Annotated in this window: 41 protein-coding genes (1 of these 41 running past the window's edge); 29 read left to right on the plus strand and 12 right to left on the minus strand. The window is 45.4% G+C overall.

Annotated elements, in window-relative coordinates; genetic code table 11:
* Positions 1-224 precede the first annotated feature (224 nt).
* A complete protein-coding gene (locus RID53_RS17590; protein WP_446389328.1) occupies positions 225-1,253 on the minus strand; it encodes a permease in 1,029 nt (342 codons plus the stop codon).
* A 353-nt stretch (positions 1,254-1,606) separates the two neighbouring features.
* On the opposite strand from RID53_RS17590, the gene RID53_RS17595 reads away from it, so the two are divergent.
* The 5 genes from RID53_RS17595 (at position 1,607) to RID53_RS17615 (ending at position 10,618) form a co-directional block, all read left to right on the plus strand.
* A complete protein-coding gene (locus tag RID53_RS17595; protein ID WP_446389329.1) occupies positions 1,607-2,746 on the plus strand; it encodes a glycosyltransferase WbsX family protein in 1,140 nt (379 codons plus the stop codon).
* Between the two features lie 384 nt (positions 2,747-3,130).
* Positions 3,131-6,637: a VPA1262 family protein gene (locus RID53_RS17600; protein ID WP_446389330.1), complete on the plus strand. Its 3,507-nt coding sequence runs from the start codon at positions 3,131-3,133 to the stop codon at positions 6,635-6,637.
* A 50-nt stretch (positions 6,638-6,687) separates the two neighbouring features.
* Complete coding sequence (locus RID53_RS17605; RefSeq protein ID WP_446389331.1) at positions 6,688-7,317, plus strand: hypothetical protein; 630 nt, start codon at positions 6,688-6,690, stop codon at positions 7,315-7,317.
* Between the two features lie 135 nt (positions 7,318-7,452).
* On the plus strand, positions 7,453-8,469 hold the full coding sequence (locus RID53_RS17610; RefSeq protein ID WP_446389332.1) for a DNA methyltransferase: 1,017 nt from the start codon (positions 7,453-7,455) through the stop codon (positions 8,467-8,469).
* Between the two features lie 568 nt (positions 8,470-9,037).
* Complete coding sequence (locus RID53_RS17615; protein ID WP_446389333.1) at positions 9,038-10,618, plus strand: NAD(P)H-hydrate dehydratase; 1,581 nt, start codon at positions 9,038-9,040, stop codon at positions 10,616-10,618.
* A gap of 370 nt (positions 10,619-10,988) precedes the next feature.
* Here RID53_RS17615 and RID53_RS17620 read toward each other — a convergent pair whose 3' ends face one another.
* Positions 10,989-11,117, minus strand: a complete 129-nt coding sequence (locus RID53_RS17620) for a hypothetical protein (protein ID WP_446389334.1) — start codon at positions 11,115-11,117, stop codon at positions 10,989-10,991.
* A 145-nt stretch (positions 11,118-11,262) separates the two neighbouring features.
* On the opposite strand from RID53_RS17620, the gene RID53_RS17625 reads away from it, so the two are divergent.
* The 10 genes from RID53_RS17625 (at position 11,263) to RID53_RS17670 (ending at position 27,127) form a co-directional block, all read left to right on the plus strand.
* The gene (locus RID53_RS17625) at positions 11,263-12,537 is read left to right on the plus strand and encodes a dihydroorotase (protein WP_446389335.1); all 1,275 of its coding nucleotides are present in this window, start codon (positions 11,263-11,265) and stop codon (positions 12,535-12,537) included.
* 529 nt (positions 12,538-13,066) lie between these two features.
* Complete coding sequence (gene clpB, locus RID53_RS17630) at positions 13,067-15,730, plus strand: ATP-dependent chaperone ClpB (protein WP_446389336.1); 2,664 nt, start codon at positions 13,067-13,069, stop codon at positions 15,728-15,730.
* A gap of 247 nt (positions 15,731-15,977) precedes the next feature.
* Entirely contained in the window at positions 15,978-16,961 is a 984-nt protein-coding gene (gene hpsE / locus RID53_RS17635; protein WP_446389337.1) for a hormogonium polysaccharide biosynthesis glycosyltransferase HpsE, read from the plus strand.
* 203 nt (positions 16,962-17,164) lie between these two features.
* Entirely contained in the window at positions 17,165-18,133 is a 969-nt protein-coding gene (hpsE, locus tag RID53_RS17640) for a hormogonium polysaccharide biosynthesis glycosyltransferase HpsE (protein WP_446389338.1), read from the plus strand.
* Positions 18,134-18,382: 249 nt separating this feature from the next.
* Positions 18,383-20,365 carry a molecular chaperone HtpG gene (gene htpG / locus RID53_RS17645; RefSeq protein ID WP_446389339.1) on the plus strand — a complete coding sequence of 661 codons (1,983 nt, stop codon included), beginning with the start codon at positions 18,383-18,385 and terminating at the stop codon, positions 20,363-20,365.
* Positions 20,366-20,600: 235 nt separating this feature from the next.
* Positions 20,601-21,719 carry a polysaccharide pyruvyl transferase family protein gene (locus tag RID53_RS17650; RefSeq protein ID WP_446389340.1) on the plus strand — a complete coding sequence of 373 codons (1,119 nt, stop codon included), beginning with the start codon at positions 20,601-20,603 and terminating at the stop codon, positions 21,717-21,719.
* Positions 21,720-21,725: 6 nt separating this feature from the next.
* Complete coding sequence (locus RID53_RS17655; protein WP_446389341.1) at positions 21,726-22,670, plus strand: glycosyltransferase; 945 nt, start codon at positions 21,726-21,728, stop codon at positions 22,668-22,670.
* Between the two features lie 138 nt (positions 22,671-22,808).
* A complete protein-coding gene (locus tag RID53_RS17660) occupies positions 22,809-24,614 on the plus strand; it encodes an asparagine synthase-related protein (RefSeq protein ID WP_446389342.1) in 1,806 nt (601 codons plus the stop codon).
* A gap of 5 nt (positions 24,615-24,619) precedes the next feature.
* The gene (locus tag RID53_RS17665) at positions 24,620-25,804 is read left to right on the plus strand and encodes a hypothetical protein (protein ID WP_446389343.1); all 1,185 of its coding nucleotides are present in this window, start codon (positions 24,620-24,622) and stop codon (positions 25,802-25,804) included.
* 78 nt (positions 25,805-25,882) lie between these two features.
* Positions 25,883-27,127, plus strand: a complete 1,245-nt coding sequence (locus tag RID53_RS17670) for a sulfotransferase domain-containing protein (RefSeq protein WP_446389344.1) — start codon at positions 25,883-25,885, stop codon at positions 27,125-27,127.
* Between the two features lie 58 nt (positions 27,128-27,185).
* Here the strand turns inward: RID53_RS17670 and RID53_RS17675 are convergent, their stop codons facing one another.
* The gene (locus tag RID53_RS17675) at positions 27,186-27,974 is read right to left on the minus strand and encodes a hypothetical protein (RefSeq protein ID WP_446389345.1); all 789 of its coding nucleotides are present in this window, start codon (positions 27,972-27,974) and stop codon (positions 27,186-27,188) included.
* 210 nt (positions 27,975-28,184) lie between these two features.
* Between RID53_RS17675 and rpmB the strand changes: the two genes are divergently transcribed.
* From rpmB to RID53_RS17700, 5 genes are all read left to right on the plus strand, one after another.
* Complete coding sequence (rpmB, locus tag RID53_RS17680) at positions 28,185-28,421, plus strand: 50S ribosomal protein L28 (RefSeq protein ID WP_446389346.1); 237 nt, start codon at positions 28,185-28,187, stop codon at positions 28,419-28,421.
* Between the two features lie 589 nt (positions 28,422-29,010).
* Positions 29,011-33,942, plus strand: a complete 4,932-nt coding sequence (gene hpsA / locus RID53_RS17685; RefSeq protein WP_446389347.1) for a hormogonium polysaccharide biosynthesis protein HpsA — start codon at positions 29,011-29,013, stop codon at positions 33,940-33,942.
* Between the two features lie 38 nt (positions 33,943-33,980).
* Positions 33,981-34,694 carry a hormogonium polysaccharide secretion pseudopilin HpsB gene (gene hpsB, locus RID53_RS17690; protein WP_446389348.1) on the plus strand — a complete coding sequence of 238 codons (714 nt, stop codon included), beginning with the start codon at positions 33,981-33,983 and terminating at the stop codon, positions 34,692-34,694.
* Between the two features lie 56 nt (positions 34,695-34,750).
* Positions 34,751-35,779: a hormogonium polysaccharide secretion pseudopilin HpsC gene (gene hpsC / locus RID53_RS17695; RefSeq protein ID WP_446389349.1), complete on the plus strand. Its 1,029-nt coding sequence runs from the start codon at positions 34,751-34,753 to the stop codon at positions 35,777-35,779.
* Between the two features lie 88 nt (positions 35,780-35,867).
* The gene (locus RID53_RS17700; RefSeq protein ID WP_446389350.1) at positions 35,868-36,497 is read left to right on the plus strand and encodes a pilus assembly FimT family protein; all 630 of its coding nucleotides are present in this window, start codon (positions 35,868-35,870) and stop codon (positions 36,495-36,497) included.
* A 136-nt stretch (positions 36,498-36,633) separates the two neighbouring features.
* Here RID53_RS17700 and RID53_RS17705 read toward each other — a convergent pair whose 3' ends face one another.
* Entirely contained in the window at positions 36,634-36,798 is a 165-nt protein-coding gene (locus RID53_RS17705) for a hypothetical protein (RefSeq protein ID WP_446389351.1), read from the minus strand.
* A gap of 333 nt (positions 36,799-37,131) precedes the next feature.
* Between RID53_RS17705 and RID53_RS17710 the strand changes: the two genes are divergently transcribed.
* Together RID53_RS17710 and RID53_RS17715 are read left to right on the plus strand one after the other, a co-directional pair.
* Positions 37,132-37,770: a pilus assembly FimT family protein gene (locus tag RID53_RS17710; protein WP_446389352.1), complete on the plus strand. Its 639-nt coding sequence runs from the start codon at positions 37,132-37,134 to the stop codon at positions 37,768-37,770.
* Between the two features lie 261 nt (positions 37,771-38,031).
* Entirely contained in the window at positions 38,032-39,360 is a 1,329-nt protein-coding gene (locus RID53_RS17715; RefSeq protein WP_446389353.1) for a bifunctional folylpolyglutamate synthase/dihydrofolate synthase, read from the plus strand.
* A 349-nt stretch (positions 39,361-39,709) separates the two neighbouring features.
* Here the strand turns inward: RID53_RS17715 and RID53_RS17720 are convergent, their stop codons facing one another.
* Positions 39,710-40,990, minus strand: a complete 1,281-nt coding sequence (locus tag RID53_RS17720) for an ABC transporter substrate-binding protein (protein ID WP_446389354.1) — start codon at positions 40,988-40,990, stop codon at positions 39,710-39,712.
* Positions 40,991-41,207: 217 nt separating this feature from the next.
* Positions 41,208-42,047 carry a pentapeptide repeat-containing protein gene (locus tag RID53_RS17725; RefSeq protein ID WP_446389355.1) on the minus strand — a complete coding sequence of 280 codons (840 nt, stop codon included), beginning with the start codon at positions 42,045-42,047 and terminating at the stop codon, positions 41,208-41,210.
* 258 nt (positions 42,048-42,305) lie between these two features.
* On the opposite strand from RID53_RS17725, the gene ilvD reads away from it, so the two are divergent.
* Both ilvD and RID53_RS17735 read left to right on the plus strand, forming a co-directional pair.
* On the plus strand, positions 42,306-44,003 hold the full coding sequence (gene ilvD / locus RID53_RS17730; RefSeq protein WP_446389356.1) for a dihydroxy-acid dehydratase: 1,698 nt from the start codon (positions 42,306-42,308) through the stop codon (positions 44,001-44,003).
* Positions 44,004-44,411: 408 nt separating this feature from the next.
* Entirely contained in the window at positions 44,412-44,585 is a 174-nt protein-coding gene (locus tag RID53_RS17735) for a hypothetical protein (protein WP_446389357.1), read from the plus strand.
* 212 nt (positions 44,586-44,797) lie between these two features.
* Here the strand turns inward: RID53_RS17735 and RID53_RS17740 are convergent, their stop codons facing one another.
* The 3 genes from RID53_RS17740 to RID53_RS17750 all read right to left on the minus strand — a co-directional run bounded on the left by RID53_RS17740 (position 44,798) and on the right by RID53_RS17750 (position 50,235).
* Positions 44,798-46,897: a lipoxygenase family protein gene (locus tag RID53_RS17740; RefSeq protein WP_446389358.1), complete on the minus strand. Its 2,100-nt coding sequence runs from the start codon at positions 46,895-46,897 to the stop codon at positions 44,798-44,800.
* Positions 46,898-46,992: 95 nt separating this feature from the next.
* Positions 46,993-48,348, minus strand: a complete 1,356-nt coding sequence (locus RID53_RS17745) for an RNA-guided endonuclease InsQ/TnpB family protein (protein WP_446389359.1) — start codon at positions 48,346-48,348, stop codon at positions 46,993-46,995.
* A 270-nt stretch (positions 48,349-48,618) separates the two neighbouring features.
* Entirely contained in the window at positions 48,619-50,235 is a 1,617-nt protein-coding gene (locus RID53_RS17750) for a hypothetical protein (RefSeq protein ID WP_446389360.1), read from the minus strand.
* Between the two features lie 130 nt (positions 50,236-50,365).
* Between RID53_RS17750 and RID53_RS17755 the strand changes: the two genes are divergently transcribed.
* The 5 genes from RID53_RS17755 to RID53_RS17775 all read left to right on the plus strand — a co-directional run bounded on the left by RID53_RS17755 (position 50,366) and on the right by RID53_RS17775 (position 54,787).
* Positions 50,366-50,554, plus strand: coding sequence for a hypothetical protein (locus tag RID53_RS17755; protein WP_446389361.1), 189 nt, complete (start codon positions 50,366-50,368; stop codon positions 50,552-50,554).
* Positions 50,555-50,601: 47 nt separating this feature from the next.
* On the plus strand, positions 50,602-51,210 hold the full coding sequence (locus RID53_RS17760; RefSeq protein WP_446389362.1) for a glutathione S-transferase family protein: 609 nt from the start codon (positions 50,602-50,604) through the stop codon (positions 51,208-51,210).
* A gap of 397 nt (positions 51,211-51,607) precedes the next feature.
* On the plus strand, positions 51,608-52,480 hold the full coding sequence (locus RID53_RS17765; protein ID WP_446389363.1) for a pentapeptide repeat-containing protein: 873 nt from the start codon (positions 51,608-51,610) through the stop codon (positions 52,478-52,480).
* On the plus strand, positions 52,452-52,670 hold the full coding sequence (locus RID53_RS17770) for a hypothetical protein (protein WP_446389364.1): 219 nt from the start codon (positions 52,452-52,454) through the stop codon (positions 52,668-52,670). Before RID53_RS17765 ends, RID53_RS17770 begins: the two co-directional genes overlap by 29 nt.
* Positions 52,671-52,678: 8 nt before the next feature.
* A complete protein-coding gene (locus RID53_RS17775; RefSeq protein WP_446389365.1) occupies positions 52,679-54,787 on the plus strand; it encodes a tetratricopeptide repeat protein in 2,109 nt (702 codons plus the stop codon).
* Between the two features lie 329 nt (positions 54,788-55,116).
* Here RID53_RS17775 and RID53_RS17780 read toward each other — a convergent pair whose 3' ends face one another.
* The 3 genes from RID53_RS17780 to RID53_RS17790 all read right to left on the minus strand — a co-directional run.
* Positions 55,117-55,866 (minus strand): response regulator transcription factor, encoded by a 750-nt coding sequence (locus tag RID53_RS17780; RefSeq protein WP_006099647.1) that lies wholly within the window; start codon positions 55,864-55,866, stop codon positions 55,117-55,119.
* 559 nt (positions 55,867-56,425) lie between these two features.
* Positions 56,426-57,547 carry a hybrid sensor histidine kinase/response regulator gene (locus RID53_RS17785; RefSeq protein ID WP_446389366.1) on the minus strand — a complete coding sequence of 374 codons (1,122 nt, stop codon included), beginning with the start codon at positions 57,545-57,547 and terminating at the stop codon, positions 56,426-56,428.
* Between the two features lie 4 nt (positions 57,548-57,551).
* Positions 57,552-57,671, minus strand: partial view of a PAS domain S-box protein gene (locus RID53_RS17790; RefSeq protein WP_446389367.1) — the final stretch only. Its footprint extends 5,430 nt past the window's final position; only the last 120 of its 5,550 coding nucleotides appear in the window; its start codon lies off the right edge, out of view — the gene reads right to left on this strand; it ends in the stop codon at positions 57,552-57,554.

Genomic DNA, 57,671 nt, shown 5'->3' on the forward strand with positions numbered 1-57,671 from the left:
GGTCATTGGTCATTGGTCATTGGTCATTGGTCATTGGTCATTGGTCATTGGTCATTGGTCATTGGTCATTGGTCATTGGTCATTGGTCATTGGTCATTGGTCATTGGTCATTGGTCATTGGTCATTGGTCATTGGTTATTAGTCAAATCGTTCTCTCTTCAACATTGAGTCGGGGCGGGTGTAGGGTGCGTTAGCGAAGCGTAACGCACCATTTCAAACTGAAACTAACTCAGATGTAAGTTAACCATTAAGGTAAGCAAAAAGGTTAATTGGGCGGCGAGGGCAAATAAGTAAAGAATTGTCCTAGCTTTAAAGACGGAGAACATTAAACCAATGGCTTTGATGTCTATCATTGGACCGAAGACCAAAAAGGCTAATAATGAACCACTGGTAAAGGTTGAAGCAAAGGCGAGGGCGAAGAACGAGTCAACGGTTGAACAGATAGAAACAACGGCGGCTAATAGCATCATCGCCAGAATTGAGGTGACTGGACCCGAACCCAAACTGAGGATGATTTCACGGGGAACGGCGACTTGAATCGTAGCCGCGATCGCACTCCCAATAATTAGCACCGCGCCTAACTCCCGTAACTCTTGCACGGTATTATCTAAGAACAAACGCCAGCGATCGGACCACGGTTTCCGGGCGGGGGTAGCCGCGAGTGAGGCTTGGAGAACCGTCGCATCCATCCGCACAGGAGTTCCCGGTTGACCCAGTAAAAATGTACCCGATTGTAGCAGGGCGGGTTGGGGTTCCTTTTGCGGAGGTGGTTTGACCTGGCATTCTCTGGGAAGCACCATGGAACGGGTGACAGTCTGTTGCAACAAGGGGCGCATATCTTTCTGAACGCTGAAGACGCAACCGATAACTATGGCAATACCCAGGGAAAACAAGACTCGTAGGACGACAATTTCCGGCTGATCTCGAAACGCGACCCAGGTTGACCAAATTACAATGGGGTTAATCGTGGGGGCAGCTAGCAAAAACCCGATTGACACTGATAGGGGTGCGCCTTGTAGCAGCAACCGCCGGGACACAGGCACATTTCCACATTCACACACCGGGAAGAAAAATCCCGCACAACTCCCCACAACCGCACCGAGGAAGGGGTTCTTGGGTAAAGACGCAATCAGCCGTCCCTCATCGACGAACAACAGCAGCAAGCCGGAAAATAAGACGCCAATGAGTAAAAATGGCATGGCTTCGACCAGCAAACTCAAAAAAAGGGTAAAGGCGTTGTTTAACTGACTCATGCGTTTAAGCGTTTCGCGATCGAGGGTGTTTTTACACGTAAGCGCTATTGTATCAGATAGTTTCCAGGGAGGGAGGGAAACGGGGATCAAGGGATAATAAGTACCATTCACGGTGCAATAAATCAAATCAGGATTTATACAAATTTATGGTTTAACCACTATCTTTAGGGGACTGTTCATGAATCATTGGTGCCAACTTAAGCTCAAACATCTGCAATACCTTAAGACCGAACCCTTCCCTGATAGACCCCTCCCTAACCCTCCCCTTGTCAAGGGGAGGGAATCAGGAACTCGAATGGCTTTGGTTAGGGAGTTAACATTAAGCCAATGATATCCATTAAGACATTTCCGGAATGACAACCAATCCATTAAAATCAGCAAAAGCTCGTCTAATTGCGTTTTATCTACCACAGTTTCATCCGATTCCTGAAAATGATCAAGCCTGGGGAAAAGGGTTTACAGAATGGACAAATGTTGCCAAAGCCAAGCCCTTATTTCCCGGACATGACCAACCTAAAATTCCGGCTGATTTAGGCTTTTATGACTTGCGTGTACCCGAAGCCCGACAAGCGCAAGCGGAACTGGCAAGAGAGTATGGAATTGAAGGGTTTTGTTATTGGCATTATTGGTTTGCGGGTAAGCGGGTTTTAGAACGACCGTTTAATCAGGTCTTAAAATCAGGTGAGCCAAATTTTCCGTTTTGTTTAGCTTGGGCAAATCAAACTTGGACGGGGATTTGGCATGGTTGTCCGGATCGGGTTTTAATTGAGCAAACTTACCCGGGTTTGGCAGATTATACGACTCATTTTTATACGCTTTTGGAGGCGTTTACTGATCCCCGTTATATCACGGTTGAGGGTAAACCTCTATTTTTGGTTTATAATCCGGAAGAGTTGCCAGACCCGAAACAATTTACGGATTGTTGGAGAGACTTAGCGATTAAATCTGGGTTAAAGGGACTCTATTTAATCGGTGTTGCCCGACATGAATACTGGTTTCCTGAATCGAATGGGTTTGATGCATCTATTGTTATCAATCCGGATTATGTTTTTACGCAGGCTTCAGCCCGAATTTTCCCAGGGAAGCGGAGTTTAACTAAAGTTAAGCAAAGGTTTAGTGCCTTTTCATCCCGGAGGTTCTACCAAAAATATAAACAGTTTTCGGATTATCCACTACTTTACTCTTATGAAAAAGCGATCAAATGTGCTTTTAAGGGAAGTCACCCGTATTTTGTCACTTATCCCTGTATCTTTCCGAATTGGGATAACACGCCGAGAACAGGTATCTATGGGTTGGTGTTTCTGAAATCAACGCCTGATTTATTTAGAGTTCATCTACAAGAGGCGATTGAAACGGTATCGGAACGGGAATCGGAAAAGCGGCTAATTTTTATCCGCTCGTGGAATGAATGGGCGGAAGGAAATTATTTGGAACCAGATCTGAAATTTGGCAAGGCGTTTTTAGAGGTTATTCGCGATGAAATCTATAGTTGAAATTCAAATCAGAATCGGCGACTGGAAGTCACGGCTACACAAACCAAGTCCGCCTGCGCGGACTGGATGATAGAGGTTTGTAAACCGGGATTTGCTATGATTGTTGTGTTCACTATTTAGCAAGCCAATGGAAAATTGTAGAGCGTTAGCGAGTTGGGTGCATGTCAACACAAGTAGGTTGGGTTGAGGAACGTAGGCTCTCGCCTTCTCGTACTCGCCTAGGAGAACCCGAAGGGTAGAGTAATCCCACATATCGGGTTAGCTATTTGCCAAAGTCGTTGTAGTGAGTTATACTACATAAAAATTAGACAAAAGAACTGCTGATATAAAATCACGCAGTCTCCAAGTAGTGAGTGATAAATTGGTGAGATTAGATAACCTCAAATGACATCAGATTCTTCTGCTACTACAGGTCTTATACAGGATTTAGAGAAACTAAGTCAAGACCCACGTCTTGCCAGAGTTTTCAGAGATTCCGGTGCTTGTTCTCTCCATTTGTGGCTACTGGAGTTAACGCAAGATACAAAGACAGAATATCGTCTTTTATTCGGATGGGTTATCCCGGCAACTTACAAAAATTCTGCTCAATGGTACATTTCAGACGGTGGGAAAAAGCAAAACTGGGGAACCGAAAACAATCCTTACAAATTCCGTATAGCTAAACTAACTTTGTATCACGATAGCCATACTATTTTTAACCTTATCAAAGAACTTGTACAAGGATTTTCCTTAGAAAATTCGTGTAAGAAAGCTGGTATAGTTCCTCCAGCCCATAAAAAAAATTACTATGGTCAACTGTGTTTGGCAAAATCCCCAAGACAATTAGCCCAATCTTTCGCGGTTCGTCCAGTAATATTCCTTGAGACGGGACACACAAATAGAGGAAACATCAAAAGTCCAATTGAGGATGTGCCGGCTTTCGCTGGCTTTCTCTGGCAACTGGATAAACTGAGTCTTTTTTACCAAGATGAAAAAGATGTGCTATCACAAGCCGACGACTTGACAAGGAATTGTCTCTCCTATCTTACGGAGGAAACCGGACTCAACTTTTGCGGCGCAGACAGTGAACGGTTGGGTAATATCGAATGGTTATCTTTTCCAGCAGCAGATGAGTATGATAACTCTCGCGTAAAGATTGATACTGCCTCATCTCCTAGTAACGTCAAGATAACAGTCCTAGCAGGTACTTTTTGCCCAAAAACTCAAATACTTGTGCGTTGTCGCTTGTGGAATAGTGATGAGGTGATTTTAGACAAATGCAAAATTAGTCATATCACTAATAACGATACAATAATTGATTTTATTTTTGACCAAGAAATCAATAGATTTCTTGTAACTATATGGAAATATGAAGTTACTGAAGAAACCTGGTCGATTTGGTACGAATACTCTTCTGGTCTTATTAAGCAGATTGGTTTCAATCTAGGAATGGCTAGCTTCCAGGCAAAATTACAGTCCGATTGGCTGGAAAAGTTTAAAGATTCAAAAAAATCTACTATTCGCAAACTTTTTGAAGAAGTTCAATCTGTTCAACGAGTGCATTACGATAAAACGTCGTCAGTTGGGGGATATGAACTTTCACCTTGGGTAGATGCTAATACAATTAGCAATAAACTAACTCAGCGACTTTTCTCTAAGTCATCAAGTGGACGTTTTTTTCCGAAAGGTTGGGCTACGGAGGAAGGTGGGCTTAGCTTCTTAGCGTGGCTTAAATCCCTAACTAAAAATTCTACAGCCAGTAAAATTTTACTTGTCGATCCCTATTTTGATACATCAGGTGTTGTAGAACTAATAGCACGAGCAGAAGCTACTCAAGTTGAGTATGTGGTTCTGACCAACACTCAAGTTAAATCAGATGATGATTCTTCCGCACTGGAGGACAACCCAATTCATGAAGTTAACACGATAGAAGAACCTGAAAGATCAAAACGTCTTAAAACAGCCTGTAAAAATTTAGGGTTTATTATTACGCAGTTAAAATTTAAATTGCTAGACCTAAGAAGCCGAAAACGAGGAAAAACTCAACTATTTCACGATCGGTATATTTTAGTTTTTGATGAATTAGGTGAAATTAAAATGGGTTATCATTTATCTAATTCTATTCAAGGTGCAACCCGAAATTATCCTCTCCTAATTACTCCCATTAATGGAGAAGTGTTGACGGCGGTCGAAAAGTATGTTATTGATTTGCTGACACCTGCTAATGATTCTCCTAATGAGATTATTACACTTTTTGATTCAAATAGAAACACTGATACATCTTCTAATTATAATTCAAAGCATCAGCAAGGAATAGCTGCTATTCCTTATGCGGAGTTCTTTTTTGCTACCCTCCTGAATGAAGATAGATTGTCATACCTAGAGGAATCTGAATTGAGCAATAATCTGCAAGATAAGGGGATTCTTATTAGGGAAGGCAGTGGGTTTACAGTTACTAAGCAAGTCAATGCACAGCTTAACTATTTTCTTCAGATTCTTATCGCTAGTAGTGAGAAAAATTTTGCCAAATTATGGACAGCATTGGGAGCATGGCTAGCCCATAGTCACCAGTCAGGTAAATACTTTGAGCAACTTGTTTACGAGGGAGATCAAAATCTATGTTTCAAAATTCAACGTTTTTTATCTCAGGCATCTTATCAAGAACCACCTATAGGCTCATTGGGCGCTAAGTATAGTCAAGAATTATTAAGTATCACTCATTTAATCAAACAGGATTTTCTCGAAGTAATAAGCGATATTGGTCAATTTTTAAAAGGGATAAATAATGATTACTCATTCTATAGATTTTATGATCGTTTTGGTATTAAGTATGCGGCAAAAGCAATGGCGATTCTCGATCCAGAAGGATTATTAAATGTTATCACGGAGCTGCGACATACCTTAAACGAAAACAATTCTAACTATTGGGCGATCGCGAATACACTCACGTCAGTTATCAAGCAAATCTTAAATCAACTCATCCAAATTCAGTATACTGGTGTAACAGATAACGGACTTTTATCCGCCCTGTTAAGAAGTGATGTTCCTCTACTTAGAGCTATTGCTGCACAAAGCATATCTCCTTTACGGAATCAGCATATTGATCTACAAAAGGCGTTTAAGACTATAGATGTACTCCCAGAAAGAGAACGTATTTATGCTTTAGCTGAGTGGGTATTTGAACTAAGAATTAGAGCTAACCAAAATAATCGACATGAAAATGAAGAACTCAAGAATATCCGCTTACAAATTTTTGAGAAAATCCGTCAGGTGTGGGTTGAAAATTTATCGGCGAAGAAATTGCGCGATGTTGTTCATCGCCTCGGTGGTCCGATAGAGGGAAGCTGGGCAATATCTACAACCAATGAGCTTTTATTACCGTTAGTAGAAGATAATAAACTGACGGTTGACGAAATTGCACAGCTATGGCTGACTATTCTCGTCGAGGGACTAGAAGCTTGTATTTCTGCCACAATTCATAAGCCAGATAATCAATCATCTCGTTCCTGGTTCGACGAGCTGACAGATAGAGAACTTACTTTTACTTGTGGCTGGGCTATCGCTAATGCAACTGAAGATTGTCGAACAAACTGGCGCGACAAACTTAACAAGAAAATTTTCAACCCTGCTAAGCGAACTATAAACCGTCCATTTTCCCGTTCGCTGGATTTTTCTGCATGGAAAGGTGCTTGTGATAGCTTACTGTGGCTGAAAGTTTTAGTTGAAATCACTCGACTCTACGGAGCTGATGGAACAATATGTAAAGAAAATGAGCTTAAAGAATTGGTTACCAGGCTAGAGAAAATATTGGATAACATTGATATAAGACTTTGGACAGGCACGAAGGATATTCGAGAGTTCTTGTCTGAAGTTAAACAGGATAGAGTAAAATACTTATCTTTGCCTGAATAACACTGTCTCTATTCTAATTTTTAAGTATGTAAAAACAAATACAAAGAACCATGTCATACAGTGATTTTACCTTAGAAGACCTAGAAAACGACTTTAATCTGATTATCCAAGAGCGAGTTGAACTCTTTAACTCAGTAGAACCTGCCCCGCCTAGTCCACTATTAAGCGAAACACTCGACGAAAATATTCCTCTGGCATTAGAGATTAATACGGAAAAAGCGCGTTCTGAGATGATTGTTACTCCTATTCTCATCGAAGTTCGCCGAAAATACAACCGCCAGATCAGCCTATTTTCGGGAACTGACTTTAACATTGATAAAGACAGAGGACTTAACGGTCGATGTGATTTTATTCTCAGTCATTCGCCCAAACAGTTGGAAGTGACAGCACCAGTCGTCACCCTGGTAGAAGCTAAGAATGATAATATTAAATCAGAAATTCCTCAATGTATTGCCGAGATGCTTGCGGCTCAGATTTTTAATGAGCAGAAAAATAATGAAATTGGTTGTATTTATGGAGTTATTACAACCGGAAGTATTTGGAAATTTATCAAATTAGTCAAAACGACAGTTTCTATTGAGCGCGGGGAACATTATCTGAATAATTTAGACGCGATTTTGGGGATTTTTTCACAGATGATCCAGACAACTCGTCCTCTATCTCTACCCTTAGAACTCTAAGGTGTGCGATCGCTTGACTTGTGCAACTATTTTGTAGCATTATGAACGATAGTAGGGTCAGGGCGGGTTTATTCACGTCTAGGTCTTTTGCAGCAGATAATGGTAAAACCCGCCCCTACAAACTTAACTTCTGCTGTGTCTACCACTGTTATCGATTCAGTGCAAATTGAACAGGCTGATGTGTTGAGCCGCTATTTCGCTTGGCAAGCGCCAACAGTTATCATCTCAGATGGTGCTTATGGATTAGGACTTTTCCCAGGTGATCCGCCAACACCAACGGATTTAGCAGATTGGTATGCACCTCATATTAAAGCTTGGTCACGCTATTGTTTACCAGAGACAACGTTGTGGTTTTGGTGTAGTGAAATTGGCTGGGCTACCGTTCATCCGATTTTGGTCAAGGAAGGTTGGCAATACCGTTCTGTGAATGTTTGGGATAAAGGTGTTGCCCATATTGCTGGCAATGTTAATAGTAAGACAATACGTCGTTTTCCGATTGTGACTGAAGTTTGTGTACATTATGTACGAGAGGTGCAACTTCAGACGGGTGATGGTTATCAATTGCCGATGCAACAGTGGCTGCGTCATGAGTGGCTTCGGACGGGACTTACTCTGAGTAAAACGAATGAGGCTTGTGGGGTCAAAAATGCGGCGACTCGTAAATATTTTACCAAGGATCATCTGTGGTATTTCCCGCCACCCGACATGATGGAACGGATTGTTACTTACGCTAATCGCTATGGTCAACCGACAGCAATCCCTTACTTTTCCATCGATGGTAAATCGCCAGTTACGGCGGAACAATGGTCAAAAATGCGAGCTAAATGGCATCATAGTCATGGAATTACAAATGTTTGGTCGGAACCTGCAGTTCGGGGTAAGGAACGCCTGAAAAATCGGCAGGCAAAATGCCTTCATGGGAATCAGAAGCCTTTACGTTTAATTGAATTGATTATTCTGGCAACTAGCGATGTTGGTGATGTGGTGTGGGAACCGTTTGGCGGGATGTGTTCAGCCGCCGTCGTGTCGTTACGCAAGGGTCGGCGGTGTTATAGTGCAGAAGTTAATTCGGATTATTATCAATTGGCGAAAGCACGGTTGGAACGAGAGTACGAGCGGATTAATTCGTTTCTGTTCCCGGAATTTCTGTGATGGTAATGTAATGGTACTGGCGTGGCACACCAAATTTGATAGATTAGAATTACGACCGGAAATTGTAGGGGCGCACGGCGTGCGCCCGATTTAATGGTTAAATAGATTCCACTATTTTAGCTGTGTTATACCAGTAAGCTGTCATGCATTTAAATTGGGTATTAGTAGCGAGCAAGATGCAAAGCCTGCGGCATGGCTTCGCTAAAGCCTTCGGCATGGCTTCGCTAAACGCACTACAAGGATTTCATGATTATTGATATTAAGGTTTAAATGCCGAACAGCTTAAGCGGAGCATTTTTTCTGGGTAAACTAACGCCATCGTTAGCTTGAACTGAACTAAATATTTGTCGTAGCGAGGCAAACGTTGATGGCGCTAAAGCGCAACTACGAACGTCTAAACAATTGCTTGTCACACCCAATCTCGCTTATGCAAAAGTTCAACCGACTTGAGAGTTTTGTGCTGTCCCTGACAGGCTTCAGGGCAAAAAGGGAGTTACTTCGGTTTGGTACGTTGCTCATCTTTCAGGGGACTGATGCAAATCTACGTCTGATGGCGCAATAATCAAAGATGGTGAAATGGGGAATAACTGCTGTGCAACCGACAAAGCGACGCGAACAAATTGAACAAATTGTAGTTACTGCTGAGCAGATGCGCGAGATTGAAGGGCGTATCTTTGAGGCGGGAATGCCTGTGGCGGCGTTGATGGAAAAGGTGGCGGGGTTGATTACGAGGCGGATTCAAACCCTTTATCCTTATCCGCAAACGCGGCGTGTGGGTGTGTTAGTGGGTCCGGGACATAATGGCGGTGATGCTTTGGTGGTGGCGCGGGAGTTACAGTGTCAGGGCTATGAGGTGCTGATTTACCGTCCGATTAATAAGCTTAAGGAATTAACCTCGCAACATGCTGACTATGCGGAGAGTTTAGGGATTCCCTTTTATGAGCAGATTCAGCCGTTACTGGATTGTGATTTAATTATTGATGGATTGTTTGGCTTTGGGCAAACGCGATCGCTTGAAGGAAATCTGGCGGATACGGTTAAGCAATTGAACCAACTCTCCCAACCTATCGCCAGTATCGATTTACCCTCTGGGATTCACACGGATACTGGGGAAGTCTTGAATACGGCGATTCGGGCAAGTCGCACGTTCTGTTTAGGGTTATGGAAGCAGGCATTTTTACAAGATCAAGGATTGGATTATCTGGGAGAGGCGGAGTTAATTGATTTTGGTATCCCCTTGGCGGATATTTGGGCAGTTTTGGGTCAATCACCGGGATTAATGCGGGTGACATCCTCTATGGTACGGGATTGTCTGCCCCTACACCGTCCAGCCGCTACCTATAAATATAAGGAAGGACATCTGCTGCTGATTTGTGGTTCAACCCAATATTCTGGTGGTGCCATTTTAACCGCACTGGGGGCGCGGGCGTCTGGGGTGGGAATGCTGTCTGTGGCGGTTCCGGATTCGCTGAAACCGCTATTAGTCAGTCATGTCCCAGAATCCCTGGTAATTGGGTGTCCGGAAACCCCCAGTGGCGCGATCGCACAGCTTCCTGATTCTGTAAACTTAAGTAAATTTAGTGCGATCGCCTGTGGTCCGGGTTTGACTCTGGATGGGAAGTCTTTGCTACAAGAATTAATGAGGGTGGACTGTCCCCTGATTTTAGACGCTGATGGCTTAAATAGTTTGGCGGAACTGAAAACGATTCCTACGTTAATCCGGCGTCAGGGGGCGACGGTGTTAACGCCTCATGTGGGTGAGTTTAAGCGGTTATTTCCCGATTCGGCGGAATTGCTGCCTAATCGCGTCAGTGCGGTACAGAAGGCATCTCAATTGAGTCGATCTGTGATTTTATTAAAAGGTGCCAGAAGTGCGATCGCGAATTCCCAGGGATCGGTTTGGCTGGTGCCAGACAGTACACCCGCCCTAGCCCGTGGTGGCAGTGGGGATGTTCTCACCGGGCTTATTGGTGGCTTAGTCGCCCAGCCAGCAACCACCAAATTTCCCCTAGACGCCACCGTCGCGGCGGCGGCTTGGTGGCACGCCCAAGCGGGAATTTTAGCCGCACAGGAACGCACCGAGTTAGGCGTGGATGCTTTTACCTTGTCAGACTATCTCATCCCTGTGTTTCAACAAGGCAGAGGGTAGGGGGCAGAAGGCAGAAGGTAGAGGGACACAGAGAGGAGATGAGGAAGATGAGGAAGATGGGGAAGATGAGGGATATGGGGGAGATGGGGAAGATGGGAAGAGTTTGAAAGTTGTAGGGGCGGGTTTTACCATTAACGGGAAGGTTTTCACCCTGATATAAATAAACCCGCCCCAACGGAGTGCCAGAATTCTTCGACCAAGGACAAATGACAAATGACGAATGACCAAATAGAGAGATAAGAGATTCAAATAGAAAGATTGTGGCAGGATAACACTCCAGATTGTGTGAACTTTTAATAAAGTCTATAGTCGCTAGACGAAATTCTCTACACCAGAAGTGTTTATAGCAGTAGCTTTTCGGAAGGTTCATCTATTTATCGGTCTTCCGCTGCAATACATCTCGGTATAGAAATAAGGTAAGCCATTCTTGATCCTGAGTTTTCGTCACTCGATCATTAGGTTTGCCTGGAATACTTGCCTTGACAAATGCTCTGTACACGGCTAATATCTCTGATTTTGTTCAACAAGCAACAATTGTCCAATCTCCGAATTTCTGATTTGTCCAGTATTTCGCTGTTGTGGCAACCGAAAAATGACCAACTGAACCCTCCGTCCTTAAATCAATCCCCAATTGTGTGTTTCCCATGACTAATGAACTACTGCAACAAGTCCGGATTTTAGATCCGGTGTCTGGAACCGACCAACTCGCTGATGTGCTAATTACAGACGGCATCATCAAGGCTGTTGCACCAAAAATTGAGGAGTGGTCCAGTGATACGGTGGTGCGGGATTGCCAAGGTCTAATTTTAGGGACTGGCTTAGTTGATCTTTACAGTCATTCGGGGGAACCGGGCTATGAAGAACGAGAAACCTGGGCATCACTTCTCGCCGCAGCGACGGCGGGCGGCTTTACCCGATTAGCGATTTTACCGGATACCGTACCGCCGTTAGATAATCCCTCTGGACTTGCCCGTGTGCGCCAGCAGGAACGTTCCCATCCCAGCCAATCTTCCCCTCACCTATATTACTGGGGGGCGATAACCCAGGGTGTGGAAGGACAACAGATGACGGAACTAGCTGAGTTAGCCGCCGCAGGTGTCGTGGGTTTTGCCGATGGGCGTCCTTTATCGAATCTGGCTTTACTGCGGCGAGTGTTAGAATACCTGCGCCCGTTGCCAATTCCTGTGGCGTTGTGGGCGTGTGACCCGAAGTTAAAGGGAAATGGGGTGATCCGGGAAGGGGCGAACTCTATCCGGTTTGGTATCCCTGGAAATCCCGCCATGTCAGAATCAGCCGCCTTATCTGCCATCTTAGAAGTGGTGAGTGCGATCGCGACTCCGGTGCATTTGATGCGGATCTCAACCCGTCGCGGTGTGGAATTGATTCAAGAGGCGAAAGCACGAGGCATCCCAGTTACTGCCAGCACCTCTTGGATGCATTTGCTACTAGATACTCAAGATCTAAGTAATTATAATCCCAACTTACGCCTAGACCCCCCATTAGGCAATCCCGATGACCGCATCGCCCTGATTGAAGGCATTCGGGATGGTGTAATTGATGCCATTGCTATTGACCATACCCCCTACACTTATGAAGAGAAAACCGTTGCCTTTGCCGAAGCGCCACCAGGAGTCATTGGTTTAGAGTTAGCGTTACCCTTACTTTGGCAAAATTTAGTGGAAACGGGTGTATATTCAGCATTGCAACTGTGGCAAACAATTAGCACAAATCCAGCGTTTTGTCTAGGTCAATCCCCTGCTAAAATTGCCAATGATCAACCCGCAGAACTGGTATTATTTGACCCACAGCAGAGTTGGACAGTGGCACAAGATACCCTGAAATCCCTCTCTAGGAATACACCGTGGTTTGGGAAGAAACTTATGGGGCGCACCATTCAAACCTGGTCAGGACTGACGTAATTTTATTTAATCTTACGCCCGGAAACCGTAGGGGCGCACCGACGTGCGCCCGATTCAATGGTCAAATCTACTTCACAATTTTAGCTGTGCCAATTCACTATAGGTTAAGGTTGAACGGGGTCTATAGGACGGCACATTTTCCCATGATAAAAAAGTACCTAAATTCATGGGAAAAGTCAAGCCCTAATTCTATTATTTTTGGGGAATCTATTTTATTGTGTTACCTGTCCTGTAGGGGCGAGTCGCGGCACTATCGTTATTGCCGGGGTTTATCTTCTGAAATCGATTCGAGGTTGCTCATTCTCGGTGACAATGGTATCAACTCAGTTGGCTCATATTCAACGTAATTGCCTAAATCTTCCACAACAGTATCAGGGGGGAGCGGCTCATCCGGCGATAAGGGTAAACCGCCACGTCCAGTGACGATAAATGTGTTCTCTACGGCTATTTCACTTTTATCGAGAGTAGATTGTTATACTGCCACTGGGAGATACTATTCAATCAAGACTCGATAACTAGATAACCACTCATGCAGCCCACCGACGCCAGCAAATTTACCGACAAAGCCTGGGAAGCGATCGTTAAATCCCAAGACGTTGCCCGCCGCTGTCGCAATCAACAGCTAGAAGTTGAACATGTGGCGATCGCACTCTTGGAACAAGAGGGGTTAGCCGCCCGGATTCTGTCACGGGTGACGGTGGATGTGCCGACATTTAAGCAGCAATTGGAAGCCTTCGCCAATCGCCAAGCTAAGGTGAATAATGTTGACCAACTCTACCTGGGGCGAGGCTTGGATATTATGCTGGATAATGCCGAGGCATCCAGAGTCGCCCTGGACGATGATTATATTGCGGTTGAGCATTTACTCTTGGGATTAGCCGCCGATGAACGCATCGGACGCCGCTTGTTTAAAAGCTTTGACCTGGATAGTCCCAAACTCGAAGCCGCGATTAAAGCGATTCGGGGTTCCCAAAAAGTCACCGATCAAAGTCCGGAATCCCGCTATGAAGCGCTAGAGAAATTTGGGCGGGATTTGACCGAACAAGCCAAAGCCGGGAAACTTGATCCGGTAATTGGGCGGGATGAAGAGATTCGTCGAGTGGTGCAAGTCTTATCCCGACGTTCCAAAAATAACCCGGTACTCATTGGGGAACCCGGTGTCGGTAAAACCGCGATCGCAGAAGGATTGGCACAACGGATAATTAATGGAGATGTGCCAGAATCCCTCAAAGAACGCCAGTTGATTTCCTTGGATATGGGGAGTTTAATTGCGGGGGCGAAATATCGAGGGGAATTTGAAGATAGACTCCGCGCCGTCTTACGGGAAGTTACCCAGTCTGATGGGCATATTGTCCTGTTTATTGATGAATTGCATACCGTTGTCGGTACCGGATCAGGTCAAGGAACAATGGATGCCGGGAATTTACTCAAACCCATGCTAGCGCGAGGGGAATTGCGCTGTATTGGGGCGACAACCTTAGATGAGTACCGCAAGCATATTGAAAAAGACGCCGCCTTAGAACGACGGTTTCAACAGGTACTGGTACGGCAGCCGACGGTGGACAATACGATTTCTATTTTACGGGGACTTAAGGAACGTTACGAAGTTCACCATAATGTCACCATTACCGACTCCGCCTTAGTCGCCGCCGCGACGCTATCGAATCGGTATATTAGCGATCGCTTTTTGCCCGATAAAGCCATTGATTTAGTGGATGAAGCCGCCGCCAAGCTGAAAATGGAGATTACCTCCAAACCCGTAGAACTTGAAGCGATTGATCGCAGGCTGATGCAGCTAAAGATGGAAAAGCTATCCCTAGAAGCCGAAAGTCAGCGTCAGGGTGTCGCCGCCGTTAGTAGTGCCTATCAGTCGTCTCAGGAACGGTTAGACCGGATAGAGCAAGAAATAGAACAACTCGAAACCAATCACCAACAGCTTAACGGACAATGGCAATCGGAAAAACAACTCCTAGAAGAAATTAACGACCTGAAAAAAGAAGAAGACCAACTTCGGGTTAAAATCGAGCAAGCCGAACGCGCCTATGATTTAAACCAAGCCGCCCAGCTTAAGTATGGACAACTCGAGGTACTCCAGCGCGATCGCGAGGCAAAAGAGACGATGATGCTGGAACTCCAAGCAAAGGGTTCCGCCTTACTCCGAGAACAAGTCACCGAAGCCGATATTGCCGAAATTGTCGCCAAGTGGACAGGGATTCCCGTAAAACGGTTACTGGAGTCAGAACGCCAGAAACTCTTGCAGCTAGAAGGACATCTGCACAAACGAGTCATTGGGCAAGGAGAAGCCGTGGAAGCCGTCGCCGCCGCCATTCGTCGTGCTAGGGCGGGGATGAAAGATCCCGGACGCCCCATCGGTTCATTCCTCTTCTTGGGACCCACAGGTGTGGGGAAAACGGAATTGGCGCGGGCTTTGGCACAGTTCCTTTTTGACAGCGAGGATGCTTTAGTCCGAATTGATATGTCCGAGTATATGGAGAAACACGCCGTTTCCCGGTTAATTGGCGCACCTCCCGGATATGTTGGCTATGAAGAAGGGGGACAACTCACCGAAGCCATTCGCCGTCGCCCCTACTCGGTAGTGTTACTGGATGAAGTGGAAAAAGCACACCGAGATGTATTTAACATTTTATTACAAGTCCTTGACGACGGACGCATCACCGACTCCCAAGGGCGAACCGTGGATTTCCGCAATACGATTATTGTCATGACCAGTAATATTGGCAGTGATCATATCCTGAATGTAGCGGGAGATGATGCCCAATATGAGGAGATGCGGAAGCGAGTCACCGATGCCTTAAGAAAGCAATTTCGCCCCGAATTCGTCAACCGTGTCGATGATATCATCATCTTCCACACCCTGACGCGCAAGGAACTGCGGCAAATTGTCGAGATTCAACTGCGACGGATTGAACAGTTGTTAGCGGATCAGAAAATCTCCATTGAACTGTCATCGACGGCGCAAGACTATGTGGTGAATGTCGGGTATGATCCCGTCTATGGGGCGCGTCCTCTGAAACGGGCAATCCAACGGGAACTGGAAAACCCAATTGCCACGAAGTTATTAGAAAACACATTTGGGGCGGGAGATACAATCCTCGTTCATTGTGTGGATAACGCCCTCACCTTTGAGAAAAAGGAGGCGGTAAATTTGCCGGAACCGCAATCGGTACATTGAACGGGTTTCGTAAAAAATCTTCATTAAAGTTTTAGGAGAATCTCTCCCGAATTCAGCTACTATTCAGTTAGGAGCAGAATCCAGGACAGGGGCATCTCTAAAAAACTTTAAACGTTCGTAGTAAGCGCTTTAGCGCCATCATTAGCGCCATCAGTGCCTCAGCACTAACTACAAACACTTAACCCGATTGTCTTCTAAACCAGGCAAAAGTGACATTTGACTTTTGACCTTTAACGTTTGACTTGTTATGTCCCTTACCTTCACCGTCGCGATTCCCACGTATAATGGCGGAAGCCGAATCCCCGAAGTATTAGAACGACTGCACCGCCAAACGGGTACAGAATCGATTCGCTGGGAAGTTATCGTTATTGATAATAACAGTACCGATAACACGGCTGAAATTGTTAAAGCGTATCAGGAAAACTGGTCTGCCGACATTCCCCTACGATACTGCGTTGAAGCAAGACAAGGGGCAGGATTTGCCCGACAATTAGCCGTTAAGGAAGCCCAAGCCCCCCTAATTGGATTTTTAGACGATGATAACATTCCCGCCCTAAACTGGGTGGCTGCCGCCGTTGCCTTTGCTCAAGCCTATCCCAAAGCCGGTGCCTATGGCAGTCAAATCCATCCCGACTTTGAAGTACCGCCCCCCGACAGCTTAAAACCGATTCTACCCTTTTTAGCGATCGCAGAACGCGGTGACCAACCCTTTCGCTACGAACCCCGCCACAAATTATTACCCCCTTCAGCCGGATTAGTTATCCGAAAACAGGCTTATCTGGATAGTGTTCCCAATCAACTGATTTTAACAGGCAGAATTCAGGGAAATATGCTCACCGGGGAAGACTTGGAAATGTTAAGTTATATGCAGCTCAACGGCTGGGAAATTTGGTATAACTCAGCCATGGAAATTGACCATAAAATCCCCCAGAAACGCTTACAGCGAGACTATTTAATCCCCTTTATGCGTGGCATTGGACTCAGCCGTTTTGTCACCCGCATGTTAAGCGTCAAACCTTGGCAACGCCCCTTAGCTTTTGTTGCCTATACCGTTAACGACTTGCGGAAACTCATTATTCACAGCCTTAAATATCAGGGGAAACGTCAATCGGATTTAGTCGCCGCTTGTCAATGGCAACTCGTTTTGAGTAGTTTAGAGAGTCCATTCTATTTATACAAAAATGGCTATTTTAATCACCCGAACCAAATCATTACCCTAAAAGGTAAGTAGGTGGGTAGAAAAAAACATCATCAATACTGTTCGATTAAGGGGAGATGGGGAAGATGAGGGAGATGGGGAAGATGGGGGAATTGTAGGGGCGGGTTTTACCACTAACCTTTGCTTTGCACCCTAATATAACTAAACCCGCCCCAAAGGATTACCAGCATTCTGCGACGAATGACCAATGACGAAAGACCAATGACCAATGACCAATGACTAATGACAAAACAATGTCTATAGACTTCACCGTAGCGATTCCCACCTATAATAGCGCCAACCGTTTAACCAAGCTATTGGATAAACTGCGACAGCAAACAGATTTAGACCAAATTACCTGGGAAATAATTGTTGTTGATAATAACAGTACCGATAATACCGCCCAAGTGGTGCAGGAGTATCAAGAGAATTGGCTAGCCGATGTTCCCTTAACCTACATCCTGGAACCGGAACAAGGTGCCGCTTATGCCAGATTACGGGCAGTAAAAGAAGCCCAGGGGGAACTGATTGGATTTCTGGATGATGATAACTTACCCAATCCAGATTGGATAGTCCAAGCACATACTTTTGCCAAAAACCATCCCCAAGCGGGTGCATTGAGTGGGCAAATTCATGGAGAGTTTGAAGTTGAACCGCCGGAAAACTTTCAACGCATCCAAGCCTTTTTAGCCATTCGAGAACATGGTTCTACGCCTCATCAATTTGAACCGCAAAACTTGAGACTTCCAACAGCAGCGGCGTTAGTGGTTCGTCGAAAAGCTTGGCAGGAAAGCGTTCCCCAACGTCCTCATTTAAAAGGGAGATTGGCAGGTTCAATGTTGGGCGGAGAAGACTATGAGCCACTACTTTACATGCATAAAGCGGGGTGGGAAATTTGGTATCATCCCGATTTGCATACCTATCATCAAATACCCCACTGGCGATTAGAAAGGGATTATTTACTCTCTATTTCCCGGGGGTGTGGGTTAGCCACCTGCCAGCTACGGATGGTGAATGCTAAACCTTGGCAGAAACCACTGATTATTATTCGCAACCTTTTAGGCAGCTTGCGTCGAGTTGTTTTGCAGTTTCTTAAATATCGGGGGCAATTCAAGACTAATCTAATTGCAGCTTGTGAAATGGAATTTTTTTGGGGAAGTTTAATTAGTTCATTTTTGGTTGTGAAACGAAGTTCATTAACATAAATATAAACTTGAAGCGAAACTCAAGGTATTGCCAGATAATCCCCAAGTTGCTGTCGTCTATAGAGGGATACTAAAACGGTTGAAAACGTTGTTTCGCCATAAACCGTTAACTGGAGTTGCGCCAGTCAGCCCCCTCCGAAGTCTCAAGTGAGGAAATCCGAATCTTATCCGTGGGTCATCCCCTCCTGAAAACTAGCCGCGATCGCGCAAAATCATCAGTGAACCCTAAACCTATATGGCGTTATACCTATGACTGTACTCGAACAGGGAAAAATCACCATTCATACTGAGAATATCTTTCCCATTATCAAGAAGTCGCTCTACACCGACCACGAAATCTTCTTGCGGGAATTGATTTCCAACGCCGTGGACGCCATCCAGAAGCTGAAGATGGTGTCCTACTCTGGGGAAGTGGATGGAGATGTGGGGAACCCAGAAATTACCATTTCCCTGGATAAAAATAACAAAACCCTCTCCGTCTCCGATAACGGGATTGGCATGACCGCTGAGGAGGTGAAAAAATATATTAACCAGGTTGCCTTCTCCAGCGCCGAAGAGTTTATCCAGAAATACCAAAAAGACGCCGACCAGCAGATTATCGGTCACTTCGGCTTGGGATTCTACTCCTGCTTCATGGTGGCGAAGAAAGTCGAGATTGATACCCTCTCCTACCAAGCCGAGGCTGAGGCGGTACATTGGTCCTGTGATGGGTCTCCCCTGTTTGAACTGTCGGAGTCGTCCCGCAAAGAACGGGGAACCACGATTACGCTGACGCTACAGGATGAAGAGACCGAATATGTCGAACCCGCCCGGATTCGCCAACTGGTGAAGAAGTACTGCGACTTCATGCCTGTACCGATTAAGATGGATGGCGAGGATCTCAATCAACACAAGGCACTGTGGAAACAATCACCACGGGATCTCAAGGATGAGGACTATTTAGAATTTTATCGCTATCTGTATCCGTTTCAGGAAGACCCCCTGCTGTGGGTGCATCTGAAGACCGATTATCCGTTTTTGTTGAATGGGATTCTCTATTTCCCCAAACTGAAGCCAGATGTAGATGTGACCAAAGGTCATATCAAGTTATTCTGTAATCAGGTTTTTGTCAGCGATAACTGCGAAGAAGTTATTCCCAACTTCCTCATGCCCTTGCGCGGGGTAATTGATAGTCCCGATATTCCCATCAATGTGTCCCGTTCCGCCCTGACTAATGACCGGACGGTGCGCCGGATTGCTGATTTCATTGCCAAGAAAATTGCTGACCGTCTCAACCAACTGTATACTGAGCAACGGCAAGACTATATCCGCTGCTGGCAAGATGTGGGCACCTTTGTTAAGTTTGGGGCGCTGAATAACGATAAGTTCAAAAAGCAAGTCGAAGATATCATTCTCTATCGCACCACCTTTTCTGGGGAATCAGAAAGCCAAGCAGAGACACCGGAGGTAGAGGTGCAGTCGCCAGAAGACGATGCTTGGCAAGAGGTGAGTCCATCCGCCGTGAATCAGGATGAGCAAGGGCGAACCTATACGACGCTGAAAGAGTATTTAGACCGCAACAAAGCCAAGCACGAGAACCACGTCTTCTACTGCACCGACGAAGCCGCCCAAGCCACGTATGTGGAACTGCACAAGAATCAGGGCTTAGAAGTCCTCTATATGGACTCGTTTATCGACACCCACTTCATTAGTTTCCTGGAACAGGAATACTCTGATGTGAAGTTCTCGCGGGTAGACTCGGAGTTAGATAATACCCTGGTTGACCAAGATAAGGCGTCGGATATCGTTGACCCCAAAACCAATAAGACTCGTAGCGAACTGATTAAGGAGTTATTTGAGCAAGCGATAAACAAGCCCAAGGTTAATGTGAAAACCCAGGCGCTGAAATCCGATGACCCTCAAGGGACACCGCCAGCGATGGTACTGTTACCAGAAGCTATGCGACGGTTACAGGATATGACCGCCCTATTGCAGCAGCAAGCGGCGCAGTTTCCAGAGGAACATATTTTGGTCGTGAATACGGCACATCCCTTGATTCAGAATTTAGTCGAGATTAGTCAAGGGAGTATTGTCCAAGGGGCGGGTTCATCGCCGAGTGGGGAACTAGCCAATCAAATTTGTCAACATGTCTACGACTTGGCATTAATGGCGCAACGGGGCTTTGACGCCAATGGCATGAAGGCGTTTGTCGAACGGTCGAATCAGGTGTTGACACGATTAACAGGTCGTTAAGCGCAAGTTCTCCCGCAGTGCGGGAGAACTTCAAGGTTAGATTGAGCCAGTCTCTTTATATACCTATATTCGTAGATATTAAAAAGCAAAGAATTATGAAGATGCTCCTCAAAAATCTTTATGGAAATTTCATATTAAACTTCAAAGCCTCAGACCAATATCTGTTAAAATGAGAGGGCTAATGAGAAAAAAACTGAATACAAAATAAATTAGGGACTATTCAAAACCGATATCAATGATAGATCATCAGCAAAGCTCTCTAGATCTTTCAAGTTCTGAGAAAATCAAGAAGGTTCTTCAGGAAACCCTTGCCACTATAGAACCGTTTGAACAATGTGCGTTACTCGATTATCCTGACTATCTCAATATCGGAGATCATCTAATTTGGCTGGGAACTGTATTCTATCTCAAGAAAATCCTTAAAACGCAGATTAAGTATACAGCGACCGTGAAAAACTTTTCTGAAACCGAAATGCTTCAGAAAATCGGTGATGCTCCTATTTTGTTTCAGGGGGGAGGAAATTTAGGCGATTTGTGGCCCGAATTGCAAGAATTTCGTGAGCGCGTAATTGCTAAACATCATAGTCAACCGATTATTATTTTACCCCAAACTATTTATTTTGAAGATCAGAACAAACTAAACCAAGCCGCCGAAATTTTTAATGCTCATCCAAATTTGACTATTTTTGCCCGAGAGAACTACAGTTATGAAACTGCCTGCCACTATTTTTCTAACTGTAAGGTGCTAAAAGCTCCTGATATGGCATTTAATCTTGTCAATATGCCAGGATTATCATTTTCGGTCAGTCAGGATAATTCTATTTTGTATCATTGTCGGAGGGATTGTCGGAATTTTGCCCAAGAGTTAACGGAGCTAAACAACCTAGTCGTAGAAGACTGGGTATCCTATCAATGGCTGCAGAGGGATAGTCTCAAAAACCCAGAAGCCTGGTATTGGAAAATTCCCGGTTTAGTTCGATTGATTCGGGAAGGCTGGCAACGAGGTTTAACCAGTCCTGGGGAATGGATATCCCGTCAACGTTGGCATACGAATCATCCTTACATCGATAAATTATCCTCTATTGACGAGCCATCCTTATTTTACAAGTCTTGGGATTTAATGCATAGCGGCATCTATCAATTAAAGCAATATCCTTGGCTGATTACGAACCGAATGCATGGACATATTCTTTCTATTCTTCTAGGAATCCCTCATCTGTTTTTACCGGGAACTTATCACAAAAATAAGTCCTTTTATACAACCTGGACTTATCAACTACCCTTTTGCCAATTTTTTGAGGATAATTCTCAAGCTAAAGCCTATATTTATCAGAGATTAAATAAACAAAATTAAAATAACATGAATCCAATAATATCTGTTATTTTACCCGTTTATAATGGCGAAAAGACGATTAAAGAAACAGTACGCTCTGTTCTCAGTCAAACATTTTCAGAGTTTGAGTTAATTATAATTAACGACGGTTCTGCCGATTCTACAGTAGACATTGTTTCCAGTATTGAGGATGAGCGAATCCAGGTATTTTCATATCCAAATGCCGGACAGCCAGCTAGTCGTAATCGGGGGATTGCTAAAGCGCAGGGTGACTATATTGCCTTCATTGATGCCGATGACCTTTGGACAGCCGATAAGTTAGAGGCGCAGTACAAAGCCTTGCAAGACAATCCCCAAGCTGCCCTAGCTTACAGTTGGACAGATTGGATTGATGAATCAGGAGAGTTGTTAAAACGGGGTAGCTACATTACAGAGAGTGGAGATGTATTGAGTAAGCTACTCTTGAATGATTTTGTGGCGAATGGCTCTAATCCATTGATTCGACGGCAGGCTTTACTCGAAGTCGGTGGATTTGATGAATCCCTCAGCAATGCCCATGACTGGGATATGTGGCTGCGATTAGCGGTTAGGTATCCCTTTGTCGCCGTGGCATCACCCCAGGTGTTATATCGTAAATCGACGAGTTCCATGTCGGCTAATATTTGGGGGATGGAACGCTCCAGTATCCAAGTGATTGAAAAGGCATTGAATCAAGCCCCGGCTTCCCTGCAAAATCTCAAACCAGGGATTCTGGGAAATCGCTACAAATACTTGACGTATAGAGCCCTTGAATGGCCCCTAGAACGCAAAAAAGGTTTTGCCGCACTTAAGTTTCTCACCACAGCTATTCGATATGACCCATCCTTACTGCTGCGATTTAAACTCATCGTGATCGTTTTAACTAAGATTGGCATGGCTATTCTCATACCGTCTCACCTAAGTCGGGGCGCAAAAATGAAAATTGGCGGTTAAGTCCGGTCAATTAAACAGGGGTTCCCGTTCGGGATAAATTATCCAGTACCATTCGACATCCACGTCAATCAACTTTATAGTTGAATGGATTAAGAGAAAATCGGTAACGTTAAATTTTATCCAGATAAAAACTTAATTATGGCTAACTTTGTGGCAATTGTAGATCCCAATAGTGAACGACGATCGCACTATATCAAAACCATTCAACCCCTATTGCCACCTGTCGCCGGATTGATCAGCAATTCCTGTGCAGTAGAGAACTTTGAAGCCATCTGGGCAGCTAATCCGAATGCTCCCATCAGTTGCGTCGCAGATACCGAGGGAACAGCCGTGGTGTGGGGAGAAGCAATAGCTACCCATCAATCAGAACCCCTGAGTGCGCCCCATCTGCTCAAGCTATGGAAAGACTCACAGACTCACAGTTTTCCTCCCTTTGACGGCTTTTATGCCGCGATCGCATATCATCCTAATTGGGGACTCTCGGTTGCCGCCGATTTGCTCGGTTTGTTCCCGGTGTACTACTACACCCATGGAGACATCGCCCTGATTGGTTCGAGTCCAGAACTGTTTCGCTATCATCCCCTGTTTACTGCCCAATTTAATCCTCGGGGCTTAGTCGGAATTCTGCTCACCAATGGCACGTTTGAGGGTCAAACCCTGTGGCAGGATGTTTATCGACTCGCTGCTGGATATTGTCTCAAGTGGCAACCCCATCAGAAAGCCCAAGAGATTCAACAATATCAAATTCCCCAGCCTAACTCCCATAAAAATTATCAGACGCTTTCGTTTGATCAGCAACTCGATGTCTTAGAGCAAGCCATTGACCAAGCCCTCACTCGCCAAGCCCCCGCCACAGCACGCCATGCTCTACTCCTCTCCGGAGGACTCGATTCTCGCACCTTGGCTGGATTGCTACACCGTCGAGGCGTTGAGACAGTGGCTTTGTCCCTCGGTGTCAACGCAGATATCGATATGCAATGTGCCAAGGCTGTTGCTCGTACCCTGGGTATGGAACATCATCACCTAACCATTCCCAGTGACCAGTATCCAGGGTACGCGGACTTACTGGTCAAGTGGGAGCATTTGGTAAATGGGTTTAACTGGGTAATGGATTGGGGGATTTACTCCTATTTGCAGAATCTCGCGCCGCGAATCGTTGGCGGTCATTCCCTCGGACCGATTTTAGGGATAAAAGTGGCGTACTCGCTGCCGAATCAACCTTTATCATTTGATACATTTTTTGGCGGAGGGGTGAATCGGTGGGGATTCTCGCCGCCATTTCTCGAACAACTCTTACGCAAAGAGGTATTTGGGGATCTCGTCAACGAAACCATTGCTCGCATCCGCACCACCTATGAAAGCTATGCCGAGGATGAGTTTCGACGCGCCTGGTGGTTTGATCTGTACCATCGGCAACGGTTTCACATCGGCTGTTCCGGGTGGCAACTCAGCTTTGGGGCGTGGCCCGTTTTTCCGTTTTTGGATTGGCAGGTTCTGGAAACCACTGGCACCTTACCCGTTCAAACCATCGGTAAGCGGCGGGGTGAGAATGAATTACTGCGGACTCGATTTCCCCAACTGGCTCAGTTACCCTTGGATCAGAAGAATTTTAATGTGGAACCATTGCAACCGAGTCCCTGGCGTCAGCAGCTAGCCCCCTGGTTTGGATTGCAGCGCAAGTGGCGCAGATGGTTACACAAACAGGGGATTGAGCGGCGCTATTATTATCGCATCTATAACATTAATGATGCCGGATGGCGACAGGTGCGTCGTCAGGCAGAACCCTACCGGGAGCAAGTGGGGCATCTGTTCCATCTGGATGTTCTCAATCAGGTGTTGCCCCCACCAGAGGCATCGATACAGTTTAAGGCGGATTCGATTATGGAAGCCTCTGGTCTCAAGCTATTACTAGGATTTTTGTTGTGGTCTAAGGATCATCTGTAACTGAGATGGCTCAAATTCATCTGTGGCCCGAAGAAACGATGACCGTTGATGGTTCGACAACGGTGAGTGTGACGCTTGAACAGCCGGAGGGGGAGCGAACTCGGTTATGGTATCGTCTCCCGGTGGAGTATGGTTCCTCTATTACCCCGAGTTGTGATCCCTTTGTCGTAGCAACCTTGATGCTGGCGATGCGCCAGTCAGCGGATGTGGTGGTTCATGGTCAGGTGTCACCGTCTCTACTCCGTAATTTGATGGAGTTTCAGGCGGCGTGGGTATGCTGGCGTCCCCACCGTTACCATTTGATTGAACTGACGGCTGAGGTGGAGCAAGAGTTAACGCCGACTGAGGATGCCACCCGTACCCTGGTTGCTTTTTCTGGGGGTGTGGATAGTTGTTTTACTCTATTTCGGCATCGGACGGGACGTTGTGGTCGGCTACAGCGCAATGTACAAGGGGGGTTAATGGTGGTGAACTGGTATGAGCATAACCAAAAACCCCAGGCACAACTTGACCGTGCGGCTCAAAAGTCCCAGCAAATGTTGGAGAGTTTGGGGGTGCCATTGATTCCCATGGCAACCAATTTCCGGGATTTTCCCCAGGATTGGGAAGAAACCCATGGAACAGCAATTGCCTCGTGTTTGATGCTGTTGCAAGGCGGATATGGCGGGGGGTTAATTGCTAGTACCGAACCCTATCAAGCGCTGATTCCTTGGGGGTCTAATCCGGTGACCGATCATTTATTATCGAGTCATTCGTTCCAACTGATTCATGATGGTGCTGCCTTTACCCGGATTCAAAAAGTTGCCCAAATTGGGGATTGGTCTGAGGCATTACGAGGGTTACAGGTGTGCTGGCAAGGTCAAGATAAAGACCGCAACTGTGGGCGTTGTGAGAAATGTGTGAGAACTATCTTGAATTTCCGGGTGGTTGGTTTGAGTTTACCGGAGTGCTTTGAGCAAGATGTTACCGATAGGGCGATTTTAAGGTTGAGGGGATTGAATCCGCTTCAGATTGCCGAGTTAGAACAAATTTTGCGAACGGCTCAAGGGAAATCGATTTCCGCATCATGGGTGGATGCCTTGAGTCAATGTATCCAGACGAATAAACGGCTCAGACGATTGAATCAGGTGAAGGATGCCGTTAAAGGCGCTCTGTCTAACTCCATGAAAATGCATCGAGGAAAACGGTAATCAAAACGTTCAAACAAAACGCTTTAGTTAACCCGATGAATGGTACAATCTACCCCAAAGAATCATAACTATGGGTGTATGAAATTAGAATCCATCATCAAACTGCTTTCGGAGCAAGAGTTTGTTGAGATTCTCAGGCGAATTAAAAATGATGATCGGCAACAGGAAGCCTGTCAACTTATCCGTTATTGGGAACTTAGCGTGGCTGATGTGATCCGACTGCGGGCAAAAGATGTAACAGTGGAGGGCATCCAACTTCCTCAAAGGTTTATTAACTGGAGTGAAATACCAGCTCAGACAGCCCCCTTACGATTGAAACTGTTAGAATTCGCTCAAATGGCGGATCTAGAGGAACGCCTATTTGAAACCAGAAAACCTGTTTTAGAAGGAGTTTGGGATTTAGAACATCGCTTTTTACAGGGGTGGAAAGACTGGCAGACCTATCAGGACTTGGCTGAGCTAGATATCTCGGCTCGATTACCTAATTTTTTAGTTTTGGGAACACCTAAATCGGCAACGACTTGGCTGCATAGTTGTTTAAGGGTTCATCCAGAAATTTTTGTCCCGGCAAAGAAAGAGTTAGAATTTTGGGGAACTCATCACTATTATCGGGGAATCAATTGGTATAAGAGGCATTTTGTCGATTGGCATGATCAGAAAAAAGGTGGCGAGGTTTCTGTGAGTTACTTTGCTTCACCAAATGCACCTGAACAAATCTCGAAGCAGTTGGATTGGGAGCGGGGATCGTTGAAGTTGATCGTTATTCTCCGAGAACCTTTGAGTCGGGCGTTATCTTGTTATGCCCATTGGGTGTTGAATGGTGAGGCACCGAGAACGTTTGAGGAAGCGCTAAAGATTGGTTTTTTTCGCAAGCAATTATGTCATAATTTACATTATTCCCGTCATTATGAACGTTATCTTAAGTTTTTTTCGGCTGAGCAGATCTTAATTGTTTTGTTTGATGATATTAAGAAAAATCCCCTAGGGGTACTCAGGCGTGTGTTTGATTTCCTAGAGGTTCAGTCAGATTATTATCATCCTGTCTTTGCTAAAAAAATCAATATTGGATGCTCTGTCAAAAATCTGACGTTACACTATTGGCTACATCATACTGGGGTTTTCTGTCAGCATACCTTACCAGAACAAATGGGTGATACGGCAACAACTATTCTGAAGAAAATTAATCAGCGAGTTAATGTATCGCCAACGAAGTTTAAGCCGATAATTGATCAGGAACTTTATCAGCAACTCAAGCAGGAATTTCGTCCGAGCAACCAGCGACTGGCAGAGCTGACGGGACTTGATTTATCGGCGTGGAACTGATGCTTTGATAGCAGGATCAGGAAAAACTGTAGGGCGTCGGGTTGGCAGTGCGTTCCATTTAACCTTGGTTTTCATCGGCTAAAAATTCGGCGTAGGGGGTTTGATTAATGCTGTGGACAATTTCGTCATAGTTTTGAATATAATGAGAGAGAGGTAAGGCGGTGGTTCTTTTAAAGTGGGTTTTTACCGATACAGAGTCTATGCCTAAATAGTCAAAAATCTGATTAAGCGTGGTTTGATGATTTTCTGGGTTGAGCAGATCAGATTCGTACACTAAGGGGAGGTGAGGTAGGTCGGTTAATAGGTCTTTTTCTAGATTTAAATAGTTTAAGCGTCGTTCTATTTCTTTAATCAATTTTTCTGGGTTAATGTAAATTTTTTTGAGGTCAACGGTTTGACGAGATGTCAAATGCCATGCATTTCTCCGGTTAATAGCAATTAACATGGAAAGGGATTGTCGAAGAGCATTTAAGCGTTTTAAATAAATGATTTTCCATTCTTGGTTGTGTAACTGGGTCAAAAAGCTGTGGGGATCGATTTTCTGATCATCAGTAAGCTGATAAATTTTAACTTTAAACCCGTAGGTATTTTCCTGAATGCGGGCGGCTCTTCCTTGGACATACTGTAGGGGAAATAATACTCGTATTTTCCTCAGGATTTCGGTGTCACAGTGAATCGAAGGATGAGTGTTAATTAAATCACAGAGCAGTTGAGAGCCACTTCTTCCTTGGGCAAAGATGACAAATTTATTAGTTGGGAGAGTTGTTGGTAAGGCGGATAACAGATAAGCATATACTTCGCGGGTTTTTATGTGAACGAATAACTGCATGAATTCTGTATGATTCATTCCCTGTTCCCTGTTCCCTAATCTCAACCGTGCGTTACGCTACGCTAACACACCCTACAAATAAAGCCTTTGCGTAAGTCCTATAATGTTGACGGAATAAAAAAAATATGGTAAAGCGCGTCCGTGTAATTAGTGCCTAAAGGACAAAGACCAAACGACCAGGAACTAGCAAGATATGATAGAGAGCGGACTATAATTAGAGGATTAACCATGTCACGCAAATGCCAGCTAACGGGTAAGAAGGCAAATAACGCTTATGCTATCTCCCACTCCCACCGCCGGACGAAGAAGCTACAGCAAGCCAACCTACAATCGAAGCGAGTCTGGTGGCAAGAAGGAAATCGCTGGGTGAAGTTGAAACTATCGACCAAAGCGATTAAAACCCTGGAGAAGAAAGGATTGCAAGCAATGGCGAAAGAAGCTGGGATTAATCTTCATCATTTCTAATCAGCCGATCCTACCCTTGGGAGGGAACAAGAGTAGTGCCGTGACCAAACTAAAGTAGGACTTTGTTTGTAGTGAGAACTTTAGTTCTCTAATCCCTAGCTGGAGAGGGCTAAGGTTCCCTCTCTACGAACTCTCGATCACAGTTCATCAAAACTTACGCAGTGGCAAAGGTGGGTTACGCTACGCTAACACACCCTACACATAGAGCCTTGGCGTAAGTCCTATTCATGTCCTCAGCTAGGTGTTGACGAGTGAAGGCTGTCTGCGGCTACAGGTGGAGACTGAATTTAACTCAGGGGTGATCAGTTTCTTTGTCAAACTGGGTAGGATAGATGTAGGAGTCTGTGACGAGGTTGAGAGCAAAGACGCAGACCGAAAAAGAAGGATGTTTTCCTTGCCTTACGTCTCCCTTGACGCTCTCTAGCTCAGTGGCAGATCCCTCTCTAGGTGTAAGCTTTTCCCTGTGAAAATTGATTAAAGTCTAAGCAGAGTCTAACGAACCGAAGTCCAATTCAAGGCTGAGTAGCGACTGGTGTATAGGTCGCTAGTCGATTTCTAACCTAATCCGCAGTTTGCCAGGAAACTGACCATGTCACGCCGTAAAACGCCTTTTAAGGTAATCCAATCCATCTGCCACAACGCTTTTAAGTTAGCCCAAACCTTAAGAAGGCGGGTGATGCAGTGGATTCTCCGAGCTTGGGTTACAGGGAGTCGTCGTCCGTCTAATCTAGCCAAATCAGGATTTATTTTACCCACGGTGACGATGGTGATGTTGGTCGTCATTTTATTGACCACCGCTATTATGTTGCGTTCTTTTGACCGGACGAAGAATGCAAGCAACTACCGCGTGAATGAGGTGGTTTTGAATGCTGCAACTCCAGCATTAGATCGAGCGAAAGCCAAAATAGCTCGACTCTTTTCTGAGGAAGAGACGGATTTGCAAGGGACAACCCCCCCCGATACAAACATCCACGCGGTTTTAAGTGAATCCCGCTATACCTTTGGCGATGAAACCCAGTTGAGATTAGTAGCTGATTTTACGGGGACGGATAATACAGAAACGTCTGGGGATAACACGATTCAGGACAGTGAACGACTAGATACGGCATGGAAGTTTCCTGTTGATACGGATAATAATGGCAAGTTTGATAGTTATACCCTGTATGGCATCTACTTTAGGGTTCCTCCAGTCGATTCTGCGGGGAAAACAGAGAGAGCCAGAGGTGCTACCGAAGCGAGAGCCTTACCCATGGACACCGGAACATTGCAGGGATGTTCAGCGCTTCCAAGTGCAGGTGGGTGGTTTGAAACTGGCGGGAAGTTGAAAAAAGCCTTTTTTGTGTATGTGGCGACGGTGCCAATTAAGCAAGACGATCTTGTGGATCTAGGGCTAGATAATGACACTAAATATGAAGCCTACACCGGAAACCAAGGCTTTTCTGCCCTAGAAATGCAGCAAGACCAAGCGCGGTTGTCCCTAGATAATAATGCTGTTTGGTTCAACGATGATGTGGAGGTTACGAATACAGAAGTCTTTCGTGTCAATGGTCGGATTCATACGAATGCTAATTTGCTAGTTAGAGGAGTTGAATTTAGTGACCCAGAAGCAGGAGTACGTTTTTATCAAGTTAGCAGTCGGGCATCCTGTTTTTACGATCCAGAAAACGCCAAAATGATAGTCGCGGGAAATGTCACCAATGGGGGAATTCGACAAACTAGTACTAGCCTGAGTGGGAATGACATACCTGTAGACATTGATTTATTCCAAGGGACACAACTAGGAAATACTACAGGCGACGAGATTAAAGAAACAGATATTAGTGGAACTGTTGGTGTTCTTGAGTCTAAAGGGACAGTTAACGAAGCAGGTAGCAAGGTAGCGTCCAACAATGCCGCATTTGATAATCGCATTGATTTAATGGTTCAAGCCGCTCTGGCGCTGCATCCTGATCCTGATGAGGATGCTGATCCTAGCTCAGTGGCAGGTGTGAGTCGATATGGAGACGAAATCAGTGAAGAGTTTAACGATAAGTACGATGCAGCCGCTCGCGACCCAGACTTGCTCGAAAAAGTTCTCACCACGTACTTTAAACGGCGCACTCGTCGCGTGTCCTATGCTGAAGTTAACTATGAACCACCTGATGACGGTCTGGGAAGTTATACAGTAGCGAATGTGCTGGGTAGCACTAATCCAATTCGACCGCCGGATGCGTGGATGCAGATAGATAGCAGCAACACGAAGTTGGATTTTATTACTAGCGGGAGCACAATGGAGCTGAAAAAGACGAACCCCGCCTTGATTAACTCGGATGGGTTTGAAGAACTGCTCGGCGATCGCATTCTCGTGGGTAATAATTTACCCTACCGTTGGTTGAAAAGTGATGGTACATTGGCAGAGCCAAAAGAAGAACAACCCATAATCGGTGTGAATTGGAATAAACCCGATGGCACGGCGGACACAGAACAACGGGAACGAGTCAGCCGGATTGAAGAACTGGCGGATTTAGGAGATACGACTCGCAATGGCTTCTGGGAAAAAGCCGCCGCGAAAACCACCCAACAATTTGGCGATGAAGATTTAGCGGGTGGCTTGCGGGTGATTACTGGCGCGGGAATCTATATTGATGGTACGGCAGCGGCTGGTGGAACAGGTACAGGACAACGATTGGGAGCGGGGGTAGTTGCCGAACCGGGGGGAATAGGCTCATTCTTGCCATCTCCCCCACCTGTTACTGGAGTCGATACATTTACCTATAGTGGCACGACGTATGACCCCAATGATGCGACTCAGAACTTAGTGGTTTGGCCCGACACGATGCCAATGTCTGGGTGGAACGATGTCAATGGTAATGGTGTAATCGATGCAAACGAACAAGCCAAAGGCGACCTGCAAATGAGAACCACCGTGGTTTATCACTATGCTGATAGCTCAGGAAACGATCAGTTACCGTTAGCCTGCATCGCGACCTACTACGACCCGACTAATCAAACGACGGCTGTAAACACTGGAAGTGATCCACGCTTCTCACTCAATGGTGTCAGTTTTCCTGCAAACAGCACGGCTGATCGATCCACCCTGATTACTAACCGTTTAGCTCGGCAAGCCAGCATGGTTTTCCCAAATGGGCGATTTGTTAACGAACCGCTACGCACGGCACTAGAACATGATGCTAGTGGCGAACCCCTAACACTTGCAGATAATGCCGCGATTGATGCAGCAGTTTGTGCCTTGGATATTGTAGATGATATTGCTGCGGATGGTGCGATCGGTACGAGTACAACCAGTGTTTTTGATGATGATGATGCTGACGGTATTCCAGCAATTCGCGAGAAGTCTTTTCTAGATGCCAGACAGGTTAAGGCGCTTCACAAGCTAAATTCTGGAAGTACAGTTCTGGCAGATATCAACGCTCCTACTCAACTACAAATTGCGCAAACGCCAGCTAACTTAACCACCCAGTACGACTTAGCAATTGAAGAACGTCAACCCTTAGAAATTCGGGTGACCGAAATCAATCTGGATGAAATTCGCACAGATACGATTGGGAGTGATAAATTACTCCCCTATACTGGCATTATCTACGCCAGCCGGGATGACGCGCTGCTTGACCAAAGTGACCCAAGCGGTGGCTCTTCAGCAACTGACTTTAAACTCGACCCTACTCGTCGTCCTAATGGTATCCGACTGATCAATGGCAGTACAGTCGCTCGAAGTAGCACGAATGAATTTGTTACTGATGAGAAAGGGTTGATTTTAGTTTCCGATTTACCTGTCTATATAAAAGGTGATTTTAACCTTCACGAAGCCCCAGGAGGAGGAACTGAACTTGAGGAATTTAAGAGTGGGGATACCCTGGATGCTGACTACGGCAATTTTTACACAAGGGGATTAACAGCAACCGATAACTACAACCGGAATGATCAGTTTGCCCGTCGTGAAAGTGGCGGCGGTGATATGTGGAGAGCCACCCGGATTTTCGCTGATGCCGTTACCTTGTTATCGGGTGACTTTAACGATGGCTACCGCAGTGATGGCGACTACGACCTGAACAATAATATCGGCAATCAAGCTGTGGCGGCTCGGTTACAAAATGGATTCTGGTGGAATGATTATGCGACAAGCCGAGATTATTGGTCAGGAACAAATAATAGTTTCCCAGATGATAGTAATGATAGTAACCAAAGTTCATATTTCCTCAATGGTGTCACTCCAATCCAGCGCCGGGTAAATTTTCCTGAGTATCTGATGGAGTATTGCCGCAAGTTACCTGTTTCTGAATGTGGACCAGGGGACTGGTTCATTGGATATGACGTTAACGGAAACGGAAATTTAGATGATTCAGAAGCCGACCTAAACACTGAATTAGGGAGCGACATAGATTTAGATGCCGATGGCACCAACAACGAAGCCGATGTTTTTGAGCGGGATGTAAATTCCTATCAGTTGGCTCAATATTTAGGTTTAGGGGCTCTAAATGCTTCAAAACTCGGGGCAGGAACAACGGCTCAACCCGCATTGGTTCCGTCAGAGCGACGCTATCCCCGTCGGGTTGCCTTTGCCAGAGATGCCAGTAATAATCTCATTGAAGAGGGTACTCCTGGTAGCCAGGACTATCAGCCGTTGGGAGTAGGTTGTCCAGGAGGTAGTCCACTTAAAACTTTTGCAAACAGATGTACGGGTAGTAGTGTTCCAACCAAAACTGACAATGCTCTCTGGTTTGCCACAATTAAAGATTCTAGTGTTGTCGGCAATGCCAATGCTGGCAACATGAGATTTAATGACAATGGACTTTTATGGTACGAACCTCCTACTACCAACCAAGGTCAACCGTTGTTAGTACCAATCTTACAGCTCCACACCACTAATCGCACTGCGACACTGCCGAACAATGAGACAAGACTAAAAGATGCTCCCAATAACAACTGGTTCCAGCAAGCTACGACGACAACATTTAACGCCGTCTTAGTCATGGGAGACTCGCCCTCAAGACCTGGTCAATCTGATCCTCCTAATGCAGCTGGACTAATTGCCGAAACGGGTGGTGGCTTATCCAACTTCCCCCGATTCCTAGAAAACTGGGACGGGGAGACGGCAGAAATTCGGGGTAGCTTTATTCAGGATAAAAAGAGCGTCTTTGCCACAGCACCGTTCACAGCGATATCTGACTCAGGAATCGATACCTCTCTATTCTTTGACACAGCTTATTATCGTGATGACAATGATGACGGTTTCCGTTATCAAGTCGGTGCTTCTCGTCGCCGAGCTCCCTACTACGACGCACCTACACGGGCGTGGGGTTATGATGTGGGCTTACTGTCCCAAACTCCTGACCTATTCTCTAAACGATTTGCAACGCCGTTCGCCGGAAGCCCTGATGAGTTCTACAGAGAGGTGCGTCGTAATGATCCTTGGATTCAAACCTTACTCTGTGGGGCGACACTCGACAACGGAGATTTTGAGGAACATGCTGTTCCCAGTGCTGCTCAAGGTTGTCCAGCAGACAATAAATACAATAGCTAATCCCCGTCGAATCGTAACTGATAGCTGAGGTTTAAACCATGCTCAAGCCGCCAAACCATCCTCCATCCTCATCCAGTCAATCGGGTTTTACGATTATCGAATCGTTGATTGCGATTATTGTAGTTAGCATCTTGATGATTGGTCTCTCACCAGTGATTGTTCTCTCCGTCGCGACTCGTGTACAGGCAAGGCGGGTAGAACTGGCAACCCAAGCAGCAAGAGATTATGTGGATGGGGTTCGCAGTGGGGCGATTGACCCTCCCGGAAACACTGTCAATGTTGGAGACAAGAATAAAAACCTCTCCAAGTTTGCTGATGAGGCAGCCCCGAATACCACCTTACCAACCTGTAACACGAATGCAGGACAATACTGTAGTGATGATCCAAACACAGGTTTGTACTGTGTAGACCGGGATGAGAGTGGGGGTTGCGAGAATAATAGTGCCAAAGACATGATTGTTCAAGCCTTTCGCAGTGTTTACGAAGATGGGAATGGAGACGTAGTTAATGACTCTGAAAAAGGCTACTTACTCGGTATCCGCGTGTACAGAGCCGATGGGTTCCAAAATGACGGTAATTTGGAAACGGGTCAAACCCAGCTAGCATCAACGAGCGGATTAAGGGTAAGCGATCGCAAAGATCCCTTGTTCAAGTTAACCACGGAAATTCCACCGCCAATTCAAGCTAATCCCGCCGACGCTGATTCTGCCTATCAGGATTTCTGCGATCGCTTGGGGGGTTGTGTTAATTAATTGCCGTTTATCCTTGCTCACTGTTAATCAGAACACTTATATAAACTTGCAGGATAATGAATAGACTCCACTACTATCTCATAACTCAGCGCAAACGCCGCCAGCACCAGCCAAAAACAGCAGGTTTTACCTTAATTGAAATTCTGGTTGCTCTAATCATTGCGGCTCTGATTATCACGCCCTTGCTGGGATTTATGCTCAATATCCTCACGACAGATCGTCGAGAGCAAGCTAAAGCAAGCACAGAACAAGAACTTCAAGCCGCTCTAGATTATATTACCAGAGATTTAGAACAATCCGTTTATATTTACGATGCTAAAGGTATAGGCAATATTAAAAATCAACTGCCTACGGCTCCAGCCGACATGGCATGGGAACCTGTTCTCGTGTTTTGGAAACGGCAAATTATACCTGATATTATCCCAATTGGGAGTGGGACTAACTGTGCATCGTCTCCCGGAGCATGTGATGATGCTTTTGTATACTCCTTAGTCTCATACTTTCTGACGAAAAAAACCAACTGTAGTGCAGATACGTGGTCTTGTACCGCTCAAATTCGCCGATTTGAAACCCGAGGCGCGGCTAAGGATCTCGATGGCGATACTGCCACTGGTGAAACCGTAGATCCGGGTTTTAATTCATTCCTATCACTGCTAAATCAGCAACCGGGTTCAAGTGTTCCCGGTGATAATTTATTTGAACAGCGAATGAATAGTTGGCAAAAAGATACCGGAGATTATCTAAGGAATTCCCAAGTTTTGATTGACTATATTGACCAAACTACCAGTGCTGTCCCAGCAGTAACCTGTTCTAACGAAACCGAAACGAATAACGCAGGAAATACTGTTACTCGATGGGAAGAAGTCCCTGCCAGTACTGTGAATACCGACTTTCAAACTGAGAGCTTTGTTGCCTGTGTTGATCCATCTCGCACCACCGCTAAAGTTTCCTTAAGAGGCAATGCCTTAGCTCGAATCAAACCGAAAAATAACCCTCCAACTTATAGTGAAGACGACTCGGTCTATTTCCCAACCGCAAGTATCCAAGTACAAGGGCGGGGATTTGTTGAAGATGAAGAGGAATAATAATCAGGGGATAGAAGGTCGAACATGACTCAAATCAGCCAACCATGTAACAGGAGGAGCAATGAGAACTACAAGGTTATCACTTAATATGCTAAAGCAGTTTGCCAATGTCAAAACGCAAGGAAAAAAAGCGTCATTGTCTTCTACCTCAGGCTTTACGTTGTTAGAAGTTTTGGTAGTGGTGATCATGATTGCTGTTTTAAGTGCGATCGCCGCACCTGGTTGGCTAGCCTTTGTTAACCGTCAACGAGTGGCGAAAGTAAATGATGCGGTTTTAAGGGCAATGCAAGACGCCCAACGGGAAGCCAAACGAACAAAACTGAGTTATAACGCCAGTTTTCAAAATGATTCAGGTCAACTAGAGGTTGCGGTTTATCCGGAAGGGACTGATGCTGGTGATATACCCTGGAAATCATTAAATGAAGGTTTAGATATTAAAGAAGGACAAGTTCTTTTATGTTCTGATATTGATACCACAGCGAATCAAGAAGCAAGTTCTCCCACCTGTACTATCGGTACTAATCCCAGAACAATTATATTTGACTATCAAGGAAATTTAGAACCGGGTGCTAGTATTGGAGATGGGATCGGAATTACTGTAGCTATCCCGGATAATTCACAAAGTCCTATTGTATCTACAGCTCGCTGTGTGGTTGTGAAAACTTTAATTGGCTCAAAGGTTATGGAAAAAGATGCCACTTGTCCTCTGCCGCCGTAATTAGAGGGTAAAAGACTATCGTTATTGTAAAATTATATTAATTTTAAATACAGCGCTTTTCAAGTAAGTGAGGTACACAGACAGATCCCCGACAACTCCTACGAAGTCGGGGATCTTGCTTAGAGACTGTACCTCATCAACCTGAAATCTGCTGTAAGTACAGATTGGCTCGGTTAAGACTTTTAACATTACCCTGTTCAGAGAAAGACTTTTGTCGCAAAATACCAAATGGGAGTTGCCAGAGGAGCATCCCATTTTTAGAGAATTGTAGCCGATTATTCATCAGGTTCGTAGTAGGCACTTTATTTAGTGCCTGAAATGGCTTTATTTCCAAGCACGCTTCGTGCTGACTACGAACAGAGCAAGATGCTTCTGTTGCGATGAGTAACCTGCTTATTGGTTTTATACTGAATCGGGCTTAATTATTCTGGAAGCCTGTCAAGGACAGGTTGGGTCAAGGGCGACCCGATCAAATTGAGTCGATACCGTTGTTGATTAGTGCAAGCGGGTCGCCCCTACACTAGGACTAAATGTCATAGGCTTCCATTACCCTTATGAAAGCGCCTGATCAAAGTGGGTTGTTACATCGTAGCCTGGAACTCCCGATGATGAGTTCAATCAGGGTAACTTGGTTATGCGACAAAATAATTCAACTCAAAAACCCGTACCTAGCACCACGGCTGGATTTACATTGCTGGAACTGATTGTAGTCGTTTTCATAATTGGGATATTAAGTGCGATCGCGGCTCCCGCTTGGCTACACTTTACGGATATACAGCGCTTGAACCAAGCTCGCGATCAAGTTTACTGGGCAATGCAAGAAGCACACAGTAATGCGCGACGTGATAAAATGACCTGGCAAGTGAGTTTTCGTAAAAATCCAGAGGATGTTTTTCAATTTGCTATTCATCAGGCTGATGCTAGCCAATTTGTCCCGACGTCAGTAGTAAACAATCCAGGTGTATGGGAGAATTTTGATCCGAATGTGGCGATTGATGAAAGCAAAAATGATCAGAACAAGTATGAAACCAGTTTAGTTAAAGATGCTTCATCAGCCTATTGGCGAGTGCAGTTTAACTACTGGGGTTGTCCTGTTCGCACACCGGACGACGAGTGTGGACAAACCTCAATCCAAGCTTTAGGGCGTGTGACTCTGCGGAGCAAAAATGGGGGGGATGCAAAACGCTGTGTGATTGTCTCGACATTAATTGGAAATATGCGAAGAGGACATGAACATGATCAACCTGATGATGACGATAAGTATTGCTATTAGTTGTTTGTCCTGTGTCAGCCCTCACCCCCAGCCCCTCTCCCAACCCCCCACAATCCCCCCAGCGAGGGGGGAGGACTAAGGATGTTTCACTTTTATGGCACTGGAGAGGGGAGCAAGAGGAGAGCAGTGTAGAGACGTGCCATGGCGCGTCTGAGAGCCTTTCAAAGGTTGAGCTAGCTATAGCCAGCTATAAATTTCAAGGCGCACGTCGGTTATGGATAAGGGCGCACGTCGGTGCGCCCCTACGAGTTTGGTATTTGTATGGATATTAATTCTCTGCTGCAACCCTATCAACGTTTTGGTGTCCATCTGGGTTTAGAACGCATCCAGCGACTCCTGGCGGCGTTGGGTAATCCCCATCAGCGTATCCCGATGATTCATGTGGCGGGAACGAATGGGAAGGGTTCGGTTTGCGCTTATCTTTCCTCGGTTCTCAGTGAAGCGGGGTATCGAGTGGGACGCTATACGTCTCCTCATTTAATTGATTGGACGGAACGAATCTGTATCAATCAATACCCGATTTCTACGACAGAATTGGTCAATAGTCTGGAACAGGTGCAAGGGGCGATTCCCCCCAATACTGAAGAGTCACCGACGCAGTTTGAAGTGATTACGGCGGCGGCTTGGTTATATTTTGCTCAGGAACAGGTGGATATAGCGGTGATTGAGGTGGGATTGGGGGGACGTCTGGATGCGACGAATGTCTGTGATCAGCCTTTGGCGACGATTATTACTTCAATTAGTCGGGAACATTGGCAGGTTTTGGGTTCGACGCTGAGTCAAATTGCTACAGAGAAAGCGGGTATTCTCAAAACCAATTGTCCGGCGATTATCGCCCCTCTTCCCCCAGAAGCGAAAGCTGTTGTCCAATCTCGGATTGAGGAGTTAAATTGTCCGGTAACCTGGGTAGAACCTGCCCAGAAAGTCAACAGGCAAACTGTAGTCAGGGCGGGTTTTGAACCAAGGTTATCATCAATCGCGACACCCAAGTCCCTAAACCCGCCCCTACATCAAAATGCAGACGCGCCGTTATGGGCGAGTTATGGGGGAATAATTTATCCATTGTCGTTGCTGGGGGAGATTCAGTTAACGAATTCTGCTGTGGCGATCGCGACTTTTCAATCCCTAGTTAACCAAGGCTGGCATATCCCAGAGTCTGCTATTGTTTCGGGGATGGCAAAGACGCAATGGTTAGGACGCCTACAATGGACTGAATGGAAGAATTATCGCCTATTGGTGGATGGCGCTCATAATCCGGCGGCGGCGACAGGTTTGCGTGAATATGTGGATACGCTGAATACGCCTGTAACCTGGGTAATGGGAATCCTCTCAACTAAAGAGCATGAGGGGATTTTTCAGGCGTTACTTCGAGGGGGCGATCGCGTTTACCTGGTTCCTGTGCCTGATCATAGCTCAGCCGAACCGGAAGAATTGAGTGCGATCGCGCGATCGGTTTGTCCCACTCTTACCCATTGTCATACTTATCCTAACTTAGAAGCTGGACTGCAAGCGGCGACAACCACGGCTGCTGATTCTACCCTTATCCTGTGCGGTTCTCTTTATCTGGTGGGTTATTTTCTTGGTTTGTAGTTGCGCTTTAGCGCCGATATAATTTTGAGGTTAGTCCCTACGTTGGAGCGATGATAGGCTAAAGCCCTTACTACAAACTACAAACTACAAACTATCCCACATCTGGGCTGCGCGATCGGTTTGTCCTAATCTTGCCGATTGTCACACCTATCCTAACTTAGAGGCTGGACTGCAAGCGGCGACAACCACGGCTGCTGATTCTACCATTATCCTGTGCGGTTCTCTTTATCTGGTGGGTTATTTTCTTGGTTCGTAGGTTTGTAGTTGCGCTTCAGCGCCGATATAACTTTGAGGTTAGTTCCTACGTTGGAGCGATGATAGGCTCGCATCCCTTACTACAAACTACAAACTACAAACTATCCCACATCTGGGCTGCATCAGCCACCGCTTCTTCTACCTCCTTTTCTCCTAACATTGCTGCTTGTAAATTCTCATAAATTGCGGCTTGCAACTTATTTAAATCCTTCATCGCTGGTACTAATACCTCCGCCTCTGTCAACTGACTGGCACTAATCGCTCGTGCTTGTTCTACAGGAGAAGCATTCGGATTACTTGACAATTGAGCTTGATACTGTTCCACCGCTTCAATGGTTGATGGTAAAACATTTGCCGCTTGAGCAAAGGCTAACTGATTCTCGGTATTTGTCACAAATAGAGCAAAATTTAAGGCATCCTCTGGATTATTTGTATCCCGTGGAATGACTAAATTCATTACCGCCACATTCTTTTTACCGGTTTTTCCGGTAATTTGAGGGGATGTCGCTGATACTTTGGCAATGTCGGGGGCGTTAGTTTCAATTGTTTTTAGGAATTCCGCACCGGATGCTAGTAATGCTGTCTCTCCCGCTTGATATAATTCAATTGCATTTCGATGTCCTTGGGTGAGAACTTCTCGCGGTAAGAGTCCTTTTTGATACAAGTCTACCCAATATTTAAATGCGGCAATTCCTTCAGGCGTATTAAAGGCAGCTTTTCCTTCCTCATCGACTAACTGCACGCCCATCTGTACGAAAGATTCCAGCACTTCACTGGAATCATCGGGAACAAAGGTGACAAAAAAGGCATAGTTTCCTGTCTTATCTTTCACCTGTTGGGCAACCTCTGCCAGTTCAGTATAGGTTGTGGGCGGTTGACTAATTCCGGCTTGCTTAAGTAAATCTTGATTGTAAATCGTTACCCGTGTGGTTAGATACCAGGGGATACCAAAACTTTGATTATCAATCGTACTCGCTTGCCAGATTTTGGGTAAATATCGCTGGCGAATTTCATCGGGAATTGTCTTTTCTAACTCTAACCAAGCATTACGAGTGGCAAGCTGGGAGGCAAAGCTGGGATTTAAATTAACCACATCCGGTGCTGTTTTTGCGGATACGGCGGTTAAGATTTTACGCTCCATTTCTGCCCAAGGGACATCCACCCAGCGCACGTTTACGTCTGGGTTGTCGGCTTCAAAGTCACCGATAACTTGATTAAAATACTCGGTAAACTGAGGCTGAAGCTGCATCGTCCAGAACTCTATTTCTCCAGCGGCTGAGGGTGCGGGGGCGGGGCTACAGCTTACCAGCCAACTTAACAGCCATCCCAACAGGGCAAATAGTCCAAATTGTTTCCAGGTTTTGATCTGAATCATATTGAGATATTACACCATTTTAAGACTCCCACATCATCCGCCAAGAACTCAAGTTCTTGGCTCAAAGCTTAAGTCCATTAAAATGGACTAAAATGCTTATTTGGTTATCAACCCGGTGGGCAGTGTCCACCCTACTCCTGGACATAAATTTTGTCACCTGAGTTAAGAGTTGTCGAAAAAAATTAATTTCTTGTTGCCTGTTCCCTGTTCCCTTCCCTCACTCATAACTTGATCCATCGGGTAATATCGCCCCGGTTAATGTGGCACCGCGTAGGTTAACCTGATCCAGGTTGGCATCAAGTAAAACGGTTTCTAGTAAAATTGCATCCGTTAAATTAGACCAGCATAGTTTGGCGCGATATAAATTAGCTTTGCTAAGATTAGCACCTCGTAGGGTTGTCCAACAAATACTCACTCCTCTGAGTTTAGCCCCAATGAGTATCGCTCTGGTCAAGTTAACGCCATTAATCCTAGCCTGACTTAAATCGACTTCAGTTAAGTCTGCCTGGGTAAAGTTAGCACCATGTAACAGGGCTTTGTTCAGATTTGCCTGTTTTAAGTTGGTCTCGAGAAGAATCGCATTCGTCAAATTCGCTTTTTCTAAATTGGCGCTAATTAATGTAGCATAAGAGAGATTCGTGCGACTGAGTGAAGCGTCGGTTAATTTTGCCTGATTTAAGTTGGCTTCCCGCATGATTGCCTCACTGAGAATGGCTTCCGACAAATTGGCACGACTGAGATTGGCACCATTCAAGGTAGAGGCTCGTAAACTGGCATTGATTAAGTTGGCTTGACTAAGATTAGCTTGGGTTAAGTTACTCGAAATTAGGTTCGCTTCGACCAAATCTGTACCACATAAGGTGGCTTGAGTGAGATTCGCTTCTCGAAAGTTGACAAGTTTGAGAGACGCCCCAGTCAGATTACTTTGGCTTAAGTCCGATCCTCGCAGGTTGGCGTGAGTCAGATCAGCACCAATCAGGGAGGCGTTTCTAAGATTAACTCGTCTGAAGTCCCGTTCCCCTACTGCATATCGTCTTAGCAGTTCATCGGCATCCATAATCGTGTTTTGATTGCCTAGGTAGATTTAAGTCATCAAGTTTACCGTAAGGGATTCATGATTGGTGAGTCGTGAGTGATAATGAAGAAATTGTCCTGTAGAGGGGGAGATGGGGTGATGGGGTGATGGGAGAGATGGGGAAGATGGGAGACAAAAATTCTATAGTCCATTACCCTGTTCCCTGTTCCCTGTTCCCTGTTCCCTAACACATGACAAATGACGAATGACAAATGACAAATAACGAAGGAAAGTAAGCCAATGTCAGACAACCTGAGAAGCAAAGTCGTTACCCAAGGTGTACAACGATCGCCAAATCGTGCCATGCTTCGTGCTGTCGGTTTTAGCGATCGCGATTTTACTAAGCCAATCGTTGGGTTAGCGAATGGGTATAGTACCATTACGCCCTGTAATATGGGCATCAATGATTTAGCGCTAAGGGCAGAAGCCGGACTTAAACAAGCGGGGGCGATGCCGCAAGTCTTTGGTACTATTACGATTAGCGATGGTATCTCTATGGGCACCGAGGGGATGAAATATTCCCTGGTGTCGCGGGAAGTGATTGCTGACTCCATCGAAACCGTCTGTAATGGTCAAAGTATGGATGGGGTGCTGGCAATTGGTGGCTGTGATAAAAATATGCCTGGGGCGATGATTGCGATCGCGCGGCTGAATATTCCGGCTATTTTTGTCTATGGGGGAACGATTAAACCTGGACATCTGGATGGACAAGATTTAACCGTTGTCAGCGCCTTTGAAGCAGTGGGACAACATAGCGCGGGTAAGATTACAGAAGAACAACTGGTAGCTGTCGAACGAAACGCTTGTCCCGGTGCGGGTTCCTGTGGGGGAATGTTCACGGCTAACACTATGTCCTCGGCATTTGAAGCGATGGGGATGAGTTTACCCTATTCCTCGACGATGGCAGCAGAAGATGCCGAAAAAGCAGACAGTACGGAAAAATCGGCGTTTGTTCTGGTTGATGCGATTCGGCAGCAGATTCTCCCCCAACAGATTTTAACCCGCCAAGCGTTTGAAAATGCCATTTCGGTAATTATGGCAGTGGGAGGATCAACGAATGCGGTACTGCATTTACTGGCAATTGCGCGGGCGATCGGGGTAGAGTTATCCCTAGACGACTTTGAAACAATTCGCGCTAGAGTTCCGGTACTGTGTGATCTTAAACCCAGTGGTCGATATGTAACCACGAATTTACACCAGGTTGGCGGTATTCCCCAAGTGATGAAAATGCTGCTAGTCCATGATTTATTACATGGTGATGCATTAACGATTACCGGGAAAACCCTAGCTGAAGTCTTAGCTGATGTACCCGATGAACCCCCCTCAGATCAAGATGTGATTCGTCCCTGGGATAATCCCATGTATAGCCAAGGACACCTGGCGATTTTAAAAGGAAATTTGGCAACCGAAGGTGCGGTGGCGAAGATTACAGGCGTGAAAACGCCCCAAATCACAGGTCCTGCGCGAGTCTTTGAATCCGAGGAAGCCTGTCTGGATGCAATTTTGGCGGGTAAGATTCAGGCTGGAGATGTAGTTGTGGTGCGCTATGAGGGACCCAAAGGCGGTCCGGGAATGCGGGAAATGTTAGCACCCACGTCAGCAATTATTGGTGCAGGATTAGGGGATTCGGTGGGATTAATTACCGATGGTCGCTTTTCTGGTGGGACCTATGGTATGGTAGTTGGTCATGTTGCCCCAGAAGCCGCCGTTGGAGGTGCGATCGCGTTAGTCGAAGAAGGGGATTCGATTACGATTGATGCTCCGGCGCGATTATTACAGATCAATATATCTGATCAGGAACTACAACAACGCCGCGCCAAGTGGCAACCTCCCAAACCCCGATATACCAAAGGGGTGCTGGCGAAGTATGCCAAATTAGTGTCTTCTAGCAGTATAGGTGCGGTGACAGATTTTGAGTCTGTGATCAATCAGATATAGCACTACACATTGAGGTTAGGACAATAAAATTGGGTGAAAAGGCAACAGGCAATAGGCAATAGGCAACAGAGAAATGTCCTAACGTATCCCCGTAGTGCTATAACGGATTGATGGGATGATCAGGGAGTTAAGAGGAATGGCACTGACTTAAGCTATTTTGGACCACCGAAACCCTTGATCTACCGTAGGGTGGGTTTCGACTTCGCTCAACCCACCAGCCTTAATTCAGTATCATTCGAGTTAAGAGAGCAGAAGGTATCGAAATTCATCCCTTCTGCCCTCTACCCTCTGCCCTGAAGCCTTTCTGCGGTGAATTTTTCTTTTTTGCACATAATTGTTAAAATATGAAACAATTGTAATATTTTGTAGCGATTTTGGGATTAGAAGCCCATTAAGCAGTAATAGATTATGGCAGATAGAACAACAACCAAAAATAAAAGCACTCAAGCTGAAACACAACAAGCGCTAGCGAGACGAAATCAAAGTACAACCGCGCTGGATGTTCAGCCTTTACCGAATAATCGTCCGATTGCGTCTAATGCGACTGAATCGAGCGATGAACTCATGGGCTATTTGGACTAATTCACTATTGGCTAGACAGACAGATCCCCGACTTCTTCAAGAAGTCGGGGATCTTGCTTAGAGACTGTACCTCATCAACCTGAAATCTGCTGTAAGTTATGTTAACAAGCCTCAAACCCTTACATAAACGAATGACGTAGCTTGCTTCTCGCGATAGCGAGTTCCCCACCGTTAACTTTAATTGTCCCCACCTACTTATTGTGTCCACCTACTTAAATATTAATGCTTTGGGGAATTTTTGAGGGTAGCAAATATCGGTAAGACACAAGCCTTTGACTATCTTCTTTGAGAATCGTCTCCTCGATTTCTGTTAGCTTTAGCTTGAACTTGTCCCAAGCTTTTTTTACCTGTGTATTCTGAAAATGTGAGCCAGAATAATCGCCTAGTTTTGTATAGTAAACTGAGCCAAGCAAATAAAGGACTTGTATTTGCAGTTCAGCTCGTTCTAACGGCGGTAGTAACTCCATAAAATCTTGATCCTGTTGGGAGTTTGTCGGTGCTGGGGAATAGCAACCTAAAGGAAATGCTGGTGCATAGCTCATCAAGCCACTTTGGGGAAAATTAACCGCCGCATGTTGAACACTAGCTGTAAAGATAATGGTAGAGATAGCCTGGACTAGATAATCTAGGGTTGTAATTCGACCATCACCTTCTTCTCCAATATTACAGTGTCCTTTAGAACTCAACTCACCCGCCCAATTTTGTAGTTGTAAATCTGTCTCTACAGACATATCACTAGAGTAGAACAGTTCTAAATAGTCCTGCACCCACTGATTAATCGCATCCCAAATCCGTTGCCCATCATCTCGGTAAGGATAAATGGGTAGCTGTTTGGAATTATTAACACCGCGTTTTTCTAACGTTCGAGGGAAAGCCGCTTCATTAAAATTAGCTAAGTGGCTTTGGGCTTCTTTGATAGCTAGCTGAGTGTTACTGCCAATCGTGGCACTTAATAGGGAGTCTACAGCACCTTTTGGAGCTAATAAGCGGTTATGGGCGCCATAATTAATTAATATCGTACCTTCCAGATGAGGTTTCAATAAACGTCTTACCTGATGATTTTGATCAGTAAAACAGCGATTAGTGGCAAGAACAAACGGCTCAATAAATAAGTGGGTCTGAGCTAAGTGAGAAATCAGTTCATGATAATTACTGTCTGCCATTTGTAAGACGGTTTTAGCTGCCATCCAGCTATCTCCATCTAGAGGTGTAAAAATATCCCCTACTGCCTGTTGACAACGAATGGCTATCGATAGTAAATTCTGATCGGGATGCTTATCGGGTGGTACGGCAAATAATGCTACAGGATCGTAACTATACTTTTGAATTCCGCCAAAACTACCATTCGTTAGAGTGCCTAGCTTAGAATAGTCTGATAAATAAAGTCGTCCTTCTTGTAGTGCTGCCTCTAGAGAATCCTGGGGTACGATCGTTTGGTATTGTTCGTTGGTAATTGGCAGGCGGGAATCGAATTTTTCGATTTTTTTGAGCATAACTGGGTTGGAACCAGCTACTTGCATATAAGCAAAAACTTTATCTTGTTGAAAGTTATTTAATGTTGCTGGCTTGATTTTTAACGGATCAATTAATTTTTCGTAATCCTTTAGAGTAGGATTAGGCTCAGCCGTTTCAAACAGCGTTGTAAATTCTGGTTCATTGTCAATTAATTCCCGCCCTAAAATCCTAGTAATCTCCCGAAGATTCCGATATAATCCTTCGTCAGCTTGTTCAACGTCATCAGCTTTTAAGGAAATGGCAGAGTCTTGCGGTAAATTTTGGTTTAGCGAAGCCTGTATTTCTCGGTCAATTTCATCAAATCTCTCTTGGGATTGACTGAGATTGGTTTCAAATTGGAGAATAGTTTCAGTCTGTGGAAATAGTTCGGGTTGTTCGTCAGTATCAGCTAATCCTAAGGCTGATTTCAAATTCAACACAGCCTCCGTCAAATCTACTTGTTCCTTGGCGGCTTCGATTTGTTTATAAATTGACTCTAATAAATTAATTTTCTTTTCTTTTTGCTCAAAAATAGATAGATTGAGAGAATCAGTCGGCTTTTTAGCTTTAGCCAAAAGACTGAGTTGAGTTAGCACTAAACTCACCCATTTTTCACTAGGCAGTTCATCTTTTGTCGGTAAAGCCGGTAGTTGTGGTATTGGGCTAGGCGGCACCTCTGTCATCGCCAGAGGAGCTAGAACCTCATAGTCATATTCATATTTATTAGATAAAATTAACCAACTCGAAAGGCGATTATCCGCCAAAATAGTTATAAAGCGATAGAGTTCTTCAAGAGTTTCTTGAATCAGCGGTGACATCTATTTCTCCTTGATTGCTGGGGTGTTGTTAAAAATTTGTTGGCTCAATTCTTGTCATCTGCCTATTGTGACATCCTCCTACACCGAATCAAAGATTACGGTGTAGGCTTCCTTTGTCGTAGCTTTTTACGACTACGCTTCCGGCGTTTTATAGTTGGGAATATGCCCAGCCCAACTCTCTTGATGTTAATCGCGGCGTTCCAGTCCCGATCCAAAATCAATCCGCATAAGCACTCATGCATTCGGACTGATAAATCTTTCTTGACCAAGCGATTACAACAAGAGCATACCTGGCTTGTTTCATGAGGTTTAACCTTCACCACCGCTTTACCAGCTTTCGCAGCTTTGTAAGCGAGAATTGATAGAAATTGACCCCAGCCAGCATCATTGATTGATTTGTTTAAACCTGATTTAGCACTTTGTCCATTAGGTAAATATTTTCCTTTTTCATCCTGTTTAGGCTTGTTTTTTCGGGACAAGTTTCCCGGCTTGATGTCCTCCACAAAGAATACTTTCTCATCCCGACCCACCAGCTTTGCCGCCGATTCATAATGGAATTGCTTCCGCTTGCGCTGTAGCCTCTGATGGTGCTTTGATATCTTTTTTGCTAGTTTCCGCTCCCGAGCTGATTTGTGAGGCTTTTTATCCTTGCGGTTAGCCAAAGAAGCCAACTTTAGCTCAGACTTGCGATAATGCTGCTGAATTGGCTCAATCTCCCCGTCCGAGGCTGTCCAGAATTTCTCCAAACCAACGTCCAAACCCAGAGAGTTTTCTTGTGTTGCTTCTATCTCTGGTGATTTCAGACTAGGGACAGACTTATCCTCTAGAGTTAAGGTTATATACCATCCGTCAGCACGACGTGACACCAGTGCCGCCTTAATCGTAAACCCTTCCGGGATTGGACGGTGGTAGATGAGTTTCACCTGACCTACCTTGGGTAGGTTGATATAGGCAATGTCGCGCCGTGTACCGCCGTTTTTGCGACAATGCGGGTTAGGAGTAACGGTGAGGCAACCTGGTTTCAACTGAGGAATAGAAAATGTCCGATATCGCCGCACCGACTTAAACCGAGGTTTTCCGCTTCGCTTCCCATTTAGATCACCTTTAATAAACCGATTAAACGTATCTTCTACTCGCTTAATCGCTTCCTGAATTACCTGCGAATGAACTCCCTCGTATAGGTACTTACAAGTTTCTCTTGACCAATGAGTAGCTCGTTTCTGGGAATAATAAGTTGGTTGGTCTTTAAGTTCTGGCAAATGAGTGATAAAAATCGGGCAAGCATTGACTGGGTGGCGGTTACGCTCCCACCAGTTAAACCGTTCCTCTAGCATCAGATTGTGTATCCGATAAAGTTTATGCAGCCATTCATTTAGCTGATAAGCTTGTTGATTATTTGGCACAATTCGATACTGGTAATTTAGTTTAAACGTGTCTTTACTTCGCTTCAACTTTTATCACCTCCTTAAGCTTAATTATAACACTTATAAACCAAAAAATTAGATACAAGCAAACTTCTAACACTAGCGATTCATCCCACGCTCACCCTGAGCGGAGTCGAAGGGTAGAGCGCGGGGCTTCTCGCCGAATTAGCTAACCCAAGTTGCTGATTAGCCGTGCGCTGTTTGTTTACAAAACTTAGCATCATTTGGTAAAGACGCACCATGGCGCGTCTCTACAATAGTTCGCTTGTCCTAATCGATGTGTCTACTGCTATAAACTCAACGAGAACCCGCACCACCTGATAGAAAACTGACGAGCTTTTTCAGTGCAGGAAAACTTTCTTTAGTGCCTTGACTGGAAAAGCCAATAATTTTGGAGAACTCCTTCTCAGATAATTCACCCGACTGATACTGTGCAAACGCATCAACAACCCGAATTAAATCGTCTACAGAAAACTCAAAACCTTGTTTCCTAGCAAAGTCTACCACCACTGGAGCATTATTCGTGAGGGCTTGCGCTTCTGCGGCGTCGAGTTCTGAATAACTACTAATGTCTCCATCGCCAACACCGAGTAATGTTCCCAGTTGTTGTTGGAGTTGTTTATCTTCGGCGGTTTTCTGCATAAACTGTAACACTTTTGGAACAGTCGTTGCTGGTTTTTCCACGGGAACCAATTGTCCATTAATTTTTTGGTAACGAGTTCCGCGATAGACAAACTCTAGAGTTTGTTTAATTGAGGGTAAACTTGCTGGTATCCCTTGATCAGACAATCCCAGAATTTTAGCTAACTCTTGATCGGATAGTTCATTGGATTTATATCGCACAAAGGCATCAACAACCGTTGTGAGTTGTTCAACGGAAAAGTCAAACCCATGTTGAGCCGCAAACTTCACCACTAACGGGGCGCGATCGCCAATTAAAGCGGCGGCTTCTTGCTGATCCAATTCGGAATAGCTACTTATGTCGCCGTCACCGACTCCCAATAATGCTCCTAATTTTTGTTTAACTTCGGGATCGGAAGCCGTTTTCTGCATAAATTGCAGGACATTGGGTGTAGTATCGACTGATTCATGTACGGGGACTAGCTTGCCATTAATGCGTTTATAACGAGTCCCCCGATATACATAGTCTAATGTTTTGGTAATTGAGGAGATACTTTCTTTTGTCCCTTTGTCGAGGTTAGATACACAAATAATCTTTGAGAAATCGTTAGCCGATATTTCGCCTGATTGATACTGTTGAAATGCATCTACCGTTGTTCTTAAGTCTTCAACGGAAAAGTTAAACCCTTGTTGGGCGGCAAACTTGACAACTAAGGGGGCGCGATCGCCTGTTAAAGCTTCGGCTTCTTGGACATCGAGTTCCATTTGACTACTGATATCCCCATCACCAACGCCCAACAGGGTGGCTAATTGTTGTTTTAAGCCCTGATCTTCTGATGTCTTTTGCATAAATTGCAGCACGCTGGGCGTAGAATTAGTGGGTTGGATCACCGGGACGAGTTTCCCATTAATTCGTTGATAGCGAGTTCCCCGATAGACAAATTCTAATGTCTTTTTAATCGAGGGAATACTCTCTTTTGTGCCTTGATCGAGGTTGGATAATCCAATGCGTTGCGAGAACTCTGCTTCAGACAGTTCTCCTAACTGATATCGCCCAAACGCATCAACAACGGTTCTTAAATCGTCAACAGAAAAATTAAACCCCTGCTGGGAGGCTAACTTGACGACTAAGGGGGCGCGATCGCCCGTCAAGGCTTCGGCTTCTGCGGGGTCCAGTTCAAACTGACTACTGATATCGCCATCGCCAACCCCTAGCACTTCCCCTAGGTGTTGCTGTAGCTGTTCATCTTCTGCGGTTCTCCGCATAAATTGCAAGGCTTTTGTCGTTGTCATCTCACTGCTCGATTTCGCAATTCTTAGTAAAGGGAAAATTGTACCTGAATTACATCCCCATTCAATGGCTTTTAACAACTCTTAAACCTGATTGTTTAAGGTTTTGTTATTTTTTTATAGAATGTTCGCGATGAACAGTTTCTCCGCCACCCGTTCAGCCGATTTCAGCGCCGACTCCATCCCCGGAAATGCGATCGCGTTTTTGCCCTTTGATCATGTTGCTATAAGTAGGTTGGTGGAAATAAATTTAACTAGATTAAGTTATGTAAACAAGCCTCAAACCCTTACTGTTCCCTGTTCCCTGTTCCCTGTTCCCTAATCTCCACCGCTAACTTTAATTGTGTCCACCTACTTATTTAATGACTAATGATGAAACTATACGATTTTTTACCGTCTGGAAACTGCTATAAGGTACGTTTGTTACTGACTCAACTTGGGATTTCGTTTGAGCGGGTAAACGTGAATATATTACAAGGAGAAAGCCGAATTCCTGAATTTATGCCCAAAAATCTCAATGGACGAGTTCCTGTGTTAGAAGTTGAACCGGGTAAATTTCTGGCAGAATCCAATGCCATTTTATGTTATCTGAGCCACGGAACACCATTTCTACCTGATGATCCTTGGCAACGAGCAAAGGTACTCCAATGGTTATTTTTTGAACAATATAGCCACGAACCCTATATCGCCACATCCAGATATTGGATCTCGATACTGGGAAAAGCAGATGAGTATCGGGAGGCTCTTGTGCAAAAACGCCAACCAGGTTATGCTGCGCTAACCGTGATGGACACTCACTTACAACAGCATAGATTTTTTGTGGGCGATCGCTATACCATAGCGGATATTGGCTTGTTTGCTTACACTCATGTTGCGGATGAAGGCGGCTTTGATTTAAGCAAATTTCCCGCCATCCTGAGTTGGTTAGAACGGGTTACGCTTCAACCGGGACATATTCCCATCACCCCAAATAAGTAACCCATGTAACAATCAAGTTCGTAGTTGCGCTGTCTTCGCTATAATTCGAGCTAAAAACTCTGCAATACCCTGATCTGACCCCACCCTAACCCTCCCCTTATCAAGGGGAGGGAACTCGAAAAGCTTTGGTTAGGTTGGTTCCTAATCTTGAAATTAATACTATGATTAAGATTGATCTGTCGAGAAAATAAATCAGGTCAGCGCATCTACTTGCAAATAAGTCACGACTCAAGTTGGTCAAGTTGCTGTGAATGCCGCCAAAGCATCCGATCTATTAACCCTCGTTGAAGCTCTCTACTCAGCCTTTCAATTGTTTGTAGAGAATTAAATGGGCATTGGCTGTACAAACTCCGCAACGAGACGACTAAGGGTTAGCCAAACATAAAGGTAAATTCAGATGAACCCTGATGAACTATTGAGTAGATACCAAGCTGGCGAACGAGATTTTTTTCTCATCGACGTCAATGGAGTCAACCTGATGGGTGCGACTCTGAGAGCGGTAGATTTAACTCATGCCAACCTGAGCCAAACGACATTAGTCCAGGCTAACTTGAGCCGCGCTACCCTGCATAATGCCAATTTGCAGGGAGTTGACTTGCAAGGAGCAAATCTGCGCGGTGCTGACTTGAGTGGTGCTGATTTGATGGGAGCGAATTTAGTGGCGGCTGATTTGACTTTTGCCACGTTGACGGGTGTGGATTTAACTGGGACTAATTTAAGTTTTGCCCGGTTGATGGGCGCTGATCTCAATGGTGCTAATCTCTGCCAGGTTAAGCTATTGGGCGCGGATCTGCGGGGTTCTCTGTTAATTGGCGCTAATCTCAGTCGCAGCAATCTGAGTCGCAGTTATTTATTTGAAGCGGATTTAAGTGAGGCAAATCTGGAGCAAGTTAAGTGGCAAAGCAGTCTGTACAATCTGCAAACTCATTTTCCTGAAGCGTTCGATCCTCAGCGAGGGGGTGCTTATTTAATTGCGCCTGATGTCTCTCTCGCCGGAGTAGATTTAAGTGGTGTTAATCTCAAGAGAGAAAACTTAAAAGGGGCGAATCTGAGTCGGGTCAATTTAAGTAAGGCTAACTTGCGTTGGACAGACTTCCGTGATGCCAACTTGCAGGACGCAAATTTGAGTGAGGCGATTCTCAGTGGCGCGAACTTACAAGGGGCAAATTTGAGTCAGACAAATCTGGAAGGGGCGAATTTAAGCGGTACGACGATGCCCAATGGGGAGTTGCATCAGTGTCATGGAATTCAGAAATTGGCTGGGAGGTAGGGAAGCTGGGGGAGCTGGGGGAGCTGGGGGAGCAGAGGGAGCTGGGGGAGCAGAGGGAGCTGGGGGAGCAGAGGGAGCAGAGGGAGCTGGGGGAGCTGGGGGAGCTGGGGAAGCTGGGGAAGGGATTGGCAAAATTTTGTGTCAGAATCAATCATATCATTACTGCATGGCAATGCTGGGATTGGCTTGATAAAACCAATGAACTTGGCTCTCGGACAAACAATTGGTGGACGCTATAATATCGTGCGGCAACTGGGACAAGGTGGGTTTGGTGCTACATTTGTTGCCCAAGACCGACACTTGCCCAGCGATCGCGATTGTGTGGTGAAGCAACTTAAACCCCAAGCGACTGACCCGTTTACGTTGCAGACGGCGCGGCGTTTGTTTGAAACGGAAGCTAAAATCCTGCATCAGTTGGGTCATCATCACCAAATTCCTCAGCTATTTGCCTATTTTGAAGAGAGTCAAGAATTCTATTTGGTGCAGGAACTGGTTGAAGGGGATAATCTGAGTCAGGAATTGACGCCGGGAACGTCCTGGTCAGACCAGCAGGTGATTGATCTGTTGCAGGAAATCTTAACTATATTAGCGTTTGTTCATCAGCATCATGTGATTCACCGCGATGTTAATCCCCATAACCTGATCCGGCGTAAATCGGATGGTAAGTTAGTCCTAATTGATTTTGGCGCGGTGAAACAAGTTAGCACTCAGGTGGTGCAGGGACAATCCTCTAGCTTTACGGTGGCGATTGGTACGCCGGGATATCGACCCAGTGAACAAGCCAATGGGAATCCCCGTTTGAGTAGCGATATCTATGCGGTGGGAATTGTTGGGATTCAAGCGTTAACCGGGGTAGCGCCTCAGGAACTACCTGTTGATCCCGACAGTGGAGAACTTTGCTGGCGCGATCGCACGTCGGTTCGTCCCGAGTTGGCGAAGGTTCTGGATAAAATGATCCGCTACGATTTTCGCGAACGCTATCCCTCGGCGGAGGCGGCTCTGCAGGCGTTGAATGACTTGACTCAACCCACGAAGGCGACGGTGGCTTTAGGCGCTGCTTCCCCATCACCTGTTAATCAATCCTCTAAACGGAAGAAACTGATCGTTGTCCTATTAATTGCCATGGCGGTAATTGCTGGTGGGGGAGGGGCGACAGTGGCGATTATTAACTGGATTAATTCTACCAATGCCACCCAATCCTATAACCGAGGTGAAACACTGCTGGAGTTGAGGCGATATGAGGACGCCCTCAGTGCTTATAATCGGGCGGTTGAACTGCAACCGGACTATGCTGAAGCTTGGCTGGGTCAAGGGGATGCGCTTTTGGCATTGGGTCAGTCTGAGGCGGCGTTGGATGCGTATGATCAGGCGATTCAAATTCAGCGTGAGTATCCAGAGGCTTGGAAAGGGCGAGGAGAGGCGTTGGCTGCATTGCAGCGTTATGAAGCGGCGATTAGTGCCTTTGATCAGGTCACCAAACTGCAACCGGAGGACGTGGAAACCTGGGAACGTCGCGGGATGGTACAGATGAAGTTACAGCGCTATTCGGCGGCGATCGCATCTTACGATAAAGCGTTAGAGATTCAACCCAATTATTCCTCAGCTTGGTATCAACGCGGCTGGGCATTACATAATTTACAACAGTACGAAGAGGCGCTTAAATCTTATGACAAAGCCGTAGAACATAAGCCCGATTCCGCCGAATATTGGTATCAACGGGGTAATGCTTTTGTCAATTTGAACAAACATCGTGACGCGGTGGACTCTTACCAGAAAGCGGTTCAGTTCCAGCCGGATTTTTACCGGGCGTGGTACAGTCAGGGCAGTATTTTGAATAATTTAAATCAATATCAAGAGGCGTTAGCGGCATTTGAAGCAGCGGTTAAACTTCAGCCCAACAGTTATGAGGCGTGGTATGGTCGGGCTTGGGCGTTGCATCAATTGCAGCGTTATCAGGAAGCGTTAACGGCTTACGAGAGGGCGGTGAAACTGAGACCTAATTCTGAGCAAGCCTGGTATAACCGGGGTAATGTCTTCTATACATTGGAGCAATACCAAGACGCGATCGCGGCGTATGACCAAGCTGTTGCCCATAAGCGCAGCCATTACCAAGCTTGGAATAGTCGCGCTAATGCTTTATTTAACCTGAAGCGATACAACGAAGCCTTGACCTCTTATGAAAATGCTTTGACGTATCAACCCAATTACAAAGAGGCAAAGCGGGGGAAAGAGCAAACGCAGCGTGAACTTGAGAAGTTGAAAAAAGAATCGAACCGGAAGTCATCTGAAGAGAATGATGATCAATAAGAGCGATCGCTAACCCACTCTCTGATCCCAAATCCGGGTTGATTACCCCCTTGATAATCCAGTCTTTACTTAGGGCTTGCTGAATAAGTGGTGAGGTGAGGGGGAGCAGGGGAAGCTGGGGAAGCTGAGGGAGCTGGGGGAGCAAGGGTTACATTTTCCCTGAGCAAGGTGATGCCATACTTAGGAAGGATGCTACCCCATTTCCTGGCACTTTATCCACTGTCCATACGCCTCAAAGTATTGATGGATCAGGGTTTCCGGGTTGTGCAGCAAGCTCTACATATAGATAATGGCGCGTCTCAACACTCAACACGTCTCCAATCCCCAATCTATTCTGCTTTTGCTGAATTGGATGATCCCGCCTCGGCGGTTTCTTCACTATTGGGTAACTCCAGACAGTATCCTGCACCGTATACTGTTTTAATATATTGGGGATGACGGGGATCAGGTTCGAGTTTAGTTCTCAGGTGACGCACATGGACGCGAATGGTTTCAATATCGTCATCTGGATCATATCCCCAGACTTCTTTGAGAATTTCACTGGGAGAAACCGTTTGACCATGACGCTGTAATAAGCAGTGTAGCAGTTCAAATTCCAGGTGGGTTAATTTAACCGTCTGATTAAACCAAATCGTCTCAAACCGTTCTGGAATCAGGGTCAAAGGACCATAGTTGAGGATTTCCGTATGCTTGGCGGCTTGGGGGATGCGGTCAGTACGTCGCAGTAAGGCGCGTACCCGTGCTAGCATTTCTTCGAGTTCAAAGGGTTTGGTCAGATAATCGTCCGCACCAGCATTAAACCCTTCTACCTTATCCTGCGTTTGACCCAAAGCTGTCAACATCAACACGGGGATATCTGTGGTGCGTTCATCCCGACGCAACCGTTGGCAAACGGTAAAGCCATCGACTCGAGGGAGCATTAAGTCTAGCATGATCAGGTCGGGCTGAAGTTGCAGCGCTAGCGCCTGACCCTTGATACCATCGGGCGCTTGGTGAACTTCGTATCCTGCCATTTCTAGGTTAATGGAGACCAGTTCTGAGATTGCGGGATCATCATCGATTAAAAGGATTCTATGCATCACTTAAGTGGTTACTAATAGGACTTGTTAAGGTTGGATAAGAACTGTGACAGAAAACTACAGATACTGTACCGATTATAAGCGCTGATTCTAAACTACTTGTGAAGAAAATGGAAATTTTCTGTTTTTTTTCGGAAAATAAGGTATAATAGTAAGTCAGCTTTAAGCAATACCCTTTTTGTCCCAGCGACTGGAACGTCACGGCTACGCCAATATAGGCGAAGCCTTACCAAAGGGTAGTTTGCTAAGTAGGGCTTGCTGCACAACTCCAAAACCCTTATCTATCAAGGCTTTGAGTCGCATGGACATTGGCTCATCTTCAAGAACATAAGGTAAAACCCTTTCATACCCTTGCACCACTATCAGGGAAAATGTATCATTGCTCCCCCTGCTCCCCCTGCTCCCCCGGCTTCCCCTGCTCCCTACCCCACTACAATACTCATTCAGCAAGCCCTATGTAGGGGCGAGTTTAGGGATTTTCCTGTTGCGATGGATGATAACGTTTATTCAAAACCCGCCCTGATTAATGGGTAGGGGCGGGTTTCACGCTTATTGTTTCTTACACAACCTTTTTTGACGAAGGGCGGGTTTGGTGGAACGGTAACGTAACCGTAAACGTCGTACCGACTCCCACCGTACTCTCAACCGTAATCTCACCACCATGTAAATCAACTGCTTGCTTAACGATACATAATCCTAATCCTGTACCCTTAATATTACCCACATTGGCAGCGCGTTCAAATTGCTGGAAGAGTTTGTTCAGGTATTCTGGAGGCATACCAATCCCTTCATCTTGCACCTGAAAGGTAACTTGTTGGTTATTCCTTGTCACTGCTAACCGAATATTACCCCCTTGGGGGGAATACTTAATCGCATTGGTGAGCAAATTGGTGAGTAAATACCGCAGTAAGCTTTCATCGAAATAGGCAAGGGGAAACTCTCCCTGATAACTGAAATTAAGGCTATGTTGCTGACTGACAAGGGGAATTAACTGTTCGATCAGATTTTCACATAAAGCAATTATATCCAAAGGCTCAGGTTGAAAGTCTAATTTTCCCGCTTCTGCTTGACTCAAGGTTAAAACATCTTCCAATAGCTGATTCATATTCGTCACGGCGTTTTGAATCCGCTTAAAATGCCGAGTTTTTCGCTCATCTTCCTGATCTGCTTTTAACTGAAGCAGTTCGGCTGACATCTGAATTGTAGTTAAGGGAGTGCGTAAATCATGGGACGCCATGGAAAGTATCCGTGATTTATTTTCATTCATCACCTTCTGATCTGCCAACAATTGTCGCATTTTTAGCGCTTGTTTATGTTGACTCAATGCGATTTTGATTACCGCATGTAAGTCTCGCTCTTTAAAGGGTTTGATCACATAACCATAGGAGCCTGTGGCTTCCGCTCTCTGTAAGGTATCATCATCGGCATAAGCTGTGGTATAGATAACGGGAATAGCCAATTGCTGATGAATCGTAGCCGCCGTTTCAATCCCATTCATTTCTCCTTTAATCACAATATCCATGAGGATTAAATTTGGCTTAATTTCCGCCGCTTTTTGAATCGCTGCTTCTCCAGAGGAAACAATGGCATCAACGCTATACCCCAGCTTTTTCAGTTTGCGGGATAAGTTCTTGGCAATTAACAGTTCGTCTTCGACAATTAGAATGTGAATATCGCTCATCTGCTTAGATCCGGTTTTGATACTGAAGTTCGCTAAATTGAATCGAAAATGCTGTGCCGTGAGTGCGTTGGAGTTCAATCGTTCCTTCTAACTGTTCGATTAGTGTACAAACGACTTGAAACCC

The organism is Coleofasciculus sp. B1-GNL1-01 (genome assembly GCF_040220235.1).
Taxonomy (GTDB): domain Bacteria; phylum Cyanobacteriota; class Cyanobacteriia; order Cyanobacteriales; family Coleofasciculaceae; genus Coleofasciculus.

Excerpts from the sequence above, each read along its gene's own strand:
- RID53_RS17750 (WP_446389360.1), bottom strand. The coding sequence starts at position 50,235 with ATGACAACGACAAAAGCCTTGCAATTTATGCGGAGAACCGCAGAAGAT.
- RID53_RS17665 (WP_446389343.1), top strand. The coding sequence starts at position 24,620 with ATGGCTCAAATTCATCTGTGGCCCGAAGAAACGATGACCGTTGATGGT.
- hpsE (WP_446389338.1), top strand. The coding sequence starts at position 17,165 with ATGACTAATGACAAAACAATGTCTATAGACTTCACCGTAGCGATTCCC.
- RID53_RS17710 (WP_446389352.1), top strand. The coding sequence starts at position 37,132 with ATGCGACAAAATAATTCAACTCAAAAACCCGTACCTAGCACCACGGCT.
- RID53_RS17720 (WP_446389354.1), bottom strand. The coding sequence starts at position 40,990 with ATGATTCAGATCAAAACCTGGAAACAATTTGGACTATTTGCCCTGTTG.
- RID53_RS17670 (WP_446389344.1), top strand. The coding sequence starts at position 25,883 with ATGAAATTAGAATCCATCATCAAACTGCTTTCGGAGCAAGAGTTTGTT.
- RID53_RS17590 (WP_446389328.1), bottom strand. The coding sequence starts at position 1,253 with ATGAGTCAGTTAAACAACGCCTTTACCCTTTTTTTGAGTTTGCTGGTC.
- RID53_RS17775 (WP_446389365.1), top strand. The coding sequence starts at position 52,679 with ATGAACTTGGCTCTCGGACAAACAATTGGTGGACGCTATAATATCGTG.
- ilvD (WP_446389356.1), top strand. The coding sequence starts at position 42,306 with ATGTCAGACAACCTGAGAAGCAAAGTCGTTACCCAAGGTGTACAACGA.
- RID53_RS17595 (WP_446389329.1), top strand. The coding sequence starts at position 1,607 with ATGACAACCAATCCATTAAAATCAGCAAAAGCTCGTCTAATTGCGTTT.
- RID53_RS17765 (WP_446389363.1), top strand. The coding sequence starts at position 51,608 with ATGAACCCTGATGAACTATTGAGTAGATACCAAGCTGGCGAACGAGAT.
- hpsE (WP_446389337.1), top strand. The coding sequence starts at position 15,978 with ATGTCCCTTACCTTCACCGTCGCGATTCCCACGTATAATGGCGGAAGC.
- RID53_RS17760 (WP_446389362.1), top strand. The coding sequence starts at position 50,602 with ATGATGAAACTATACGATTTTTTACCGTCTGGAAACTGCTATAAGGTA.
- htpG (WP_446389339.1), top strand. The coding sequence starts at position 18,383 with ATGACTGTACTCGAACAGGGAAAAATCACCATTCATACTGAGAATATC.
- hpsA (WP_446389347.1), top strand. The coding sequence starts at position 29,011 with ATGTCACGCCGTAAAACGCCTTTTAAGGTAATCCAATCCATCTGCCAC.
- hpsB (WP_446389348.1), top strand. The coding sequence starts at position 33,981 with ATGCTCAAGCCGCCAAACCATCCTCCATCCTCATCCAGTCAATCGGGT.
- clpB (WP_446389336.1), top strand. The coding sequence starts at position 13,067 with ATGCAGCCCACCGACGCCAGCAAATTTACCGACAAAGCCTGGGAAGCG.
- RID53_RS17740 (WP_446389358.1), bottom strand. The coding sequence starts at position 46,897 with ATGTCACCGCTGATTCAAGAAACTCTTGAAGAACTCTATCGCTTTATA.
- RID53_RS17675 (WP_446389345.1), bottom strand. The coding sequence starts at position 27,974 with ATGAATCATACAGAATTCATGCAGTTATTCGTTCACATAAAAACCCGC.
- RID53_RS17755 (WP_446389361.1), top strand. The coding sequence starts at position 50,366 with ATGAACAGTTTCTCCGCCACCCGTTCAGCCGATTTCAGCGCCGACTCC.
- RID53_RS17735 (WP_446389357.1), top strand. The coding sequence starts at position 44,412 with ATGGCAGATAGAACAACAACCAAAAATAAAAGCACTCAAGCTGAAACA.
- RID53_RS17785 (WP_446389366.1), bottom strand. The coding sequence starts at position 57,547 with ATGAGCGATATTCACATTCTAATTGTCGAAGACGAACTGTTAATTGCC.
- RID53_RS17725 (WP_446389355.1), bottom strand. The coding sequence starts at position 42,047 with ATGGATGCCGATGAACTGCTAAGACGATATGCAGTAGGGGAACGGGAC.
- RID53_RS17780 (WP_006099647.1), bottom strand. The coding sequence starts at position 55,866 with ATGCATAGAATCCTTTTAATCGATGATGATCCCGCAATCTCAGAACTG.
- RID53_RS17605 (WP_446389331.1), top strand. The coding sequence starts at position 6,688 with ATGTCATACAGTGATTTTACCTTAGAAGACCTAGAAAACGACTTTAAT.
- RID53_RS17770 (WP_446389364.1), top strand. The coding sequence starts at position 52,452 with ATGGAATTCAGAAATTGGCTGGGAGGTAGGGAAGCTGGGGGAGCTGGG.
- RID53_RS17660 (WP_446389342.1), top strand. The coding sequence starts at position 22,809 with ATGGCTAACTTTGTGGCAATTGTAGATCCCAATAGTGAACGACGATCG.
- RID53_RS17650 (WP_446389340.1), top strand. The coding sequence starts at position 20,601 with ATGATAGATCATCAGCAAAGCTCTCTAGATCTTTCAAGTTCTGAGAAA.
- RID53_RS17600 (WP_446389330.1), top strand. The coding sequence starts at position 3,131 with ATGACATCAGATTCTTCTGCTACTACAGGTCTTATACAGGATTTAGAG.
- RID53_RS17715 (WP_446389353.1), top strand. The coding sequence starts at position 38,032 with ATGGATATTAATTCTCTGCTGCAACCCTATCAACGTTTTGGTGTCCAT.
- RID53_RS17615 (WP_446389333.1), top strand. The coding sequence starts at position 9,038 with ATGGTGAAATGGGGAATAACTGCTGTGCAACCGACAAAGCGACGCGAA.
- RID53_RS17625 (WP_446389335.1), top strand. The coding sequence starts at position 11,263 with ATGACTAATGAACTACTGCAACAAGTCCGGATTTTAGATCCGGTGTCT.
- hpsC (WP_446389349.1), top strand. The coding sequence starts at position 34,751 with ATGAATAGACTCCACTACTATCTCATAACTCAGCGCAAACGCCGCCAG.
- rpmB (WP_446389346.1), top strand. The coding sequence starts at position 28,185 with ATGTCACGCAAATGCCAGCTAACGGGTAAGAAGGCAAATAACGCTTAT.
- RID53_RS17700 (WP_446389350.1), top strand. The coding sequence starts at position 35,868 with ATGCTAAAGCAGTTTGCCAATGTCAAAACGCAAGGAAAAAAAGCGTCA.
- RID53_RS17655 (WP_446389341.1), top strand. The coding sequence starts at position 21,726 with ATGAATCCAATAATATCTGTTATTTTACCCGTTTATAATGGCGAAAAG.